Source organism: Priestia sp. SB1, from assembly GCF_038898415.1.
The window spans coordinates 805,148-862,818 of the sequence record NZ_JBBJSS010000001.1 but is presented as its reverse complement, the minus strand read 5'-3'; the positions used below and the strand labels follow the sequence as shown (position 1 = coordinate 862,818).

Annotated in this window: 57 protein-coding genes, 1 tRNA gene, 1 riboswitch and 2 other annotated features (1 of these 61 cut by a window edge); of the genes, 52 read left to right on the top strand and 6 right to left on the bottom strand. The window is 39.1% G+C overall.

Going from position 1 to position 57,671, the window contains the following annotated elements; translation table 11 throughout:
* On the top strand, positions 1-285 hold the 3' portion of the coding sequence (rplT, locus tag WKH56_RS04460) for a 50S ribosomal protein L20 (RefSeq protein WP_013059425.1). The gene continues 75 nt to the left of window position 1, outside the view; 285 of the gene's 360 nt are visible here — the last part of the coding sequence; its start codon lies beyond the left edge, outside the window; its stop codon occupies positions 283-285.
* A gap of 60 nt (positions 286-345) precedes the next feature.
* A complete protein-coding gene (locus tag WKH56_RS04455; protein ID WP_028411770.1) occupies positions 346-606 on the top strand; it encodes a DUF1294 domain-containing protein in 261 nt (86 codons plus the stop codon).
* An 18-nt stretch (positions 607-624) separates the two neighbouring features.
* Here WKH56_RS04455 and WKH56_RS04450 read toward each other — a convergent pair whose 3' ends face one another.
* On the bottom strand, positions 625-1,002 hold the full coding sequence (locus tag WKH56_RS04450) for a hypothetical protein (RefSeq protein ID WP_028411769.1): 378 nt from the start codon (positions 1,000-1,002) through the stop codon (positions 625-627).
* 132 nt (positions 1,003-1,134) lie between these two features.
* Here WKH56_RS04450 and WKH56_RS04445 point away from each other — a divergent pair, with 132 nt between their 5' ends.
* Both WKH56_RS04445 and WKH56_RS04440 read left to right on the top strand, forming a co-directional pair.
* On the top strand, positions 1,135-1,623 hold the full coding sequence (locus WKH56_RS04445; RefSeq protein ID WP_048019699.1) for a dUTP diphosphatase: 489 nt from the start codon (positions 1,135-1,137) through the stop codon (positions 1,621-1,623).
* 77 nt (positions 1,624-1,700) lie between these two features.
* Positions 1,701-2,786 carry a M42 family metallopeptidase gene (locus WKH56_RS04440; RefSeq protein ID WP_028411767.1) on the top strand — a complete coding sequence of 362 codons (1,086 nt, stop codon included), beginning with the start codon at positions 1,701-1,703 and terminating at the stop codon, positions 2,784-2,786.
* 56 nt (positions 2,787-2,842) lie between these two features.
* On the opposite strand, the gene sspI is transcribed toward WKH56_RS04440, so the two are convergent.
* Positions 2,843-3,049, bottom strand: coding sequence for a small acid-soluble spore protein SspI (gene sspI, locus WKH56_RS04435; protein WP_013059420.1), 207 nt, complete (start codon positions 3,047-3,049; stop codon positions 2,843-2,845).
* A 140-nt stretch (positions 3,050-3,189) separates the two neighbouring features.
* Here sspI and WKH56_RS04430 point away from each other — a divergent pair, with 140 nt between their 5' ends.
* The 3 genes from WKH56_RS04430 (at position 3,190) to pheT (ending at position 7,755) form a co-directional block, all read left to right on the top strand.
* Positions 3,190-3,954: a TrmH family RNA methyltransferase gene (locus tag WKH56_RS04430; RefSeq protein WP_176343388.1), complete on the top strand. Its 765-nt coding sequence runs from the start codon at positions 3,190-3,192 to the stop codon at positions 3,952-3,954.
* A 48-nt stretch (positions 3,955-4,002) separates the two neighbouring features.
* Positions 4,003-4,238: a binding site (T-box leader), on the top strand.
* 54 nt (positions 4,239-4,292) lie between these two features.
* On the top strand, positions 4,293-5,327 hold the full coding sequence (gene pheS / locus WKH56_RS04425) for a phenylalanine--tRNA ligase subunit alpha (protein ID WP_014458064.1): 1,035 nt from the start codon (positions 4,293-4,295) through the stop codon (positions 5,325-5,327).
* 13 nt (positions 5,328-5,340) lie between these two features.
* Positions 5,341-7,755, top strand: a complete 2,415-nt coding sequence (gene pheT / locus WKH56_RS04420) for a phenylalanine--tRNA ligase subunit beta (RefSeq protein WP_243495189.1) — start codon at positions 5,341-5,343, stop codon at positions 7,753-7,755.
* Positions 7,756-7,788: 33 nt separating this feature from the next.
* On the opposite strand, the gene rnhC is transcribed toward pheT, so the two are convergent.
* Positions 7,789-8,703, bottom strand: coding sequence for a ribonuclease HIII (gene rnhC, locus WKH56_RS04415; RefSeq protein WP_033579627.1), 915 nt, complete (start codon positions 8,701-8,703; stop codon positions 7,789-7,791).
* Positions 8,704-8,846: 143 nt separating this feature from the next.
* Between rnhC and zapA the strand changes: the two genes are divergently transcribed.
* From zapA to WKH56_RS04390, 5 genes are all read left to right on the top strand, one after another.
* Positions 8,847-9,107: a cell division protein ZapA gene (zapA, locus tag WKH56_RS04410; RefSeq protein WP_013059415.1), complete on the top strand. Its 261-nt coding sequence runs from the start codon at positions 8,847-8,849 to the stop codon at positions 9,105-9,107.
* Positions 9,104-9,661, top strand: coding sequence for a CvpA family protein (locus tag WKH56_RS04405; protein WP_014458067.1), 558 nt, complete (start codon positions 9,104-9,106; stop codon positions 9,659-9,661). Before zapA ends, WKH56_RS04405 begins: the two co-directional genes overlap by 4 nt.
* 197 nt (positions 9,662-9,858) lie before the next feature.
* Entirely contained in the window at positions 9,859-11,571 is a 1,713-nt protein-coding gene (polX, locus tag WKH56_RS04400; protein WP_028411763.1) for a DNA polymerase/3'-5' exonuclease PolX, read from the top strand.
* A gap of 19 nt (positions 11,572-11,590) precedes the next feature.
* Complete coding sequence (locus WKH56_RS04395) at positions 11,591-13,954, top strand: endonuclease MutS2 (RefSeq protein ID WP_033579629.1); 2,364 nt, start codon at positions 11,591-11,593, stop codon at positions 13,952-13,954.
* 181 nt (positions 13,955-14,135) lie between these two features.
* Entirely contained in the window at positions 14,136-14,543 is a 408-nt protein-coding gene (locus WKH56_RS04390) for a DUF350 domain-containing protein (RefSeq protein WP_013059411.1), read from the top strand.
* A gap of 151 nt (positions 14,544-14,694) precedes the next feature.
* Here WKH56_RS04390 and WKH56_RS04385 read toward each other — a convergent pair whose 3' ends face one another.
* Positions 14,695-15,801 (bottom strand): 5-methyltetrahydropteroyltriglutamate--homocysteine S-methyltransferase, encoded by a 1,107-nt coding sequence (locus WKH56_RS04385; protein WP_028411761.1) that lies wholly within the window; start codon positions 15,799-15,801, stop codon positions 14,695-14,697.
* 217 nt (positions 15,802-16,018) lie between these two features.
* On the opposite strand from WKH56_RS04385, the gene WKH56_RS04380 reads away from it, so the two are divergent.
* The 8 genes from WKH56_RS04380 (at position 16,019) to WKH56_RS04345 (ending at position 25,390) form a co-directional block, all read left to right on the top strand.
* On the top strand, positions 16,019-17,710 hold the full coding sequence (locus WKH56_RS04380) for an AMP-binding protein (RefSeq protein ID WP_243495186.1): 1,692 nt from the start codon (positions 16,019-16,021) through the stop codon (positions 17,708-17,710).
* Positions 17,711-17,822: 112 nt separating this feature from the next.
* Complete coding sequence (locus tag WKH56_RS04375; protein WP_013059408.1) at positions 17,823-18,407, top strand: TetR/AcrR family transcriptional regulator; 585 nt, start codon at positions 17,823-17,825, stop codon at positions 18,405-18,407.
* 79 nt (positions 18,408-18,486) lie between these two features.
* Complete coding sequence (locus WKH56_RS04370; protein ID WP_028411759.1) at positions 18,487-19,260, top strand: enoyl-CoA hydratase; 774 nt, start codon at positions 18,487-18,489, stop codon at positions 19,258-19,260.
* 18 nt (positions 19,261-19,278) lie between these two features.
* Entirely contained in the window at positions 19,279-20,052 is a 774-nt protein-coding gene (locus tag WKH56_RS04365; RefSeq protein WP_016765685.1) for an electron transfer flavoprotein subunit beta/FixA family protein, read from the top strand.
* A 33-nt stretch (positions 20,053-20,085) separates the two neighbouring features.
* On the top strand, positions 20,086-21,066 hold the full coding sequence (locus WKH56_RS04360) for an electron transfer flavoprotein subunit alpha/FixB family protein (RefSeq protein WP_033579632.1): 981 nt from the start codon (positions 20,086-20,088) through the stop codon (positions 21,064-21,066).
* 402 nt (positions 21,067-21,468) lie between these two features.
* Positions 21,469-21,783, top strand: a complete 315-nt coding sequence (trxA, locus tag WKH56_RS04355; protein ID WP_013059404.1) for a thioredoxin — start codon at positions 21,469-21,471, stop codon at positions 21,781-21,783.
* A 223-nt stretch (positions 21,784-22,006) separates the two neighbouring features.
* Positions 22,007-23,773, top strand: coding sequence for an excinuclease ABC subunit UvrC (uvrC, locus tag WKH56_RS04350; protein WP_028411757.1), 1,767 nt, complete (start codon positions 22,007-22,009; stop codon positions 23,771-23,773).
* Between the two features lie 65 nt (positions 23,774-23,838).
* A riboswitch (Lysine riboswitch) is annotated at positions 23,839-24,016 on the top strand.
* A 141-nt stretch (positions 24,017-24,157) separates the two neighbouring features.
* Positions 24,158-25,390, top strand: coding sequence for an aspartate kinase (locus WKH56_RS04345; protein ID WP_275210683.1), 1,233 nt, complete (start codon positions 24,158-24,160; stop codon positions 25,388-25,390).
* A gap of 51 nt (positions 25,391-25,441) precedes the next feature.
* Here WKH56_RS04345 and WKH56_RS04340 read toward each other — a convergent pair whose 3' ends face one another.
* Positions 25,442-25,969: a YslB family protein gene (locus WKH56_RS04340; protein ID WP_168761330.1), complete on the bottom strand. Its 528-nt coding sequence runs from the start codon at positions 25,967-25,969 to the stop codon at positions 25,442-25,444.
* A 489-nt stretch (positions 25,970-26,458) separates the two neighbouring features.
* Between WKH56_RS04340 and WKH56_RS04335 the strand changes: the two genes are divergently transcribed.
* From WKH56_RS04335 to ssuD, 13 genes are all read left to right on the top strand, one after another.
* Positions 26,459-27,067, top strand: coding sequence for a succinate dehydrogenase cytochrome b558 subunit (locus WKH56_RS04335; RefSeq protein WP_028411754.1), 609 nt, complete (start codon positions 26,459-26,461; stop codon positions 27,065-27,067).
* A 29-nt stretch (positions 27,068-27,096) separates the two neighbouring features.
* Complete coding sequence (sdhA, locus tag WKH56_RS04330; protein WP_342834727.1) at positions 27,097-28,884, top strand: succinate dehydrogenase flavoprotein subunit; 1,788 nt, start codon at positions 27,097-27,099, stop codon at positions 28,882-28,884.
* A gap of 3 nt (positions 28,885-28,887) precedes the next feature.
* A complete protein-coding gene (sdhB, locus tag WKH56_RS04325) occupies positions 28,888-29,661 on the top strand; it encodes a succinate dehydrogenase iron-sulfur subunit (protein WP_013059398.1) in 774 nt (257 codons plus the stop codon).
* A 63-nt stretch (positions 29,662-29,724) separates the two neighbouring features.
* Entirely contained in the window at positions 29,725-30,174 is a 450-nt protein-coding gene (locus WKH56_RS04320) for an acyl-CoA thioesterase (RefSeq protein WP_028411753.1), read from the top strand.
* A 174-nt stretch (positions 30,175-30,348) separates the two neighbouring features.
* Positions 30,349-30,573 carry a spore germination transcription factor GerE gene (gene gerE / locus WKH56_RS04315; RefSeq protein WP_013059396.1) on the top strand — a complete coding sequence of 75 codons (225 nt, stop codon included), beginning with the start codon at positions 30,349-30,351 and terminating at the stop codon, positions 30,571-30,573.
* 203 nt (positions 30,574-30,776) lie between these two features.
* A complete protein-coding gene (locus WKH56_RS04310; RefSeq protein ID WP_028411752.1) occupies positions 30,777-31,103 on the top strand; it encodes a hypothetical protein in 327 nt (108 codons plus the stop codon).
* A 148-nt stretch (positions 31,104-31,251) separates the two neighbouring features.
* Positions 31,252-31,752, top strand: a complete 501-nt coding sequence (locus WKH56_RS04305) for a cation:proton antiporter regulatory subunit (protein WP_013085158.1) — start codon at positions 31,252-31,254, stop codon at positions 31,750-31,752.
* The gene (locus tag WKH56_RS04300) at positions 31,753-32,967 is read left to right on the top strand and encodes a cation:proton antiporter (protein ID WP_028411751.1); all 1,215 of its coding nucleotides are present in this window, start codon (positions 31,753-31,755) and stop codon (positions 32,965-32,967) included.
* A gap of 133 nt (positions 32,968-33,100) precedes the next feature.
* A complete protein-coding gene (locus tag WKH56_RS04295; protein ID WP_080754460.1) occupies positions 33,101-33,898 on the top strand; it encodes an ABC transporter ATP-binding protein in 798 nt (265 codons plus the stop codon).
* Between the two features lie 33 nt (positions 33,899-33,931).
* Positions 33,932-34,918: an aliphatic sulfonate ABC transporter substrate-binding protein gene (locus WKH56_RS04290; protein WP_310884109.1), complete on the top strand. Its 987-nt coding sequence runs from the start codon at positions 33,932-33,934 to the stop codon at positions 34,916-34,918.
* A 10-nt stretch (positions 34,919-34,928) separates the two neighbouring features.
* Positions 34,929-35,783, top strand: coding sequence for an ABC transporter permease (locus tag WKH56_RS04285; RefSeq protein WP_033579636.1), 855 nt, complete (start codon positions 34,929-34,931; stop codon positions 35,781-35,783).
* A gap of 69 nt (positions 35,784-35,852) precedes the next feature.
* Complete coding sequence (gene ssuE / locus WKH56_RS04280) at positions 35,853-36,407, top strand: NADPH-dependent FMN reductase (protein WP_028411747.1); 555 nt, start codon at positions 35,853-35,855, stop codon at positions 36,405-36,407.
* The gene (ssuD, locus tag WKH56_RS04275) at positions 36,404-37,528 is read left to right on the top strand and encodes an FMNH2-dependent alkanesulfonate monooxygenase (RefSeq protein WP_033579638.1); all 1,125 of its coding nucleotides are present in this window, start codon (positions 36,404-36,406) and stop codon (positions 37,526-37,528) included. The genes ssuE and ssuD overlap by 4 nt, the downstream gene beginning before the upstream one ends.
* A gap of 66 nt (positions 37,529-37,594) precedes the next feature.
* Here the strand turns inward: ssuD and WKH56_RS04270 are convergent, their stop codons facing one another.
* Positions 37,595-37,801, bottom strand: coding sequence for a hypothetical protein (locus WKH56_RS04270; RefSeq protein WP_013059387.1), 207 nt, complete (start codon positions 37,799-37,801; stop codon positions 37,595-37,597).
* Positions 37,802-38,039: 238 nt separating this feature from the next.
* Here WKH56_RS04270 and WKH56_RS04265 point away from each other — a divergent pair, with 238 nt between their 5' ends.
* The 19 genes from WKH56_RS04265 to WKH56_RS04175 all read left to right on the top strand — a co-directional run bounded on the left by WKH56_RS04265 (position 38,040) and on the right by WKH56_RS04175 (position 57,530).
* Entirely contained in the window at positions 38,040-40,058 is a 2,019-nt protein-coding gene (locus tag WKH56_RS04265) for a penicillin-binding transpeptidase domain-containing protein (protein ID WP_048019704.1), read from the top strand.
* A 442-nt stretch (positions 40,059-40,500) separates the two neighbouring features.
* On the top strand, positions 40,501-41,133 hold the full coding sequence (locus WKH56_RS04260) for a DUF47 domain-containing protein (RefSeq protein WP_029711160.1): 633 nt from the start codon (positions 40,501-40,503) through the stop codon (positions 41,131-41,133).
* A 15-nt stretch (positions 41,134-41,148) separates the two neighbouring features.
* Entirely contained in the window at positions 41,149-42,147 is a 999-nt protein-coding gene (locus WKH56_RS04255; protein WP_028411744.1) for an inorganic phosphate transporter, read from the top strand.
* Positions 42,148-42,260: 113 nt separating this feature from the next.
* Entirely contained in the window at positions 42,261-42,875 is a 615-nt protein-coding gene (locus tag WKH56_RS04250) for a PH domain-containing protein (protein ID WP_013059383.1), read from the top strand.
* 186 nt (positions 42,876-43,061) lie between these two features.
* A complete protein-coding gene (locus WKH56_RS04245) occupies positions 43,062-43,505 on the top strand; it encodes a MarR family winged helix-turn-helix transcriptional regulator (RefSeq protein WP_013059382.1) in 444 nt (147 codons plus the stop codon).
* Between the two features lie 10 nt (positions 43,506-43,515).
* Entirely contained in the window at positions 43,516-44,310 is a 795-nt protein-coding gene (racE, locus tag WKH56_RS04240) for a glutamate racemase (protein ID WP_028411743.1), read from the top strand.
* Between the two features lie 112 nt (positions 44,311-44,422).
* Complete coding sequence (locus tag WKH56_RS04235) at positions 44,423-45,508, top strand: GerMN domain-containing protein (RefSeq protein ID WP_048019705.1); 1,086 nt, start codon at positions 44,423-44,425, stop codon at positions 45,506-45,508.
* 134 nt (positions 45,509-45,642) lie between these two features.
* The gene (rph, locus tag WKH56_RS04230) at positions 45,643-46,389 is read left to right on the top strand and encodes a ribonuclease PH (RefSeq protein ID WP_033579641.1); all 747 of its coding nucleotides are present in this window, start codon (positions 45,643-45,645) and stop codon (positions 46,387-46,389) included.
* Between the two features lie 9 nt (positions 46,390-46,398).
* Positions 46,399-46,992 (top strand): XTP/dITP diphosphatase, encoded by a 594-nt coding sequence (locus WKH56_RS04225; protein WP_048019706.1) that lies wholly within the window; start codon positions 46,399-46,401, stop codon positions 46,990-46,992.
* A 15-nt stretch (positions 46,993-47,007) separates the two neighbouring features.
* Positions 47,008-47,520, top strand: coding sequence for a metallophosphoesterase (locus WKH56_RS04220; RefSeq protein ID WP_028411739.1), 513 nt, complete (start codon positions 47,008-47,010; stop codon positions 47,518-47,520).
* 125 nt (positions 47,521-47,645) lie between these two features.
* Positions 47,646-47,719: transfer RNA gene (locus WKH56_RS04215), tRNA-Arg, on the top strand.
* Positions 47,720-48,048: 329 nt separating this feature from the next.
* Positions 48,049-48,302 (top strand) — a binding site (T-box leader).
* Between the two features lie 68 nt (positions 48,303-48,370).
* Positions 48,371-50,098, top strand: a complete 1,728-nt coding sequence (gene ilvB / locus WKH56_RS04210; RefSeq protein WP_230683453.1) for an acetolactate synthase large subunit — start codon at positions 48,371-48,373, stop codon at positions 50,096-50,098.
* On the top strand, positions 50,095-50,607 hold the full coding sequence (gene ilvN / locus WKH56_RS04205) for an acetolactate synthase small subunit (protein WP_013059375.1): 513 nt from the start codon (positions 50,095-50,097) through the stop codon (positions 50,605-50,607). Before ilvB ends, ilvN begins: the two co-directional genes overlap by 4 nt.
* A gap of 64 nt (positions 50,608-50,671) precedes the next feature.
* A complete protein-coding gene (gene ilvC, locus WKH56_RS04200) occupies positions 50,672-51,697 on the top strand; it encodes a ketol-acid reductoisomerase (protein ID WP_028411737.1) in 1,026 nt (341 codons plus the stop codon).
* On the top strand, positions 51,684-53,219 hold the full coding sequence (locus tag WKH56_RS04195; RefSeq protein WP_025750618.1) for a 2-isopropylmalate synthase: 1,536 nt from the start codon (positions 51,684-51,686) through the stop codon (positions 53,217-53,219). The genes ilvC and WKH56_RS04195 overlap by 14 nt, the downstream gene beginning before the upstream one ends.
* A gap of 19 nt (positions 53,220-53,238) precedes the next feature.
* Complete coding sequence (leuB, locus tag WKH56_RS04190) at positions 53,239-54,348, top strand: 3-isopropylmalate dehydrogenase (protein ID WP_028411736.1); 1,110 nt, start codon at positions 53,239-53,241, stop codon at positions 54,346-54,348.
* Positions 54,349-54,406: 58 nt separating this feature from the next.
* Complete coding sequence (leuC, locus tag WKH56_RS04185) at positions 54,407-55,822, top strand: 3-isopropylmalate dehydratase large subunit (protein ID WP_028411735.1); 1,416 nt, start codon at positions 54,407-54,409, stop codon at positions 55,820-55,822.
* Between the two features lie 14 nt (positions 55,823-55,836).
* Complete coding sequence (leuD, locus tag WKH56_RS04180) at positions 55,837-56,427, top strand: 3-isopropylmalate dehydratase small subunit (RefSeq protein WP_048019708.1); 591 nt, start codon at positions 55,837-55,839, stop codon at positions 56,425-56,427.
* A gap of 101 nt (positions 56,428-56,528) precedes the next feature.
* Positions 56,529-57,530, top strand: a complete 1,002-nt coding sequence (locus tag WKH56_RS04175; RefSeq protein ID WP_033579642.1) for a tetratricopeptide repeat protein — start codon at positions 56,529-56,531, stop codon at positions 57,528-57,530.
* The last annotated feature ends 141 nt before the right edge of the window (positions 57,531-57,671 follow it).

Below are 57,671 nucleotides of genomic sequence, written 5' to 3'. Positions count from 1 at the left end.
GGTTCGAAGCATAGATTATATAAAGTTGCTAATCAGCAAGTTATGAAATCTCACATGTATGCTTATCGTGACCGTCGTCAGAAAAAACGTGACTTCCGTAAATTATGGATCACACGTATTAATGCAGCTGCTCGTATGAACGGTCTTTCTTACAGCCGTTTAATGCACGGTTTAAAATTAGCAGGTATTGAAGTTAACCGCAAAATGCTTGCTGACTTAGCTGTAGCTGATGAAAAAGCATTTGCTGAATTAGCAACTGCTGCTAAAAAAGGCTTAGATAAGTAATGAATATAAAGTCTCGTCATCTTTAGATGATGAGGCTTTTTTGCTATCGGAGGACATATCATGAATGAACTGCTGCTTACCTATTTTATTGTTATTAATATAATAGGGATAGGAATGATGTATAGAGATAAACAAAAAGCGAAAAGACATGAGTGGAGAATTGCCGAAAGCACACTGTGGACGGTAGCTGCTATCGGAGGAGCCATTGGAGGACTGATTGGTATGTATTGCTATCGTCATAAAACGAAGCACACATCGTTTACAGTAGGTTTTCCTATTCTTGCCGCTCTTGATTTACTTTTCTTTTTTGTTATCAGCTGAGCACAAATGATTTTGTGCTCAGTGTAAAAATTCTCGAACGGGGCTTTTCCAGCGAATAGGAGCATTTGGATACATGTTGTGTACGTGATTTTCCAGCAGCTTGAAATCTTGTTTTTGCAGTTCATGCAATCGAGATGGATCTGTTAACACCATTGTAATCGACAAAGACTCTGGTTCATTGGGATTGCTGTATTTTTCTCCTTCAAATAAAATACCTTTATACGTTAGTAGAAAATTTTTGCGGATATTCGTTTTTTCGTCAACGACAAAAAATTGCTGATGTTCCTGAGCTGCTACAAGCTTCCGCTTTGGACTGCGAAAATGCTGAACCAGCTTTAATAGTGTGTAAGCAACAAGCGCGAAAATGAACACGCGAACGATAACAATAACAAACATAACGCTCCCTCCTTTACAAGGCACAGTTTTCTTACTTTACGTTTCAGTCTCTAAAAAGTTTCACGATTTTTGATATAATTTCTTTATTGGTTTAAAAAGAAGAAGATATACATAATTACAGGAGTGATTACATTGAATTTACAACAGCTATTTACCATGCAGCGTCAGCTGGATCAGCATATAGAGGACAAGCATCAGCTTCATAAGGAAGACTTGGTTCCAAGAAAACTTTTAGCTCTGCTTGTTGAAATGGGAGAGCTGGCAAACGAAACGCGCTGCTTCAAATTTTGGAGCGTTAAACCTCCGGCTGAAGATGCTGTTATTTTAGAAGAATTTGTGGACGGCGTACATTTCATTCTTTCTTTAGGTATTGAAAAAGGATACGATGATTTAACTGAGCTGCCAAAATTAAAAGCAGCTGATTCAAAAACAACACAATTTTTACAGGTATTTGCACAAGTTTCTGCTTTCGAGCAGGACCTGTCAAAAGAAAACTATGTGAACATGTTTGCATCTTACATGAAGCTTGGCGATATGTTTGGTTTTTCTGCTGAACATATTGAAGAGGCGTACATGTCAAAAAATGAAGTGAATTTTAAACGCCAAGAACAAGGATACTAGAAATAAAGGGATGGGAAATTTTACTTCAACCTCTTTTTAGCTATAATAGAGGTATACATATGAAAGGGGTAATCCATATGACAAAGTTAGATGAAACATTGACGATGCTTAAAGCACTAACAGATGCAAAAGGAATTCCTGGAAATGAGCGTGAACCGCGTGAGGTTATGAAGAAATATATTGCACCTTATGCAGATGAAGTAACGACGGATGGGCTAGGCAGTTTGATTGCAAAAAAAGTAGGCAACGAACAAGGGCCTAAAATTATGGTAGCCGGTCACTTGGATGAAGTTGGTTTTATGGTGACTCAAATTGATGAACGCGGCTTTATTCGTTTTCAAACGGTAGGCGGATGGTGGTCTCAAGTTATGCTTGCTCAACGCGTAACCATCGTGACATCTAAAGGAGAGGTAACGGGGATTATTGGCTCAAAGCCACCTCATATCTTGCCTCCAGAAGTTCGCAAAAAGCCAGTTGACATTAAAGATATGTTCATCGATATTGGTGCTTCTAGCAGAGAAGAAGTAGCGGAGTGGGGAGTAAAACCTGGTGATCAGGTTGTACCTTATTTCGAATTTACGGTTATGAACAATGAAAAGATGCTGCTAGCGAAAGCCTGGGATAACCGTATTGGTTGTGCAATCGCTATCGATGTATTAAAAGCTTTAAAAAATGAAAAACATGAAAATGTTGTGTATGGTGTAGGAACGGTGCAAGAAGAAGTTGGACTCCGAGGTGCAAAAACATCTGCTAACTTTATTGAACCGGATATTGCATTTGCTGTTGATGTCGGTATCGCTGGAGATACACCTGGTGTTTCTGATAAAGAAGCCTCTTCTAAAATGGGGCAGGGTCCGCAAATCATTTTATATGATGCTTCCATGGTCTCTCATAAAGGACTTCGAGATACAGTGGTAGATGTGGCAGATGAATTAAATATTCCGTATCAATTTGATGCAATTGCTGGAGGCGGTACGGACTCGGGTTCTATCCATATTTCAGCTAACGGGGTGCCAGCACTTTCGATTACAATTGCAACTCGTTATATCCATTCTCATGCAGCAATGCTTCATCGTGATGATTATGAAAACGCAGTTAAATTAATTGCGGAAGTCATTAAGCGCTTAGACCGAGATACGGTTAACGCCATTACGTATAATTGAAAAAAGCTCATTCTCCTAGGAGAATGAGCTTTTTGTTGTACATAGGAAAAGGTTATTTATTTTAAACCGTTTTCAAGCGTTGTCAGAATTTCTTCTTTTTCTGATTCCGGAGACTTTTCCCAAAGCACTTCAAATAAAACACCAAGTCCAGGGAGCATTTTTTCTTCACCGCTTTGAATAGCGTCAGAAATTGTAGCCTCAAGCTCTTCTTTTGAGTTTCCTGAAACGTTTGCAATAACAGCATTTCGTAAATTAAGATCCATCATTTTCACCTCAGCTATCGTAAAGTTACCAATAGTTTTTGTTTTCTTTGCGATTTCTATGTACAATAAAGTGAAACTTATCTAATGATTATTGAACAAAATGTAATCGAACTATTTATTTTTGTATAGATAAAGGAGTTATGTTTGTGAAACAAATTGATTCAGTTAAAAATCCGCAGGTAAAAGCGTGGAAAAAACTGCATAATAAAAAAGACCGTGATAAGCAGGGCCTTTTTATGGTAGAAGGCTTTCATTTAGTCGAAGAGGCTATCAAAAATAAGGATTGCGTAAAGGAACTAATTATACGCGAATCGACCGAAGTGCCTGCACAGTGGGATATAGACGGTATCGAAATAATCGTTGTAAACGAAGCAATTAGTAAGTTATTATCTGACACAGAAACACCTCAAGGAATTATTGCCGTGTGTTTTCAAACAAAGCATGCGGAAATTATTCATACAGCACAGAAAGTATTGCTTTTAGATGCCGTGCAAGATCCAGGTAACCTAGGTACCATTATCCGAACCGCTGATGCTGCGGGAGTGGAGGCTATTATCATTGGAGAGGGCAGCGTGGATGTGTACAACCCAAAAGTCGTTCGTTCAACGCAAGGAGCTATTTTTCACCTTCCAATTGTAAAAGGCGATTTACTCGAAATAATTTCATTGTTAAAAGAAAGAGGAATAGCAGTTTACGGCACGTCGTTACAAAATGGAAAGGTCTACACACACGTAAAACCTTCAAACGAATTTGCGCTGATTGTGGGAAATGAAGGAAATGGCGTAAGCGAGAAAGTGTTGGAACAAACGGATCAGAATCTGTACATTCCCATCTATGGAAAGAGCGAGTCGTTAAATGTTGCCATCGCTTCTGGAATCTTACTTTATTATTTACGCGGAATGTAGTTGCATCGAGAACGTGTTTTCACTATAATAATACAATAGTTACATATGTAAAAAACGATGAAAGAGAGCAGTAGCTTATGTCCGTTTATGCAGGGAGAAAATGCCATGACTGAAAGCATTTTTATAAATGTAATAAGTGAATTCACCTCTTGAGTTGACACTTAGACCATCTTACATAGATGTAAAGGTGTTCCGGAGATTCCGTTAACTTGAATGAAGTGAACTGTATACGTCTGTGTATATAGTTAACAAGGGTGGTAACGCGACTAATCCTCGTCCCTTTTTTGGGAGGAGGTTTTTTTATTTGTCATTTTTTACGTTAAAAGGAGGAATAAGTGATGAAAGAACGTTTACAAGAACTTCAACAAGAAGCAATTGCAAAAGTCGAAGCAGCAAGTGCTTTAAAAGAATTAAACGACGTACGCGTAGCTTATTTAGGAAAGAAAGGCCCTATCACAGAAGTACTTCGCGGTATGGGAAAACTTTCAGCTGAAGAGCGTCCTGTAATGGGAGCACTTGCAAATGAAGTACGTGAAGCGATTGCATCTAAAATTGAAGAAAAACAAACGGCGTTAGAAGCAGCCGAGGTAGAGCGTAAACTTGCTTCAGAAACAATTGACGTAACGCTGCCGGGACGCCCGGTTAAAGCAGGTACGCATCACCCGCTCACAAGCGTGGTTGAAGAAGTAGAAGATTTATTCTTAGGAATGGGCTATGAAGTAGCAGAAGGACCAGAAGTAGAGCAGGACTACTATAATTTCGAAGCTCTGAACTTGCCAAAAGGTCACCCAGCACGTGATATGCAAGATACGTTCTATATTACGGAAGAAACGCTTCTTCGTACGCATACATCAACTGTTCAAGCTCGTGTTATGAACAAGAATGAAGGCAAAGGACCTGTTAAAATTATTTGCCCAGGTAAAGTGTACCGCCGCGATGACGATGATGCTACGCATTCACATCAATTTATGCAAATTGAAGGTCTTGTAGTAGACGAAAACATTCGTATGAGCGATTTAAAAGGCACGCTTGAAGTATTTGTGAAAAAGATGTTCGGTGCAGACCGTGAAATTCGTCTTCGTCCAAGTTTCTTCCCATTCACTGAGCCATCTGTAGAAGTAGACGTATCGTGTGCAAAATGTGGAGGTAAAGGCTGTAATGTATGTAAACAAACAGGCTGGATTGAAATTTTAGGAGCCGGTATGGTTCATCCAAATGTTCTTGAAATGGCTGGATACGATTCAACTAAATATCGTGGTTTTGCTTTTGGAATCGGTGTAGAGCGTATTGCTATGTTAAAACACGGCGTGGATGATATTCGTCATTTCTATACAAATGATGTTCGTTTCTTAGATCAATTTAAACAAGTATAAAGGAGGGACTACGATGTTTGTATCTTATCGTTGGTTACAAGAGTATGTTGACTTATCAGGCGTAACGGCAGAAGAGTTAGCTGATAAAATCACAAAAAGTGGAATTGAAGTTGAAGGTGTAGAAAACTTAAATAAAGGCATCAGCGGAGTGGTAATTGGTCACGTTGTAGAACGTGAACAGCATCCAAATGCGGATAAATTAAGCCGCTGTCAAGTAGATCTTGGCGGAGGAGAAATCGTTCAAATCGTGTGCGGAGCACCTAACGTGGCACAAGGTCAAAAAGTAGCGGTTGCAAAAGTGGGAGCTGTACTTCCAGGTAACTTTAAAATCAAGCGTGCTAAGCTTCGCGGTGAAGAATCGAACGGTATGATTTGTTCTCTTCAAGAGCTTGGCATTGAAAGCAAGCTTGTGGCAAAAGATTATCAAGAAGGCATCTTCGTCTTCCCAAGTGATGCTGAAGTAGGAGCGGATGCGCTAGATGCATTAAACTTAAACGATGAAGTATTAGAACTAGGGCTAACACCAAATCGTTCAGACTGCTTAAGTATGTTAGGTGTAGCATATGAGGTGGCTGCTATTTTACGTCGTGAAGTGAAGTATCCGTCAGTAAACGTGCAAACGTCTGATGAGCAAGCAGCTGATTATATTTCCGTTAAAGTAGAGGCAAAAGAAGACAATCCCCTTTACGTAGCGCGCGTTGTGAAAAACGTAAAAATTGCTCCGTCACCATTATGGATGCAAACGCGTTTAATGGCAGCTGGTATTCGACCTCATAACAACGTTGTTGATATTACCAACTATATTTTGCTTGAATACGGCCAGCCGCTGCATGCTTTTGACTATGATCGTCTTGGTTCAAAAGAAATTGTTGTACGTCACGCGTCAGAAGGCGAGAAGTTTGTAACGCTTGACGATCAAGAGCGCGTACTAAAAGGCAATCAGCTTGTTATTACAAACGGCAGTGAACCGGTAGCCCTTGCAGGTGTAATGGGGGGAGCAAACTCTGAAGTAAAAGACGATACGGTAAATGTTCTTATTGAATCAGCTTACTTCAAAGGTTTAACAGTTCGTCAAGCTTCCAAAGACCACGGTCTTCGCAGTGAGGCAAGTGCTCGTTTTGAAAAAGGAATTGATCCTAACCGTACGCGTGTAGCTGCTGACCGCGCAGCAGAATTAATGGCTGAATACGCTTCAGGTGAAGTGGTAAGCGGTACTGTAGAAGTAGATACACTAACTGTGGAACCTGCTGTTGTAGCTGTGTCACTTGGACGTATTAACAATGTGCTTGGTACAGAACTGTCGATGGAAGAAGTACAAGATATTATGAACCGTCTTCAATTTGAAAGCAAAGTCGAAGATGAAACCATCGTTGTAACGGTACCGACTCGTCGAGGCGATATTACAATTGAAGAAGATATCGTGGAGGAAGTAGCGCGCATGTATGGCTATGACAACCTTCCTACAACGCTTCCTGTAACAGTGGCAACTCCAGGAAAATTAACAGAGTATCAGCTTGGACGCCGTAAAGTTCGCCGTTTCTTAGAGGGAGCAGGGCTAGCGCAAACAACAACCTATTCGTTAACGAGCGCTGAAAAAGCTACTCAGTTTGCACTCAATGCAACAAGTACGATTGGTTTAGCAATGCCGATGAGTGAAGATCGCAGCATCCTTCGTCAAAGCTTAGTGCCTCATTTACTTGAAGCAGTGAAGCACAATAATGCTCGTCAATCGGATTCTATTGCGCTATACGAAACAGGCTCAGTGTTCTTATCTAAAGGTGAAGGGGAATTACCGGATGAGCAGGAGCGCGTAGCTGGTGCAATCACGGGTCTATGGCATGCTCACGGCTGGCAAGGTGAAAAGAAAGTCGTTGATTTCTATGTGATTAAAGGTGTACTAGAAGGGTTATTTGCACAGCTTGGTTTAGAGAAACGAATCTCATATGCTCCCGTTAAAAAAGACGGTATGCACCCTGGACGTACAGCGGCTGTATGGTTAGATGAAAAAGAAATTGGATACGTGGGTCAAGTTCATCCTGTTGCTCAGAAACAGTATGGCCTTCGTGAAACATACGTGTTTGAATTACACCTTCAAGAGCTATTAGCTGCAGATGTCGAAGAAGTTCGTTATTCAGCTATTCCAAGATTCCCATCTATTACACGTGATATTGCACTTGTTGTAGATAAAAACGTTCTTGCAGGAGAAGTTCAGCGCGTCATCTATACGACGGGCGGAGAACTTTTAAAAGACGTGACAGTATTTGATCTATATGAAGGCGAGCGTATGGAAGAAGGCAAGAAATCTGTAGCTTTCTCTTTACGTTACTTAGATCCTGAACGTACATTAACAGATGAAGAAGTAGCAAAAGCACATGGTGCAGTTTTAGAAGCTGTTGAAAAAGAATTTGGTGCAACGCTTCGTTCATAAGAATAAAAAAAGAGATGTGGATTTCCACATCTCTTATTTTTTAGCTAATTTTAAAGCTTTTTCTGTATTAGCAAAATGGATTTTAGCTAAAGAGTTCAGCGCATTGACGCCATGTTTTTTAATAATTTTAGCAGCGGCGATATCAACTTGTGCTCCAGCTCCGCGAGGAATGACCATCCCCGTCTTTTCCGTTAGTAAATCCATTTGTTTTAAAAATGCGTATCTGGCAATAATGGAAGCAGCGGCTACAGATAAATGAACGCTTTCTCCTTTTGTACTGAAAAAGACATTTTCTTTGATAATCTCTTTTTCCTTTACGATGTGTTTATAATAGGTGTTTTTTTCAACAAACTGGTCAATTAAAATCGCATCAGGTTTTTCAGGATCCAATTTTTTTAACACGTTGGATAAAGCTTTGTTGTGCAACAGAGCTTTCATTTTACCTTGTGACATGCCTTTTTCTTGAAATGCATTATACTTTTCGTTATGTAAGACAAGCAAACTGTAAGGAATAAACGAAACAAGCTGCTTGGCAATTTCAATGATTTTAGCATCCGTTAACTCTTTTGAATCTCGTACTCCTAATTCTTTTAACAAAGGAAGCTGCTCTTTTTGAACATAGGCAGCAACTACGGTCATGGGACCAAAATAATCTCCCGTTCCTACTTCATCAGAACCAATGACCGATAGTGAACTGAAGTTTGATGGGAGGTGTGAGACGGGAGCCTTTTTAGCAGCATCTAAAGGACCTCCCCACTTAGCTGCTTCTGTTTCAGCTTCTTTTCCTTGAAAAAGTACTTTTCCAGAGCGGTATGCAGTGATAGAACAGCCGGGAGTTTTAGCCGAAAAAATACTTCCCTGCGGCAATTTAGGCTGCAAATAGGATGTGTAATGAAGCTTCATTTTAGCTATCTGATCAGCTGATACCTTAATAACAGCATGTGACATAATGCTTCACTCCTTTCGGGGTATTTTAGTTTACTTTATAAGCACTATCCCTTATGATAGCTTAAATATAGATATGTTTCCATTGAAGTCTTCTTCGTGGTATGATAGGGATTAGGATTTTTCGTGGAACGGAGGATTTTCTCGTGTCAAGACAAGATAAAACACGTGCGACAGTTGACATCTTTGGTCAGCAGTACAGCATCGTCGGTAGCGAAAGTACAAGCCATATTCGACTTGTCGCCTCTATAGTGGATGAAAAAATGCGTGAAATCAGTACTAAAAACCCTTCTTTAGATATCAATAAATTAGCAGTATTAACAGCTGTGAATGCTGTACACGAATATATAAAACTGAAAGAAGACTATGAGAGACTTGAACAAAAACTTTATGGAAAAGAGGAATGACTGAGTCAATGCTTAATATCATTTTAATTATATTGCTTCTTTTAGGCTTTGTAACAGGTCTTAAAAGAGGATTTATTTTGCAACTCATTCATATTGTCAGTTTTGCGGTTTCGTTTATCGTCGCTTATATGTTTAGTGGAGATTTGGCAAGCCGACTTCGCTTGTTGATTCCGTTTCCAGACAATATTCAGCAGCAAAGTGTCGCATCGTTTGTATTTGATTCTGGAACGATAGAAGACGCTTTTTATCGAATGATTGCATTTGCGATTTTATTTTTTGCTACTCACATTGTACTTCGCCTTGCAGGCTCTGTTTTAACGGCTTTAACCGAACTGCCAATTCTGCGCCAGTTAAATAAATGGGGCGGAGGTGCACTTGGATTCGTTGAAGTGTATATCATCGTTTTTATTTTGTTATACATTGGAGCCGTGATTCCTGTAAGTGAAATTCAAACGCCAATTCAACAGTCTTCAATTGCAATCAATATCGTACAAAATACTCCATACTTATCGTCTGCCATTCAAGATTTGTGGACTCAGTATGGTGTAATGTAATGAAATTACAATAGCTTGTTGAGAGGGTGTGTCGAAAGTGTCATAATACTTTTGAGATACCCTCTTTTTTTATCGCAGTCTGTTCTGCGGTTTTCACGGAGATAAAAGTATGTCTAGATAAAAATTTGAGAGAGTACATATGTCACTCATCATGTTTTGAAAGTTTCGTTATTATGATAATAGGCTGGTGAAAAGAGATGAATAAAAAGGATATTATTAAATTGTTAGAAACAATTGCTACATATATGGAATTAAAAGGAGATAACCCTTTTAAAATTTCTGCTTTTCGAAAAGCAGCTGCAGCGCTAGAAACGGACGAGAGAACGCTGACAGAGATTGAGGATTTTACCAAGCTCCAAGGGATTGGTAAAGGAACGGCTGCAGTTATTACAGAGTATATGGAAACAAATGAGTCAAGCGTACTAGAAGAACTAAAGCAAGAAGTTCCTGAAGGACTTATTCCTCTGCTTAAGCTGCCGGGGCTTGGAGGTAAAAAAATCGCTAAATTATATAAAGAGCTAGATATTAAAGACATGGAATCACTGCATCAGGCCTGTATGGAAAATCGAGTGCAGGGACTAAGCGGTTTTGGTAAAAAGACGGAAGAGAAAATTATCGCTGCTATTGAAGAGTTTGGGAAACGTCCTGATCGTTTGCCCCTTGCTTTTATGCTTCCAATAGCGGAAGAAATTTTAGAAGCCCTTAAACATATGCATAGCATTGAGCGTTTTTCTCAAGCAGGGAGCATTCGCCGCATGAGAGAAACTGTAAAAGATCTTGATTTTATTATTTCAACAGCTGAGCCTCATGCTGTCCGTGAACAGCTAGTATCGCTGCCAAATGTGAAGGATGTCATTGCAAATGGAGATACAAAAGTATCGGTAACGTTAGCCTATGAGTACGATGTGTCCGTGGATTTTCGTCTTGTAGAAGATAAAGCGTTTGCCACGACGCTTCATCATTTTACAGGATCAAAAGATCATAATGTGCGCATGCGTCAATTAGCAAAAGAACGCGGTGAAAAAATTAGCGAGTATGGCGTTGAAAATGCGGAGACAGGCGAAGTTATGACATTTGAGTCTGAACAAGCATTCTATGAACATTTTGGACTGTCTTTTATTCCGCCGGAACTTCGTGAAGATGGAACGGAAGTAGATGCATTTATAAAACCTCAAACGCTTGTGACCTACGGTGCGGTAAAAGGTGATTTGCATATGCACTCCACGTGGAGCGACGGAGCGTATTCAATTGAAGAAATGGCGGAAGCATGTCGCGCGCGAGGCTATGAATACATGGCGATTACAGACCACTCTCAGTATTTAAAAGTAGCTAACGGTCTAACGCCTGAACGCATTCGCAAACAGCGTGAAGAAATTAATCGTTTAAACGCACAGTTCGATGATTTTACAATATTAGCAGGAATTGAAATGGATATTTTGCCCGATGCAACACTTGATTATGATGATGAAATGCTAGCTGAGCTAGATTTTGTTATTGCGTCCATTCACTCTAGTTTTTCACAATCACGCGAAGAAATTATGAATCGTTTAAAGCAAGCGTTAAATAATGTTCATGTAGATTTAATCGCTCATCCGACCGGTCGTTTGATTGGTCGCCGCAACGGATATGATGTAGATATTGATATGCTAATTGAATTAGCTAAGGAAACAAAAACGGCTCTTGAACTAAACGCGAATCCAAACCGTTTAGATTTAGCCGCTGAGCACATAAAAAAAGCACAAGAGGCAGGAGTTAAAATTGCAATTAATACAGATGCTCACAATCTAGACATGCTAGAGCATATGGAAATTGGAATATCTACGGGAATTAAAGGCTGGCTTAAACCAGAAACGGTATTAAATACGTATAGCCTCAAAGAATTAACCGCCTTTTTAAATCGACATAAATAAGCAACAGGAGGAATCAGTTTTGCAATCACGTATTTTCCATGTACTAGAGTTTAATAAAGTTAAGGAACAGCTTCAGAAAAAAGTAGCTTCTTCTTTAGGCCGAGAAAAAGTAGCGAATTTGATTCCCTCGACTCAGTATGAAGAAGTAGTCAAATGGCAGGAAGCAACAGATGAAGCTACAACCGTGCTGCGATTGCGTGGCAACGTACCGCTAGGAGGCATCTTTGACGTTCGACCTAGCGTAAAGCGCGCTGAAATTGGAGGAACGCTAAGCTCTAATGAACTTCTTGATGTAGCAAGTACTATTTATGCTGCAAGACAAGTCAAGCAATTTATCGAGCAAGTAGTAGAAGACGAAGATTTACAGCTTCCAATTATAATTGAACATATCGAAAAACTAATGCCTCTTCCTGAGGTAGAACAAACAATTAAAATGAGCATTGATGAGAATGGCACAGTACTAGACGGTGCAAGCGACCAGCTAAGAGGCATTCGTCAAAAACTTCGCTCGACGGAGTCTCGTATTCGCGAAAAGCTAGAAAGTCTTATTCGCTCCTCGTCTGCTCAGAAAATGTTGTCAGATGCGATTGTTACCATTCGAAACGAACGTTTCGTTATTCCTGTTAAGCAAGAATATCGCAGTGCGTATGGAGGCATTGTGCACGATCAGTCTTCATCTGGAGCAACGTTATTTATTGAGCCACAGGCGATTGTGACGTTAAATAATGAGCTTCAAGAAGCAAAAGTAAAAGAAAAACAAGAAATTGAGCGTATTCTTATTGCTCTAACCGTTCAGGTAGCGGAAGTGGCAAATGAACTCCGTCAAAACGTTTATTTGTTAGGTGAGCTGGACTTCATGTTTGCTAAAGGGCGCTATAGCCATGAGCTAAAAGCTTCAAAACCTAAAATGAACGATCGAGGCTATATTAAGTTAGTGAAGGCAAAACATCCTCTTATTGCCCAGGAAGATGTCGTTGCAAATGATATTGAGCTAGGTGATCAATATACGTCTATCGTTATTACAGGACCAAATACCGGCGGTAAAACCGTAACGTTAAAAACACTTGGGTTATTCACATTGATGGCTCAAGCAGGTTTGCAGATTCCTGCGCTGGATGGATCGGAAATGGCTGTGTTTAAACACGTATTTGCTGATATTGGAGATGAGCAGTCCATTGAACAAAGTCTGAGTACCTTTTCATCTCATATGGTCAACATTGTAGATATTTTACAAAAAGTAGATCATGAAAGTCTGGTCTTGTTCGATGAATTGGGAGCGGGAACAGATCCCCAAGAAGGTGCAGCGCTTGCGATTTCGATTTTAGATCAAGTATATGAAAGAGGCGCTCGCGTAGTTGCGACTACTCACTATCCTGAATTAAAAGCGTACGGCTATAACCGTGAAGGAGTGGTCAATGCTAGCGTAGAGTTCGATATTGAAACATTGAGCCCTACTTACAAGCTGCTGATTGGTGTACCGGGTCGAAGCAATGCTTTTGAAATTTCAAAACGTTTAGGTTTAAGTGCAGAAGTAATTGAACGTGCCAAAGGCTATATTGGCTCAGAAACAAATAAAGTAGAAAACATGATCGCTTCTCTTGAAGATAGCCGCCGTCAATCTGAACATGAGCTAGAAGAAGCTGAACAGCTAAGAAAAGAGGCTCAGAAGCTTCATAAAGAATTACAGAGTCAGATTATTGAGTTTAATGAAAAACGAGATAAGCTGTACGAAAAAGCTGAAGAAAAAGCTCAAGCCACAGTTCAAGCAGCATCTGAAGAAGCAGAGAAAATCATTAGCGATTTGCGTAAAATGAGTCAAAAAAATCATGCGCTTGTAAAAGAGCATGAATTGATTGAAGCACGTAAGCGTCTAGAAGATGCAGTTCCAACTCTTGAAAAAAGTAAAAAGAAACCGGCTGTGCCGAAAAAACAAGAGCGCACTCTTCAAGCTGGAGATGAAGTGAAAGTCTTAAGCTGGGGACAAAAAGGAACGCTTGTGGAACGAGTAAGTAATAATGAATGGCAAGTGCAAATGGGAATCATGAAAATGAAGGTGAAAGAAAAAGATCTCGAATATATTAGTTCCCCAAAACCTGTAGAAACAAAGCCGCTTGCTACGGTAAAAGGAAAAGATTATCATGTAAATCTAGAACTGGATTTAAGAGGAGAGCGCTATGAAAATGCGCTGATTCGAGTTGAAAAATATATTGATGATGCTTTGTTAGCCAACTATCCGCGCGTTTCGATTATCCACGGTAAAGGAACTGGAGCTCTTCGTAAAGGTGTACAGGAATATTTGAAAAATCATCGTTCTGTTAAAAATATTCGTTTCGGAGAAGCTTCTGAAGGAGGTTCTGGCGTTACGGTTGTGGAATTTAAGTAAAAGAATGCTGAGATAAAGGTGTCAGTGGATGCGCTGAACAAGCATATATGAAGATGGAAAATCCGACATGGCTCATGAACTATGTTGGGTTTTCTATCTCTTTTAAGAACGATGCAAGTAAAGGAAAGAGACCTGTCAGTTCATTACGTGGAGTGTAATATAAATTAGGAGTGATGCAAAAATGAGGGATTTTTGGAAAGACCCGTATATTGAATCCGCCGCTTATTACAGCGTGGTTGTCTTGAGCATTGTCGTCTTTCTTGTTGTGTTTGAGCTCGTTACTAAATATAAGAATTGGGAAGAGATTCAAAAAGGAAATATGGCTGTTGCGATGGCAACAGGTGGGAAAATATTTGGATTAGCTAATATTTTTCGCTATTCGATTGAGCACAACGACAATTTGTTAAGAATGCTTGGATGGGGAATATATGGGTTTGTTCTTTTACTAGTCAGCTATTTTATTTTCGAATTTTTGACGCCGAAATTTCGAATCGATGATGAAATTGAACAAGATAACAGAGCCGTTGGGTTTATTTCACTTGTTATTTCAATCGGTATGTCCTATGTAATAGGAGCAGGGATAGGATAGGAGAGAGTCATGGAGAAGTTAGCGAAAATTTTACTCATTTTATGCGGAGTGTTTATGCTTATTGGTCTTATCTATTTATCTATATAGCTTTTCCTAACATTGTGATGACAGCAAAAAAGCTGGCCTTAAAGCAGGTCAGCTTTTTTAATGATTACTTCCATACGTCTTCAGCAATTGAAATCACGTGCTTTACTTTATCCCACTGCTGTTCTTCAGTTAGTAAATTTCCTTCTTCTGTAGAAGCAAATCCGCACTGGGGACTCAAACAAATTTGATCAAGAGAAACAAATTCTGCCGCTTCAGCAATTCGTTTTTTCACTGCTTCAGGATCTTCTAAATCTCCAAATTTTGATGTGATAAGACCAAGGACAATCTGAAGGTCATTTCGCTTTACATGTCGAAGAGGTTCGAATCCTCCTGAGCGTTCATCATCAAATTCTAAAAATAGTCCATCTACGTTTAACTGACTGAAAATAGCTTTTGACGCATTTTCATATCCGCCGCTTGCTGTATAAGTAGACTGGAAATTCCCTCTGCAAATATGCATTGTAATAACCATGTCATCTGGCTTATGCGCAATGGATTCATTGATCGCATCCGTAAAACGTTTCAGTAATTCTTGGGGCGTAAATCCTTTTGACGCGATTTGTTCTTGTCCTTTTTCTGAGAAAAAGACCGCCCACGCAGTATCATCTAACTGTAAATAGCGGCATCCAGCATCATAAAATGCTTGAATGGCTTTTTGATATGTTTTAACTAAATCAGCAAAAAATACATCCGTATCCGAGTAAGCAGACTCTTCAATATGACCTCTGAAAAACAGCATATTGGGACTTGGAATGGTGAACTTAGCCACGTGTTCTTTTCCGGCCGCTTGATGAAGAAATTTATAATCTTCAATCATAGGGTGGTGATTAAAATCTAGTTTTCCAGTAACTTTTATACCGTGAGCTTTTGTTTGGACCCCGTGAAACTGAATTCCCGACTCTGCTTCGTAAAGTTCTACGCCCACAAGTTCTGATAGAAAATCAAAGTGCCACCACGCACGGCGAAACTCACCGTCTGTTATGGCTTTTAATCCAATTTGTTTTTGCTTTTCTACGAGCTTACTAATTTCTTCATCTTCAATTGCTCGAAGCTGTTTCTTTGTCATTTCCCCGTTTTCTACCTGTAATCGTGCTTGCTTGATACGCTCAGGACGCAAAAAGCTTCCAACGTGATCTGCTTTGAACGGTCCTTTAGTCAATGTTGTTATCAATTTATACAGCTCCTTAAAAAAATCTAATTTTTATTATATACAAAAAATTCGGATAATGTACAGGGGTAAATCCAATTTTTATTTATTACGCTGCAGGATGAAAGAGTGATTAGACAGGAAAGAGAACATTCAATAACGATTGCATCTAAAAAAAGAATGAACTATAATTTTAATTAGAAAATTCTAATTTTTTATTTTTTTGAGGGAGAGGATACGTGTGGAATCCACCGAAAAGATATGGCTTTCTCAATACCCAGAGGAAATATCTGCTACGCTTCATTATGAGCAAAAAAATTTAGCACAGCTTTTTGAAGAAGCAGTTCAAAAAGCCCCTAAAAAAAACGCAATCTATTTTCTAGGGAAAAAAATGACGTTTTCCCAACTGCATCAAGATTCTTTGAAACTGTCATCTTACCTTATTGAACTGGGATTAAAAAAAGGGGATAGAGTAGCCATTATGCTTCCAAATTGCCCTCAAGCTGTCATTTCCTTTTATGCTGTTCTTCTTGCCGGAGGAGTAGTCGTTCAAACAAACCCTTTGTATACGGAAAGGGAGTTAGAGTATCAGCTGAATGATTCAGAAGCGACCATGATTATTGCACTCGATTTGCTATATCCGCGTGTAGTAAAAATGAAAGCGTTAACAAGTGTAAAACACGTAGTCATCACCTCTATTCAAGACTATCTCCCATTTCCCAAAAACATAATCTATCCATTTATTCAGCGCAAACAGCAGAAGATAAGCGTGGATGTGAGTCATACGGAGACTACTCATTTATTTAAACGCATTATAAGTGAATCCTCTCCAGCAGTATGTAATGCTGAGGGAATTTCAGACGAAGATATCGCGATTTTACAATACACCGGGGGAACAACAGGTTTTCCAAAAGGAGTCATGCTTACTCATAAAAACTTGGTAGCCAATGCAACGATGTGTTCACATTGGTTATACCGCTGCAAGCATGGAGAAGAAAAAGTGCTTGGAATTATCCCGTTTTTTCATGTGTATGGTTTAACAACGGTTCTTGTTCTATCGGTTTTGCAAAACTACGAGATGGTGCTTCTGCCTAAATTTGATGCAAAAACGACGCTCAAAACCATTCATAAGCAGCAGCCTACTTTATTTCCAGGTGCTCCGACAATTTACATCGCATTATTAAACCATCCTGATTTAGCAAAATACAACCTATCTTCTATTGATTCATGTATGAGCGGTTCAGCTCCTCTTCCTGTGGAAGTGCAGGAGCAGTTTGAAAAGCTCACTGGAGGTAAACTAGTGGAAGGATATGGATTGACGGAAACCTCTCCTGTTACTCATGCTAATTTTCTTTGGAAAGAGAGAATACCAGGAAGCATTGGAGTGCCTTGGCCAGACACAGATGCCAAAATTCTCTCGTTTGAAACAGGTAAAGAAGCTGCTGTAAGCGAAGTAGGAGAAATTGTGGTTAAAGGTCCTCAGGTCATGAAAGGATATTGGAAGCAGCCTGAAGAAACGGAGGCTGTTATGCGAGACGGGTGGTTGCTAACAGGTGATGTTGGCTATATGGATGATAAAGGTTATTTTTATGTAGTAGATCGAAAGAAAGATATTATTATTGCCGGGGGATATAATATCTATCCTCGAGAAGTTGAAGAAGTATTATATGAGCATGAAAAAATTCAAGAAGCTGTAGTGGTAGGTGTTCCTGACCCATATAGAGGAGAAACAGTGAAGGCTTACATTGTATTAAAAAATGGTGTAAGATGTACTGAAGAAGAGTTAAATGAGTTTTCTAGAAAGTATTTAGCTGCTTATAAAGTTCCGCGCCTTTATGAATTTCGAAATGGGCTTCCAAAAACAGCGGTCGGGAAGATTCTGCGACGAGCGCTGATTGAAGAAGAAAATGAAAAGCATAAAAAGGCGACGTAATCGATCGTCGCCTTTGATTTTTTTGCTGAAACATAATTGACAGATACTTGCGGTTTCTTTATTATAAAGATATGAATGAATAATCATTCATATTTTAAAGGAGCGTATAAGATTGAGAAGAAATAAGCCAAAGTATAAGCAGATTATCGATGCAGCTGTAGTAGTAATAGCAGAAAACGGATACCACAATGCTCAGGTTTCTAAAATTGCTAAGCAGGCTGGGGTTGCAGACGGTACGATATATTTATATTTTAAAAACAAAGAAGATGTCTTGATTTCCTTATTTCAAGAGAAGATGGGACAGTTTGTAGAAAAAATTTATGAAGAACTGGCGGGAATTGAAACTGCGGCAGAAAAACTTCACGTATTAATTGACAAGCATTTTTCGTTTCTAGCGGAGGATCATCATTTAGCTACAGTGACACAGCTTGAACTGCGTCAATCGAACAAAGATTTAAGATTGAAAATTAACGATGTATTAAAAGATTATCTGACTCTCATTGATTCTATTTTACAGACAGGAATCGAAACGGGTGAGTTTTCTGAAAATATAGATATTCGTCTTGCGCGACAGATGATTTTTGGAACGATTGATGAAACTGTCACAACATGGGTAATGAACGATCATCGATATGGTCTAATAGAATCGGTAGATAAAGTCCATTCCCTGCTGTTAAACGGCTGCAGCGGCTCATAATCGTAAGTGAGCCTGCTGCTCCCTTGCGAGGGGAGAAGCGCAAGGTAATGAAAATAGAAAGAAAGGGTGGGGGAAACAAATGGAGATTATCCAGGTTGAAACTGTTGATGCAATAAGCTTCATTACGTTGAATAGACAACCTGCTAACGCTTTGTCTCAAGATTTATTAAAAGATCTTTCAAGTGTTTTAAAACATTTAGAAGATAGCAAAGAGACAAGGGTTATCGTCATTAAAGGCGAAGGGAAATTCTTTTGTGCTGGAGCTGATATAAAAGAGTTTACATCACTGCAGCAGGAAAAAGATTACGAGAAACTTGCTGTTAACGGCCAAGAGCTCTTTGAGTATATTGAAAATTACCCAAAACCAGTTATTGCAGCTATTCATGGAGCTGCTTTAGGCGGAGGATTAGAGCTTGCTATGAGCTGCCATATCCGTTTGGTAACAGAAAATGCTAAGCTGGGCTTGCCTGAACTTCAGTTAGGAATTATACCAGGGTTTGGAGGAACTCAGCGATTGCCTCGTTATGTAGGGGTTCATAAGGCTTGTGAGATGATGCTGACAAGTGATCCAATATCGGGCAGCGAGGCAGTGGAGTTAGGATTGGCAAACGCAGCTTTTGAAGAAAGTCAGCTTATCAATGAAACATTTTTACTTGCTAGAAAAATTGCCAAAAAAAGCCCAATCTCTGTTAAAGCTACCTTGCAGCTGCTTCAACATGTAAAAACAGATGCTTATTACAGCGGCATCAAAAAAGAAGCACAGTTTTTTGGAAGCGTATTCAAAAGCCGTGATGCTCAAGAAGGCGTAGCCGCTTTTATTGAAAAGCGCCAGCCTAAATTTTTAGGAAAATAAGCTTAGGAGGGGAATTGAATGAATATTTATGTGTTAGTAAAAAGAACGTTCGATACAGAGGAGAAACTTTCACTAAAAAATGGTCAAATTGTTGAAGATGGAGCTGAATTTATTATTAACCCTTACGATGAGTATGCAGTTGAAGAGGCTATTCAGCTAAAGGAAAAGCATGGCGGAGAGATTACGGTCGTGAGTGTAGGAGGGGAAGAATCAGAAAAAGAACTCCGAACAGCTTTGGCTATGGGAGCAGATAAAGCGGTTTTAATCAATACGGAAGATGACATAGAAGATGGCGATCAGTACACGACTTCTAGGCTGCTGGCACAGTACTTAAAAGAGCAATCTCCTGATTTAATCTTAGCAGGAAACGTAGCGATTGACGGAGGTTCAGGCCAGGTGGGACCGCGCGTAGCAGAACAGTTAGAAATCCCATATATTACAACGATTACAAAGCTGGATATTGAAGGTGAAAAAGTGACGGTTGTACGCGATGTGGAAGGAGATTCGGAAGTTATTGAAACGTCGCTTCCTCTTTTAGTAACAGCTCAGCAGGGACTTAATGAGCCTCGCTATCCATCTCTTCCAGGGATTATGAAAGCGAAGAAGAAACCGTTGGTTGAAGTGGAATTAGACGATTTAGATTTAGATGAAGATGATGTAGAAGCAAAAACAAAGACAATTGAAATTTATTTACCTCCGAAAAAAGACGCGGGGCGCGTATTACAAGGAGATATAAAAGATCAAGTAACAGAGCTGGTCAATTTACTGCATAAGGAAGCAAAAGTCATTTAATAAGTCAAAAGTCAAAACAATGGGGGTATTGTAATGGGACGCAAAGTGTTAGTTCTTGGAGAAGCACGTGATGGGGGATTACGAAACGTATCGTTTGAAGCGATTTCCGCAGCGTCTACTGTAGCTGACGGGGGAGAAATTATTGCAGCGTTAGTAGGAAAGGACGTAAAATCTTTAAGTGAAGAACTTATTGCATACGGAGCAGATAAAGTTGTTGTGACGGAGCATGAAGATTTAGCTGCTTACACATCGGATGGTTACGCTCAGGCATTATTAGCCATCATTGAAAGTGAACAGCCTGAAGCTATCGTATTTGGGCATACGGCTCTTGGCAAAGATCTAGCGCCAAAACTGGCAGCTCGCTTAGATAAAGGACTTATCTCGGATGTGACGGATGTAGAAGTGGGAGGGGATCAAGTAGTCTTCACTCGCCCAATTTATTCTGGTAAAGCATTTGAGAAGAAAATCATGACCGATGCTTTTACGTTTGTCACGATTCGTCCAAATAATATTTCACCGCTTGCAAAAGATGAGGGGCGTACAGGTGATGTAGAGGATTTAAATGTTGAAATCAAAAACCTGCGTACTGTTGTAAAAGAAGTCGTACGCAAAGCAACGCAAGGGGTTGATTTGTCCGAAGCAAAAGTCGTGATTGCAGGTGGTCGAGGTGTAAAAAGCACGGAAGGTTTTGGACCTCTCCAAGAACTAGCGGACGTGTTAAATGGAGCTGTTGGAGCGTCTCGCGGAGCGTGCGATGCAGATTACTGCGACTATTCTCTTCAAATCGGTCAGACGGGCAAAGTAGTCACACCAGATTTATACATTGCCTGCGGAATTTCAGGTGCTATTCAGCATTTGGCAGGTATGTCAAATTCAAAAATTATTGTTGCAATCAATAAAGATCCTGAAGCGAATATTTTTAAAGTAGCTGACTACGGAATCGTTGGAGATTTATTTGAAGTAGTGCCTCTGCTAACGGAAGAATTTAAAAAGCTGAAAGTACAGTCTGCGTAAGATTCTCGGACAAAAGTATTTGAGACGAAGTGAAGAACGAACCGTTGATCAAGATTTTTGATTAGTGGTTCGTTTTTTTGTTAGGGTAAACGCAGGGTAGGTCTTTCTAGCAGTTGATTTCCATGCAAGACTCCTGCTAGAAAAGCGAAGTCTTGCATGGAAATCAACTGCGGTGTCGCAAGCGGTTCAACCTATGTATACTATTTGTTCGTCTTTGGATTCATTTAGTCAGGTCTCAGCCTCATGGGAAACGAAATTTTCTACGCATATTTTTAGGCAAATTGTACAAACTAGAGCGGAGAATAAACAGTATAAATGTAAGCAAAAAGTTAGCAAACCTTATTTGAAGGTGATATACTGTGAGTAGAATTTGGATATTGCATATATTTAGGAGGAATTAAAATGGCTATTGCACATGCTACAGATAAAAACTTTACAGATGAAATTAAATCAGGCCTAGTGCTTGTTGACTTTTGGGCACCATGGTGTGGCCCTTGTAAAATGATTGCTCCAGTTCTTGAAGAAATTGATGGCGAACTTAACGATAAAGTTAAAATCGTAAAAGTAGACGTTGATGAAAATCAAGAAACAGCTGGAAAATTTGGTGTTATGAGTATCCCAACTTTAGTATTATTCAAAGATGGAGAGAAAGTTGATCAAGTAGTTGGTTTCCAACCAAAAGAAGCATTAACAGAATTGATTAATAAACACGCGTAAGTCAAAACCTAGCTCAGGCTAGGTTTTTTTCTTTTTCTCCACTTTTTCTCTTTTGGGAATACTTTTATTTAGCGAATATGCGTTCGTTTGTTTTATACTAGATGTAAGGAACATCGCCATAAATCCAGCTTATGTACATGTATTAAGACAGGAAAGAATGTAGGTTACGCTTCATAAGCGATTGTATAGATGGACAGAGTAAGAGAAGAGGAAGGAGAAAAGTATGAACGATTATTTAAAAGAAAAGCTGGCTATTTTACCGGATCAGCCCGGCTGTTACTTGATGAAAGATAAATATGGAACGGTCATTTACGTAGGAAAAGCAAAAGTATTAAAAAATCGAGTACGTTCCTACTTTACCGGATCTCATGACGGAAAGACGCTTCGACTTGTAAACGACATTGTTGACTTTGAATATATCGTCACATCTTCTAATTTAGAAGCGCTTATTTTAGAAATGAATTTAATTAAAAAGCATGACCCAAAATACAATATTATGCTTAAAGATGATAAGGGCTATCCGTTTATTAAGATTACAGCTGAAAAACAGCCCCGACTTGTTATTACAAGAAAAATAAAAAAAGATAAAGGGAAATACTTCGGTCCTTATCCTAATGTTCAAGCAGCAAATGAAACAAAGCGGCTTCTTGATCGCATTTATCCGTTAAGAAAGTGCTCCACTATGCCAGATAGGCCTTGTTTGTATTACCATATCGGGCAATGTCTAGCTCCTTGCGTAAAAGAGGTAAAAGAAGAGCAAAACAAACAAATTATTGAAAATATCACGCGGTTTTTAAATGGTGGATATGAGCATGTCAAAACAGAGTTAACTGAAAAAATGTTAAAAGCTTCAGAAGAACTTGACTTTGAACGGGCTAAAGAATACCGAGATCAAATTGCTCATATCGAAGCGACAATGGAAAAGCAAAAAGTAACGTTTAATGATTTTGTTAATCGAGATGTGTTTGGCTATTCTTACGATAAAGGCTGGATGTGTGTTCAAGTTTTCTTTATTCGCCAAGGGAAATTAATTGAGCGAGAAGTTTCTATGTTTCCTTTTTATAAAGAGCCAGAAGAAGATTTCTTAACTTTTATCGGTCAGTTTTATGCCAAAAATATTAAGCCAAAAGAAGTGATGGTTCCAGCAACGATTGATGCAGAGTTAGCTGAGAAGTTAGTAGAAGTAGAGGTTCAGCATCCAAAGCGAGGCAAAAAGAAAGAATTAGTAGAACTTGCGTGTAAAAATGCAAAGATTGCGCTCGGTGAAAAATTCTATTTAATTGAACGAGATGAAGAGCGTACAGTTGGCGCAGTTGAACGGTTAGGAGAGGAGCTTGGAATTGCCGCTCCTTATCGGATTGAAGCATTTGATAACTCAAATATTCAAGGAACAGACCCAGTTTCTGCGATGATTGTTTTTGTTGATGGGAAACCGGAAAAGAAAGAATATCGCAAATATAAAATTAAGACGGTAAAGGGACCAGATGATTACAGTTCCATGAGGGAAGTCGTTCGCAGACGGTATTCCAGAGCGTTAAAAGAAGGTCTTCCGCTTCCGGATTTAATTGTTGTAGATGGAGGCAAAGGGCATTTAGCTGCAGTACAGGACGTTCTCGAAAATGAATTGGGACTTTTAGTGCCTACAGCAGGTCTTGTCAAAGATGATAAGCACAGAACCTCCAATCTGATGATTGGTGAGCCTCCTCAAATCATACCGCTTGAACGCAATAGTCAAGAATTTTATTTGCTTCAGCGAATTCAAGATGAAGTTCACCGCTTTGCGATTACCTTCCACCGTCAAGTGCGCTCTAAGTCCGCTTTTCAGTCAGTTCTGGACGACATTCCGGGAGTGGGAGAAAAGCGTAAAAAAGCTTTGTTAAAGCATTTTGGTTCGGTGAAAAAATTGAAAGAAGCAACGATTGAAGATATTCGAAATTCAGGTGTTCCTCAGAACATTGCTGAAAAAATTTATGAAACATTACAAAAATAGTCTTGAAATAATAGAAAATATTTGATAAGCTATTAACTAATTTCATACGACACTTCATCAAATGAAGTGAAGATAGAGGTGCAAATTTAATCAGTACGCATCAGGAAGGGTATGAGCCCTTATGAACGATGCGGAAAGGGAAATTTGCCGAAGTGAACATTACCTCATAGTAATGATTGCTGGTTCTGCGTTGAATAAACGTAGGATTGTCAAGATGTAGATTCTTGGAGAGCTATCTCACGGCAGTGGACGGTTATGTTTTATAATTTTCGTTCGTTAAGCAATGAGAGCTCATCTCATTGCTTTTTTTATTGTCTGAGTAAAAAAATTTAGCTTCTCATCATCCTGCATATGCAAATTTATTGAAAAGGAATGAACAAAATTATGGCATTAATCGTTCAAAAATTTGGTGGAACATCTGTTGGTTCTGTTGAACGTATTCAACATGTAGCAAACCGTGTTATTCAAGAAGCAGAGCGCGGTAACCAAGTAGTAGTTGTTGTATCGGCAATGGGCAAAACCACAGATGCACTGGTGAAATTAGCAAGTGATATTACGGACAGTCCAAGTAAACGCGAAATGGATATGCTTCTTACAACTGGAGAACAAGTAACGATTTCCCTGTTAACAATGGCTCTTCAATTCAAAGGTCATGAAGCCACTTCGCTAACAGGTTGGCAAGCTGGTATCCAGACGGAAGCAGTTCACAGCAATGCACGAATCCAGCACATTGACACGACTCGTATTCAAAGCCAATTAGATAGAGGTCGAATCGTAGTAGTAGCTGGATTCCAAGGCTGTTCAGAAGATGGAAGCATTACAACATTAGGTCGAGGCGGCTCTGACACGACGGCAGTAGCTCTTGCCGCGGCACTAAAAGCTGCAAAATGTGATATTTATACAGACGTAACAGGAGTGTTTACGACGGATCCGCGCTACGTAGAAGATGCTCGTAAACTTCATTCTATTTCATATGACGAAATGTTAGAATTAGCCAATTTAGGAGCAGGGGTGCTGCATCCGCGCGCTGTTGAGTTTGCAAAAAATTATCAGGTACCGCTAGAAGTGCGTTCAAGCTTAGAAAACGAGAATGGAACGATTGTTGAGGAGGAAGTTTCAATGGAACAAAACTTAGTCGTAAGAGGAATTGCGTTTGAAGATAATATTTCACGGGTGACAATTGAAGGGTTAAACAACGAGTTACAAACTCTTTCTACTATTTTTACAGCATTAGCAAAAGAACAGTTAAATGTGGATATTATTATTCAAAACGTAACGGCTAATAATCGCCTCTCTATCTCATTTTCTATTAAAACTGTAGATGTAGAAGCTGCTCTTGCCGTCTTAAAAGAGTATAAATCTACCTTGGGGTATACGCGTATTGAACATGAAAGCAGTCTGGCTAAAGTATCGATTGTGGGATCTGGCATGATATCTAATCCAGGTGTTGCAGCCGAAATGTTTGAAGTGCTGGCAGGAGAGACAATTGAAGTGAAGATGGTCAGCACGTCTGAAATTAAAGTATCTACAGTTGTACCGCATGCTGATATGGTAAAAGCTGTTGAGACGCTTCACGTAGCATTTGAATTAGAAGAGCAGCAGGCAGTGCAAGTATAAAGAAAAGAAAAAAGACGTGGTATCTCCACGTCTTTTATATATACGTATTTCTTACTTTTTATAACGCTCCGCACGGGTTTCGGTAGGTAAGATATCTTTTCGGTCCCACTGCACGGAAATCAGCACTTTTCCGTTCTTTTCTTTAGGTGTTAAGTAGGCTTCTGTTAGGCAGTTGTTTTGACGCTGAATCTGTTCAGCCACAAACCCTGACTCAAGATGAAATGAACAAGTTTCCTGCTGAAATCTTTTGCTGACCACATCACCTGATAACTCAAGCTCTAGTGAATATTTATCTTTTTTGGCAAGCGTCAGTGTTCCCCAGGAAGCTGCTTTAAAAAATGCGACGATTTCATCCATTGTATTTAATGGATATTTACGCGCAAGGTGTTTTCCTGCCCAGTATGAGATGGTATTCGTTTCGTCTCCAAGAAGCTCTGGAATTAACACGTCACGCAAAAGGCTGTATCCGAAATATGGAACGTGATCAAGAGCTCTCTCTGTTTCAGCTGCGGCATTAGGTTCTAATGTTTCCATCGTCCCTTCAAGTTCTTGCTGTGATTCTGTTTGTAAATTGCTCATGCTTTCCCCTCTTTCTTTACTACTATTATATACAAATCTAAAAAACCTCTCACGCATTTTTTTAATAAAATGTAAGAGGATCTTTATTATGGTAAAAAGAGTTAGATGTAAAGATGAAAAATCCATAAAATTACTTTTAAAAGGGTACTTTTACCTGTGTAAATGTTTTGTGAACTTGTTTACAATAAAAGTATAAAGTAAACGCTTACTTAACTGTGGCAAGCGATATTATAATAGAAAGAAAAAATCTTTAACACCAATGCAGTAAGCGTTAACAAATATAAAATTTTATAAATTTATATTTTATAGAAGATTTAAACATCTTGCCTTGACGCTCTTAATCGATGGGAGTAAAATTAACCTGTCACATACTTTATTAGGAAATGCAAAGGTTTTCATTTCCTGTATTCACGATTAATCTATTTGTCTAGTGGGAGTAAGAAAGTTCTTCACAAACTATGTTCATTTAACTAAGGGGGGTCTACGCAGATGGCGGCAAACAGAGAGTTTCAATATCGGAGAATCCATTCACTACTTGGAGTAATACCAATCGGGATTTTCTTAACACAGCATTTAGTTGTGAATCATTTCGCGACAAAGGGAGAAGAATCATTTAATCAAGCAGCTCACTTCATGGAGAGCTTACCTTTCCGCTATGCTCTAGAAATTTTCATTATTTTCTTACCAATCGTTTTTCACGCAATATACGGTCTTTACATCGCATTTACTGCTAAAACAAACGTTAACAACTATGGATTTTTTCGTAACTGGATGTTTATCCTTCAGCGTGTTTCAGGTGTAATCACACTTATCTTCATCACATGGCACGTATGGGAAACCAGAATACAAGCTGCGCTTGGAAAAGAAGTAGATTTTCAAATGATGGAACGAATTTTAAGCAACCCAGCAATGTTTGCATTCTACATAGTTGGTGTTGTATCTACGATCTTCCACTTTGCAAACGGTCTATGGTCATTTGGAGTTAGCTGGGGGTTAACTGTAACACCACGTTCTCAAAGAATTTCAACTTATGTGACATTAGCAATCTTCTTAGCACTTACATTTGTAGGTGTTCGTACATTATTCGCATTTGCATAAAATTAAGGTTTTGAAGGAGTGGGGTTCCGATGAGTAACGGAAAAATCATCGTAGTCGGTGGCGGTTTAGCTGGCTTGATGGCAACAATAAAAATTGCTGAGTCTGGCAAGCAAGTAGATTTATTTTCACTAGTTCCGGTAAAAAGATCTCACTCAGTTTGCGCGCAAGGTGGAATCAACGGAGCCGTAAATACGAAAGGTGAAGGAGATTCATCATGGGAACACTTTGATGACACAGTGTATGGCGGAGACTTTTTAGCCAACCAGCCACCTGTAAAAGCAATGTGTGAAGCAGCTCCTGGTATTATTCACTTACTTGACCGTATGGGTGTTATGTTTAACCGTACTCCTGAGGGTTTGTTAGACTTCAGACGATTTGGCGGAACGCAGCATCACCGTACGGCTTTTGCTGGAGCAACAACGGGTCAACAGTTATTGTACGCATTAGATGAGCAGGTTCGTCGCTATGAAGTTGCCGGACTTGTGACAAAGTACGAAGGATGGGAATTCTTAGGTGCTGTTCTTGATGATGAGCGCAGCTGTCGCGGAATTTCTGCACAGAATTTAAAATCAATGGAAATTAAAACGTTCCCAGCTGATGCGGTTATTATGGCTACAGGTGGACCTGGTATTGTCTTTGGAAAATCGACGAACTCAGTTATTAATACAGGTTCAGCGGCATCTATCGTGTATCAGCAAGGTGCATACTATTCAAACGGAGAGTTTATTCAAATTCATCCAACTGCTATCCCGGGAGATGATAAGCTTCGTCTTATGAGTGAATCTGCTCGTGGAGAAGGCGGGCGCGTTTGGACATATAAAGACGGTAAACCTTGGTATTTCTTAGAGGAAAAATATCCGGCATACGGTAACTTAGTACCTCGTGATATTGCAACTCGTGAAATTTTTGACGTCTGCGTAGCGCAGAAGTTAGGAATTAACGGAGAGAACATGGTTTATCTGGACCTTTCACATAAAGATCCAAAAGAGCTAGACATTAAACTTGGAGGTATCATCGAAATCTATGAAAAATTCATGGGCGATGATCCGCGCAAAGTACCAATGAAGATTTTCCCAGCCGTACACTATTCAATGGGCGGTTTATGGGTGGATTACGATCAAATGACAAATATCCCTGGCTTGTTCGCAGCTGGTGAGTGTGATTATTCGCAGCACGGAGCGAACCGTTTAGGAGCAAACTCATTATTGTCAGCTATTTATGGCGGTATGGTTGCTGGTCCTAAAGCCGTTGAATACATCAATGGTTTAGAAAAGAGCGCAGATGCTATTTCTTCAAGCGTATATGATCGTCATGTGAAAGAAGAAGAAGAGAAATGGAACAATATCATGAATCTTCAAGGTACAGAAAATGCATACGTTCTTCATAAAGAGCTAGGGGAATGGATGACTGACAACGTGACAGTCGTACGATACAATGACAAACTGTTAAAAACAGATGAAAAGATTCAAGAATTAATTGAACGCTATGATCGTATTAACATTAATGACACGGCTAAATGGAGTAATCAAGCGGCAACATTTACTCGTCAGCTTCAAAACATGCTCCAGCTTTCACGTGTTGTAACGCTTGGAGCTTACAACCGTAACGAAAGTCGCGGTGCTCATTATAAGCCGGATTTCCCAGATCGTAACGATGAAGAATTCTTAAAAACAACAATGGCATCTTTCGTTGATAAGAAAACGGCTCCTTCTTTCCATTATGAAGAGGTAGACGTATCGTTAATCAAACCGCGTAAGCGCGACTACACAAAGAAAAAAGATGAAAAACCAAAAAAACAACAAGAGGGGGTTCGTTAATCAATGAGTGAACAACAAACAGTCCAAAAGACAGTGCGCTTCATTATTACACGTCAAGATTCAGCTGAATCTGCTCCTTACAATCAGGAGTTTGAAATTCCGTATCGTCCGAATATGAACGTTATTTCAGCACTGATGGAAATCAGACGTAACCCTGTTGATGCTTCAGGTAAAGAGGTTGCTCCGATAAACTGGGAAATGAACTGTTTAGAGGAAGTATGCGGAGCCTGTTCAATGGTTATCAACGGTAAACCTCGTCAGTCATGTACAGCTCTTGTTGATAAACTAGAACAGCCGATTCGCTTGCAGCCAATGAAAACATTCCCTGTTGTTCGTGACTTGCAGGTAGACCGCAGCCGTATGTTTGATTCACTGAAAAAAGTAAAAGCCTGGGTTCCGATCGATGGCACATACGATTTAGGACCAGGACCGCGTATGCCTGAAAAGAAACGTCAGTGGGCGTATGAGTTATCCAAGTGTATGACATGCGGCGTTTGCTTAGAAGCTTGTCCAAACGTAAACGACAAGTCAAACTTCATCGGTCCAGCACCGCTTTCTCAAGTTCGCTTGTTTAATGCCCATCCAACCGGTGCGTTAAATAAAGGAGAACGTTTAGAGACGATTATGGGTGATGGAGGGCTAGCGAACTGCGGGAACTCTCAAAACTGCGTTCAATCATGTCCAAAAGGAATTCCATTGACTACTTCAATCGCAGCTTTGAACCGCGACACAACAATTCAAGCATTCAGAAGTTTCTTTGGTAGCGATCAAGTATAACCACTCAAAACCTCTCCACGTGGAGAGGTTTTATTTTGTCTATGACGAATGGAGGAAATACAGATGAATAATATTTCGTATATTGAAGACATGGATCACTGGAAAGAGTCATTTTCGTTTAAGCAGAAAATCAAGGTAAGATTTTCGGAAACAGATATGTTTGGGCACTTAAATAATACGGTTCCTTTTGTTTATTTTGAACAAATACGTACGGAATTCTTTCACCATATTGGCTTTATGCAAAAGTGGACGAGTGAGTATGAGGGAACGATACCGGTGGTGGCTGATTTGCAGTGCGACTATGTCAAACAAGTGTATTTTGGCAACGTGCTAGCTGTTTTTGTAAAGGCCCATAAAATCGGACGTTCTTCGGTTGATTTACACTATATGATTCAAAATGAGCAAGGAGAGGTTGTACTCACGGGGAGAGGAACAATGGTGCAAATTTCTAAAGAAACAGGAAAAAGCGTGCCTTGGAATGAAGAGATGAAAAGGTGTTTATCGACTATATAAAAATGGCTTGAAGACTCTTTCTTCAGGCTTTTTTTCTTTTTCAAAGGTAAAAAAGAGTTTTTTGCATATTTTTTCTAAAACTAGTAACCGCGTAGGCATACCGCACATAAGATATGTTGACTAAATTTACACCCATCCGATAGTTCAACTCAGGATCAGGCAAGGAGGGTTACATTGAAAGAAAAAGAGTTTCAACCTAAACCGCTACTTACAAAGCGTGAACGAGAAGTATTCGAGCTTTTAGTACAGGACAAAACAACAAAAGAAATCGCGAGTGAACTATTCATTAGCGAAAAAACAGTTCGAAATCATATTTCTAATGCGATGCAAAAGCTTGGAGTCAAGGGGCGTTCTCAAGCAGTCGTAGAACTCCTTCGAATGGGAGAACTTGAACTATAACATGAGCTGGCTTTCTTTTTAGAAAGCCAGCTTTTTGTATATTTTTTTAAGTATCGCATATGTATCTAAAAAGAATATCATTAAGAAAATATTATAAAAAAGGTAAATCTTTATAAAAGAAACTTATTGCTTGAAATTGAATTTCAGAGTACGTATACTTTTAAGTAAGGAGATACTACTTCAAAAGAAAGAGAGGTGAGATGATGAAAAATGTATGGTTAGGGGTATTATTATGCATGATATTCTGCTTGCCTTTTGCGAGTTTGCCAGATAAATTTATTGATAATGACTTTGAAAAAGTAAAGGTCACAAAAAGTTCGGTACAGCATTACACGGATATCGTGCACATGTCTCCAGGAGCTAAGCACAGCGTCAAACAAATAGGATCTCTAATACAAAGTGTGATAGTAACTTTTGCTTTAGTATGGGTGAGTACCAAGCTCATCATTCCGACGCATCAAATTGCGTATTTTTTCCTCAAGAAAACACTTTTTTATCCAAAAATCTTTCAATCAAGTTACCTCAATTAAATAAAAAAGGTTGAAATTTCAGCAGCCTTTTCTTCAAACCTAAAATTACCTACTATTCTTAGGCTTATTTGTCATGGGGATTTTCTATACAAATAATGCAATGAAAATTTAATATTCTTCTTAAAAACTTTATAGGAGTGATCATTCAATGATGATTAAAGAAACGGAATTACCAGGAATCGGCCGTAAATTTGAAATTGAGACAAGCGGAGGAAACCGTGTGGTCGTTATTATTCATGATGATGGACGACGTGAAATCTACCACTTCGATCAAAAAGATTTAGAAGAAAGCATTTTTGACATTACGTTAACAGATACGGAATCAAGACAGCTAGCTGCAATTTTAGGCGGCATGATTTACAAGCCAAAAGCAATGGAAACCATTGAAGTGGCATTCAATGACTTAGTGATTGAATGGTACAAAGTTGAAAAACAGGCGAAAGCTCACAGTAAAACAATTGGCGAAATTGACGTTCGCAGCAACTATGATGTCACAATCATCGCTGTCATTAAAAACACGCAAAAAAAATTATCCACCCCAGGACCAGATACGTTAATTGAAGAAGGAGATACGCTTGTCATCTCTGGTGAAAGAGGAAATTTAAAAACGCTCATTAAAGAATTGCTTTCACAAGGAGGTAGTTCATAATTGGATCATTTAGTATTTGAAGTTGGGACAGCTTTGTTACTAGTCGCTTTAGCGGCTATACTAGCACATAAATTTAAATTTACGATTATTCCATTCCTCATTCTGCTGGGCATGGCGGTTGGTCCCCATGCTCCTGAGTTTGGCTCATTCAGTTTAAAGTTTATTGAAAGCCAAGAGATTATTGAATTTATGGGGAGAATTGGAGTTCTCTTTTTACTCTTTTATTTAGGGTTAGAATTTTCAGTTGGAAAGTTAATTAAATCAGGTAAGTCCATCGCGGTGGGAGGGTCTATTTATATTTTAATTAACTTTACCTTAGGATTATTGTATGGATACCTGACAGGAAATCCTCTTCTTGAAGTGCTGATTATCGCTGGAATTATTACGATTTCGTCCAGCGCAATTGTCGCAAAAGTATTGGTTGATTTAAAACGAACGGCAAATCCAGAAACGGAATTGATATTAGGGATCATCATGTTTGAAGATATTTTCTTAGCGGTTTATCTTTCTGTCGTTTCAGGGTTGGTGCTTGGAGACCACGGATCGCTTGCTGGATCTTTAACATCTATTTTAATTGCGTTTGGCTATATGATGCTGTTCTTTATCATTGCTCGAAAAGCTACGCCTCTACTAAATAAACTTTTAAATATTTCATCGAATGAAATCTTTATAATCGTCGTTTTTGCGGTATTGTTTTTTGTGGCAGGCTTCTCAGAAACAATTCACGTGGCAGAAGCAATTGGAGCATTATTGCTTGGGCTTGTATTTTCTGAAACAGAACATCGCGATCGGATTGAACATCTTGTCGTACCGTTTCGTGATTTCTTTGGAGCCATCTTTTTCTTCAGCTTCGGATTAAGTATTGATCCTCTCACGCTCTGGGATGCAGGCTGGCTTGCCCTTGGAGCAGTTGCGCTTACGATTATTGGTAACTTTACAGCCGGTATGATTTCAGGAAGAAAAAGCGGGCTGTCACACAAGGCTTCGACCAATATTGGATTAACAATCATGTCACGAGGTGAGTTTTCAATCATTATGGCTAACATCGGAATTGAAGGAGGATTATCGGCCATCCTTCAGCCATTCGCTGCGCTTTATGTATTGATTTTAGCTATTATTGGTCCTTTGTTAACGAAGGAGTCTAAGCATATATACGGATTTTTAAACTCAATATTTAAATGGAAAAAACCAAATCCTCAAGAATCTAATGGATAAAATATATAAAACACAGTTGACAAATCGGATTAATATGATAAAATTCAAAATAATCCAATAACAAATCAGTTAACTATAGCAACGGGCTGATCGGTCAACCGAAAGCTCCTACCTTTTTTAGGTAGGAGCTTTTATGTTTTTAGGTGAAATAGCTTTTGATTTAAAAATTCAAGGAGGAGGAATTGCTGTGAGTGTCGTGATTCAATCGGTTAACCGCTCATTTCAAAAAGGAGAACAAGTAACTCAAGCATTGCGAAATGTAAATCTTACGATTAATAAAGGTGAATTTATTACCATTATTGGTCCGAGCGGATGCGGAAAAAGTACGCTGCTTAAAATGATCGCTGGACTTGATATAGATTATGAAGGGCGCATTGAAATCAACGGGAAGCACATAGCCGGACCTAGCATTAAACAAGGAATGATCTTTCAAGAACACCGCTTGTTCCCGTGGCTTAATGTGGAGCAAAATATAGCGGCTGACTTATCGCTGAAAGATTCGAACGTTCGGCGCCGCGTAGATGAGCTAATTGATATTGTCAGGCTGAAAGGATTTGAAAAAGCTTATCCTCGAGAACTATCCGGGGGGATGTCTCAACGAGTTGCGATTGCGCGTGCTCTTTTAAGAAATCCCGAGGTTTTATTGTTAGATGAACCGTTTGGTGCGTTGGATGCTTTTACTCGCACTCATCTGCAAGATGTGCTGTTAGACATATGGAAAAAAGAAAAAACAACCATGATTTTTGTTACCCACGATTTAGATGAATCCATTTACTTAGGAACTAAAATTGTGATTATGAGTGCCAGACCAGGAGAAATTAGTCGGGTTGTTCCAGTAGAAATTAGTCATCCGCGAAAAAAGACAGAACTACCTTTTCAGCAGCTAAGGCAGCAAGTGCTGAAAGAATTTGAAGAAGCAGGAGAACATTAAAGATTCAATCAGACAGAGAAGGAGACAGAACAGATGAAAAAGCTACTTTTAACTGCAGCTATTGTACTTGTTCTCGCATTGGCTGGGTGCGGGACGAAAGAAAAAGCGAGCGGCGAAGATTCGAAAAACGTTACGATCAATATTGGCATTCAACAAAGCCTAGGACCTTTAATGCTGGCACAAAACCAAAAATGGTTTGAAAAAGAATTTAAAAAAATAGGTGTAAACGTTAAATGGACAGAGTTTCAAAGCGGTCCTCCGCAATTTGAAGGGTTAGCATCTGGACACTTGGATTTCGGCCAAGTTGGAAACTCACCGGTTATTTCTGGTCAAGGGGCAGATATTCCATTTTTAGAAATTGCTAATTCGAGCGACGGATTAAAAGGAAATGCTATTTTAGTAGGAAAAAACAGCAAGATTAAAAGCGTAAAAGATTTAAAAGGTAAAAAGATTGCGGTTGCCAAAGGCAGCAGCGGTTTTAACTTATTGTACAGAGCTCTTGATCAAAATGGGTTAAAGCCAAGTGACGTAAAGATTATTCAGCTTCAGCCAGACGAAGCTCAGCCAGCATTTGAAAATGGGTCAGTGGATGCATGGTCAATTTGGGAACCGTTTATTTCCCTGCAAAACTTAAAAAATGAAGCTCGTATTTTAGCAGACGGCGATTCGTTAAAGGTTGTTTCACCAGGCTTTACTATTGTAAGAGAAGGCTTTGCAAAAGATCATCCAGAGTTAGTCGTTAAGTTTTTACAAGTTTATCAAAAAGCACTTGAATGGCAAAACGAACATTTTGAAGAATCTGTGGATATTCTAGCAAAACAAAAAAATCTAGATAAAGATGTAGTAAGACAAGTGTTAAAAAATAATCCTGCCTATAATCGCCCAACCTCTAAAGAAATTATTGCAGAACAACAGCGAACAGCTGATTTTCAACAATCTTTAGGCGTTATAAAAAAGAAAATTGATACGGGAGATGTCGTTGATAATTCATTTATTGAAAAAGCATTAAAAGAAAAATGAGGTGATGAAAATGAGTAAAACATCCGTGGTTTCAGGACATGTCCAGTCTTCAGCAGCTCACTTGCAACAAGTGAAAAAAAGAAAGGAAGAAGCGAAAAATAAGCAGGGAATTTTCCTTCGTTCTCTCGTCGTGCCAATTTTGCTTATCGTCGTGTGGCAAATCATTGGTTCTGCAGGCTATGTATCTAAAACCGTTCTTCCTACACCTGTTGATATTGTACTTTCTTTCAAACAGCTCATCGTATCGGGAGAACTGGGAGCTAATCTTCAAATCAGTATTTTACGTGCTGCCATAGGTTTTGCCGTTGGAGCTGGTCTAGGTTTACTATTTGGTATTATTGTCGGTTTCTCAAAGAAAACGGAGCACTATATGGATCCATCCATTCAAATGCTTAGAACTGTTCCTCACCTTGCCTTGGCTCCTTTATTTATCTTATGGTTTGGCTTTGGGGAAATTTCAAAGATATTGCTAATTGCAAACGGTGCGTTTTTCCCAATCTATGTTAATACGTATTTAGGCATTCGCGGCGTTGATTCGAAATTATTTGATGTTGCGCGTGTTCTGCAATTTAGTAAATGGAAACAAATCACGAAACTCATTTTACCAGCCGCTCTTCCTAATATTTTACTTGGTGTCCGATTGTCTTTAGGTATTGCATGGCTCGGACTGGTAGTAGCTGAATTAATGGGAGCAAGTGAAGGTGTAGGATATATGATTATGGATGCTAGGCAGTTTTCTCAAACAGATGTAGTTTTTGTCGGAATTATCATTTTTGCTGTTGTAGGCAAATTAACTGATTCATTTGTCCGAGTATTAGAAAAGCGTCTTCTTAAATGGAGAGACAGCTACGCAGGTGAAAAATAAAAGAAGGATTTATATATTTATTAATCCTTGTAAATCTATCAGTTTTATAAGTTAAAAGGAGAGATGATAATGAGTCAGTTTACAATTATTACGGGAAGCCCTTCAAAACAATCAAGGTCAGCTGCTTTAAGTGAGTATATTGCAGCATATCTGCAAAATGAAAAACATGAAGTAAAAACCGTGCATGTCCGCGATCTACCAGCTGAAGACTTACTATATGCTAACTTTTCTAGCCCTGCGATTCAAGAAGCTCAAAAGAAAGTGGCAGATGCTGATGCCGTTATTATTGTCAGCCCAATCTATAAAGCTAGCTACACAGGAATCTTAAAAACATTTTTAGATTTAATACCTGAAAAAGGTTTGCACAATAAAACCGTGCTGCCGATAGCTACAGGGGGAACCATTGCTCATCTACTGGCTCTTGATTATGTATTTAAGCCGACATTATCCGTTTTAGGAGCTACTGCTCTTATTCATGGAGTTTATATTGTTGATTCTGAGGTGGCCTATACGAAAGAAAATGAAATTGAGTTTATTGCGGAAGAAGCAGAAGCGAGAATTAAACGTTCATTAAAAGAGCTTGAATATCATCTAGAACAAACGAAAAGGAGTGTTGAATCATGAAAATGTTATGGTTTATTCCTTCCCATGGAGATGGAAGATATCTAGGGACAAATCGAGGAGGTCGTTCAGCAGACTATTCATATTTTCGGCAAGTTGCTCAAGCAGCTGACCGGTTAGGATTTGAAGGAGTTCTGATTCCAACGGGGAAATCATGCGAAGACCCGTGGCTATTGGCTGCTTCACTTATACCTGAAACAGAGCGTTTGAAATTTTTAGTAGCTGTACGTCCGGGCATTATGGCTCCTTCCGTGGCAGCGCGCATGACTTCGACTCTTGATCGAATTTCAAACGGTCGTTTACTAGTTAACGTAGTAGCAGGAGGAGATCCAGCAGAATTAGCCGGAGACGGCCTTTTCTTATCACATGATGAACGTTATGAAGCTGCGGATGAATTTTTAGATGTGTGGAAAGGGTTATTGGCTGGAGATACGGTTAATTATGAAGGAAAACATATTCATGTAGAGAACAGTGAGCTGTTGTATCCACCTGTTCAAAAACCTTCTCCACCTATTTATTTTGGCGGATCTTCACCCGCAGGACAAAAAGTTGCAGCAAAACATTCTGACGTGTATTTAACGTGGGGAGAGCCTCCTGAACAAGTAAGAGAAAAAATAACGGCTGTGAGAAAGCAAGCAGAAGCAGAAGGCAGAACCGTTAAGTTTGGGATTCGTTTGCATATTATTGTACGGGAAACGGAAGAAGAAGCTTGGGAAGCAGCCGATCGATTAATTCAGCATTTGGACGACGACACAATTCAAGCTGCACAGCGTACTTTTGCAAGGTATGACTCAGTTGGGCAGCAGCGAATGGCGAGCCTTCATAGAGGAACCCGAGAGGAACTTACGATTAGCCCTAACTTATGGGCAGGTGTGGGGCTCGTCCGGGGAGGTGCAGGAACTGCCCTGGTAGGCAGTGCTGAAAATATAGCGAAACGAATAAAAGAATATGAAGCTTTAGGAATTGAATCTTTTATTTTATCAGGCTATCCGCATTTAGAAGAAGCTTATCACGTAGGAGAGTTATTGTTCCCGCTTTTAAATATTGATGAGGGTGAAGGAAAGAGTGAAAGCATCGGTGAGATTATTGCAAACGATAGGTTTCCAAAAGCTTCAACCTCGTAAAAGAAGAACCGGTGAAAAATTCACCGGTTCTTCTTTTACATTCATCTCAGCCGAGAGACGAGTCCGTTAAATTGTTGGTTTTGGTTTTTCAGGTGCAGCTTGTTTATCTTTTCGACTTTCTTGAATATATACTTTAAAGAGAAAAATATTTAAACAGCCCAGTGTGAGGAATAACGGTGCAAAATAATATTCTTGAGACATAAGTAGGACGAAAACGCTTCCAAAACAGAACAGAGAACTAAACATAAAGTAAAACTGTAAGAATCTTCTCATTTTAGTCGCCTCCTATTCTTTTTCTTCTTACACTTATTATATCAAATACTTTCCAAAAAAGACACAAAATATTCACAAAATGTTCAATTTTTTTCTTATTTACCTATTGATTTTTTTGTCGATATGTAAATTAAGTGGGTTGTAATACCAATTAATTCCTGGATGTAACTTTCTGATGGAAAGTTTATGTAAAATTTTATATGATAGAAATGGTATTGAAAAAAGGGGGAAAATCATCATGAGACGAATTGGGTGGCTATTTTTTACTATGGCAATTCTCTTACTCATAACTGCCGGTTGCTCAAATGATCAACAGAAAGCACAGGATCGATTTGATAAATATGTAGCCATGTGGAATAAAGAAGATTTTGAAGGTATGTATGGATACTTGTCTAAAGATGCTAAAAAGACGATTTCAGAAAAAGACTTTGTAAATCGATATAAAAATATCTATGATGCAATTGAAGCGGACAAGCTTAAAGTGAAGGCAAGTAAAATAGAAGACTTAGAAATAAAAGACCATAAAGCTGTTTTACCTTTTGAAGTAAACATGAACTCTGTAGCCGGTGAAATCTCATTTAAAGAAAATGCTGCTGTGGTTCAAGAAAAACAAGGGGATACAGAGAATTGGTATATTAATTGGAAGCCTAATATGATTTTTAAAGGACTTGAGCAAGGAGAGCAAGTAAGAGTAGCTACTCAGTCAGCTGTGCGTGGAGAAATTATGGATCGTTCAGGGAAATATTTAGCTCAAAACGGAGAAGCGATTCAAGTTGGAGTTGTTCCCCAGCAGTTTTCTAAAGGCGGCGAGCAAGCGATACGACAATTAAGCAAGACTCTTGCTCTTTCAGAAAAAAGTATTAATCAAGCACTGAGCGCTTCTTGGGTGAAAGAGAATCAATTTGTTCCTATTAAAACAGTTAGTCAAAAAGACGCCTCTAATTTAGAGAATTCTTTGAAAAAAGTAGAAGGCATTCAACAAAAAAAGGTGAATGCGCGCGTATATCCTTGTGAAGAAGCGTGTGCTCATTTAGTTGGATACGTTGCGCCTGTCACAGCTGAATATTTAAAAGAGCATAAAGATGAAGGTTATAATGCTCAGTCTAAAGCTGGAATGATTGGCTTAGAATCTTTGTATGAAGATAAGCTTCGTGCTCGAGACGGCGTCACGATTTATACTGTAGATAAAGATGGTAATAAAAAGAATGAAATTGCAAAAGTGAATCCAAAAGACGGGGAAAGCATTCAGGTTACGGTAGACACGAATGTTCAAAAATCCCTTTATGAACAGTTAAAAGATGAAAAAGGAGTAGCTACTGCTCTTCAACCTAAAACGGGAGAAATATTAGGTCTTGTAAGCACGCCAGCTTTTGATCCAAATTCTTTTTCTTTTGGAATCGATGCTAATACGTATCAATCCCTTTCAACGAATCCTAATAAGCCGTTAATGAATCGTTTTACCAAAACGTATTCTCCGGGATCTACATTTAAGTTAGTCACCGGAGCTTTAGCGGTTGATGAAGACGTGCTAAATCCAAATGAAAGTATATCAATCAGCGGGAAGAAATGGCAGAAAGATAAAAGCTGGGGAAATTTCTACGTAACACGAGTGGGCAGCAAACCGAATGTTAATTTACGTGATGCTTATGTTACATCTGATAATATTTATTTTGCGCAGACTGCTTTGAAGCTAGGTTTAGACAAATTTAACAGTGGTTTAAAACAGTTTGGGTTTAATCAAAAATTGCCTGTTAATTATCCTTTTGAAACGTCTAAAATTGCAGGTGATCAAGATATTAAAGATGAGGGAGTATTAGCAAACTCTGGCTATGGCCAGGGGAAACTGCAAGTGAATCCTCTCCACTTGGCATTGATGTATACATCGATTGTAAACGATGGAAACATAGTAAAGCCTATTCTTATGAACGGTGATGAGAGTGGAATATGGAAAAAACAAGTAATGTCTAAAGAAACGGCGCAATTAATTCAAAATGATTTAGTTGATGTCATTGAAGATAAAAACGGTACGGGTCATGCAGCAAAGATAGATGGGTTAACCCTGGCTGGAAAAACGGGAACAGCAGAGCTAAAGAAAACTCAAGGTGAAAAAGGGCAGGAAAACGGATGGTTTGTAGCTGTGGACACAAAACAGAAAAACTTACTCGTTTCAATGATGGTTGAAGGGGTAGAGGATAAAGGCGGAAGTCATTACGTCGTGCCGAAAGTAAAAAATGTATTTCAGCAATATAATAAGTAAATAATAAAAGCCAGTTCTAAAAGAGCTGGCTTTTATTATTTACACAAGGGGAGTAATGTTAAGTTTTTGTAAATCCCAATTTTATACAAACTCTGAAAACCCTTATTTTAAAAGGAATCAACGTATTATTGTTAATGTATTGTAAAGAAGCCTAAAAAAATGTGTTTGAAAAGTTATTGACAATTAACAATAATAGGAGTAATTTTTGACTTGGCGTAAAAAAATGAATCGCATAACCTATAGGTGAAAGAACCACATTTTGGGACTTTTGCTCTGGTAAACGTTTGTTTTTTTAGAATTTTTTGATACACAAGAGAGGTGGTTTCTCTCGTTATAGTAATGAACAGCTAGGTTTTATCCATTACTTTAAATGAAAAAAGAAACTAGAACACATATAAAAAGATAGAGAGAAAAAACGAGTGGTAAAGTTTCGATAAATTGGATGGAGGATTGCAACGTGATCAAAAGAAAAAAAGACAAGTTTTCTGAAATGTTAATGGACATTGCCCAAAATATTAAGGACTCAGCGGAGTTTTTAGGCAGCTTTGAACTTCAAAATGTATCTGACCTAAAGGAATTTGCCAACGTTTTAAAAGCGTATGAATCAAAAGGTGATAAATACGTGCATACAGTGATTACTGAGTTGAACAAAGCATTTATTACTCCAATTGAGCGTGAAGATATTTTACAGCTAGCGATGAGCATGGATGATGTACTTGATGGCATCGACAGCTTTGCTGCTTTAATGGAAATTCATTCAATTACGACATTTGATGAATATGTAGCTGAATTTGTTAAAAATATTCAAGGCTGTGCTGAAGAAATTTTAATTACTATTAATTTGTTGTCTGAGAAAAAGCTTCTTCAAATTAGTGAGCATGCAATTAAAATTAAAGAGTATGAGTCACATTGTGATACATTATATCGTCGTGCACTAAAACAATTATTTGCAACATGTAAAGATCCAATTAAAGTTATTCAATATAAAGAAATTTATGAAACGCTAGAAGAAATCGCGGATTATTGTCAAACGGTTGCGAACAACTTAGAATCAGTTATTATGAAGAATGCGTAACGGGGCTATAGTATAATGGATTCAATGCTAATATTAACCATTCTAATTGTAGTTGGTGCACTTGGTTTTGACTTTATCAACGGATTTCACGATACAGCTAATGCCATTGCGACTTCTGTTTCAACCAAAGCTTTAAAACCGCGACATGCAATTCTTTTAGCCGCAACCATGAACTTTGTCGGGGCTATGACGTTTACGGGCGTAGCCAAAACGATTACAAAGGATATCGTTGATCCTTATACGCTTCAAAATGGTTCTGTCGTTATTTTAGCAGCATTAATTTCTGCTATCGCGTGGAACCTAATCACATGGTATTTCGGTATCCCGAGTAGTTCTTCTCATGCAATTATTGGATCGATTGCAGGAGCAGCTATTGCAGCTGCTGGATTTGGTGCTTTAAATTACAAAGGTTTCATCAAAATCATTGAAGCCCTTCTAATTTCACCAGTTCTAGCCTTTGTAGTAGGTTATATTGTCTATACGATTATCAAGCTAACGTTTAAAAACCATAACTTGACGAAAACGAATAAGCGTTTTCGCCGCGTTCAAATCCTGACTGCAGCTCTACAATCTTACACACACGGTACGAATGATGCGCAAAAAGCAATGGGTATCATTACGCTAGCGCTTATTGCTAACAATATGCAAAGCGGTACTGAGATTCAGTGGTGGGTACAGCTGGCTTGTGCAGTCGCAATGGGGCTTGGAACGTCAATTGGTGGATGGAAAATCATTAAAACCGTTGGCGGTAAAATTATGAAAATTCGTCCTGTTAATGGAGTAGCTGCGGACTTAACGGGTGCTGCCATTATCTTTGGAGCAACATTTATTCATCTACCTGTCAGTACTACTCATGTTATTTCATCTTCTATCTTAGGTGTAGGTTCTGCTCACCGAGTGAAAGGTGTAAAATGGGGAACTGCACAGCGCATGGTGATTACATGGGTTATCACATTGCCAATTTCAGCTTCATTAGCTGCACTTATCTATATGATTTTAAATTTGTTCTTTTAATAAATGGGGAGCTTCTTTTAAAGAAGCTCCTTTTTTTATTTACATCCCCTCATTTGCACAGTACACTTAAAACATGAAAATAACACAATCGTTTTTAAAAGGGAGATGGGGAAATGTTTGGAAAAGTAGCTGCTGATGTATTGGGGCTAAGTGATATTGGTTCTGTTATTAAGCCAGTTGATTATGACAAGGTAGATGCAGACGATTACGTTATGCATGAAGAACAAGAAAAAATTTATTTTCTAATCAAATCAAAGTCAGATGAATATTGCTTTACCAATAAAGCGCTCATTCACCTTGATGGAACAAGTGCTACAAGTAAAAAGCGAATGCTTCGCCGCTATAACTACAGCACAAATCACATTTCAAACGTAATGCTAGAAACGGCTGGAACTGTCGATTTAGATGTGGAAATTAAATTTAAAATTGGCTCGGAAACTTTTTCTATCGATGTACACAAAAAGCATATAGAAGAGGTAAAAGATTTATATAAAGCGCTGTTTAAAATGTCTGAAATAACGCGTGAAAATGAAATTGCGCTCGATTTTGCTAAACAAAGCATTCAGCTAGCTTCTTCTACGCTAAGCAGTACAAGAAATACAAGTGGAAGTGTTGCTGGTGAATTTAAAGAAATTAACGAAGCCGCGTTTTCTTGGTTATTAGATAAAAAAACAGCCTACACAACAAAAGATTTCAGCTCAGTTTTCGAGCTGTATATCAATAATTAATAGAAACAGCTGCTCCTTTTATGGAGCAGCTGTTTTTTAATGCTGAACGTTGTAGAATCCTCATGTTAACCTTGAAAAATCACCGAAAAAAGAGCACAATATAAAATAGAAAAGAGAAACAATAGAGACGGGTTTAACTGAAAGAAATAATAGAAAATAAGACTTATAGGTGGAAAGGATTACGGTATGACAGCAAAAAATAATGAGGATACAGTGGCAGAATTAGAAAAGTCACTTCGACATATTGCAGCTATTGTGAAGCAAAAAGGAAGAGAAATTTTAGAAGACTATACGATTACGCCACCTCAGTTTATTGCTTTGCAGTGGCTGTTTGAACGTGGAGATATGACGATTGGCGATTTATCAAATCGGATTTTTCTCGCTTGTAGTACAACGACAGATTTAGTAGATCGTATGGAAAAAAATAAGTTGGTGGTTCGGGTCAAAGATCCGAAAGACCGCCGCGTAGTGCGTATTCATTTGCTTCCTGAAGGAGCACGTGTTATCGAAGAAGTAATTGAAAAGCGACAAACGTATTTAAATGGCGTACTGGCAAACTTCTCTCCTAGTGAAACAGAAGTTTTACGAGTAACGTTACGAAAATTACATGATGAAATGAAAGAAAAATGAGGCGATTGTTTTGAGTAGACCAATTGGTGTTATAGATTCAGGTGTGGGCGGATTAACGGTAGCAAAGGAAATTATGAGACAGCTTCCGAAAGAACAAATTATGTACATTGGAGATACAGCACGCTGCCCATACGGTCCTCGTCCCAGTGAAGAAGTACGAGCTTTCACATGGGAGATGACTAATTATTTAGTAGATAAAGATATTAAAATGCTTGTTATTGCGTGCAACACGGCTACGGCAGTTGTACTAGATGAAATTCAAGAACAGCTCGATATTCCGGTTATAGGCGTCATTGAACCAGGATCACGAGCTGCGCTTAAAGTAACTAAAAATCATAAAATAGGCGTAATCGGCACAAACGGAACCGTTAAAAGCCAAGCCTATACACATGCACTCCGCGCTCTTCATACGAGAGTGGAAGTGGAAAATTTAGCATGCCCTTTGTTTGTACCTCTTGTAGAGAGCGGTAATTATGAAGGACCGGAAGCGCAGCGAATTGTAAAAGAAACATTAAAACCTTTTTATCATACAGATATGGATACCCTTATTTTAGGATGTACGCATTATCCGTTATTAAAGCCAGTTATTCAAGAAGCAATTGGGCCTCGAGTTCAGTTAATCAGTTCTGGTGAAGAAACGGCAATAGAGGTAAGTGCCATTCTTTCTTATAGCAATTTACTAGCTCCTAGAAGCATGGAGCCCGAACACTACTTCTATACAACAGGCTCAACAGAACTGTTTCAATCTATTGCATCTAAATGGTTTGAGCACCCTGTATATAATGTTGAGCATATCAAGCTTTAAAACCGAGCATATTAAGCTCGGTTTTTTTGTGGCCAAAAACTTGTTTGAGCTGGTCTAAAATGCAAATAAGCTCGTATACATAGTAGTACAAACAGTCTGAGGAGGGAAAGGAATGTCCAAAAAGACCAAATTTGTTCTCATATCCGCCGTGGTGACCACATCTGTGTTGTTATCCGGCTGTGGACTTTTCGGAGGGGATAACGCAGCAAAGGAAATTGATCCGCCAAAGGATGTCACCTATGTGAAAGATGAAAAATCATTAGCGACTGAAGCGAAAGTAACGGAAGCTAATAAAAAACAAAGTAAAGCAGCAGAAACATCTGCGCCTACCAAAAGAGAAATTTACTTAATTGATAAAAACGGGTACGTTGTTCCCCAGACGCTTGAAATTCCTAAATCAAAAGGTGTCGCTAAACAGTCTCTTGAATATTTAGTAGAGGGTGGACCAGTCACAAACTTATTGCCAAATAATTTCCGAGCGGTTCTTCCTGCTGATACAAGAGTTTTAGGGACAAAGCTGGAAAGTGACGGCACGATGGTAGCAGATTTTTCACCTGAATTTGCTGAATATAAAAAAGAAGATGAACTCCGTATCCTACAGGCCGTAACGTGGACGCTGACGCAGTTTGAAGGCGTAAATAAAGTTAAAATTCGCATTAACGGCTATGATAAAGATGAGATGCCTGTAAATCATACACCAATCAGTAAAGGGTTGAGCAGAGCAGATGGCATTAACTTTGATAATACTGGAGTAGTTGACGTAACCCAAACGAAGCCAGTTACGATCTATTACTTAGCTCAAGAGGGCAAACAAACTTACTATGTTCCTGTTACAAAACGAATTGCTTCTGATGACAAAGATATGTACACTGCAATTGTGAACGAGCTTGTAGAAGGACCTGCGCCTGCATCAGGTTTAGTGACAGATTTTAATCCTGATGCAAAGCTCGTAGCAGCTCCAAAGTATGCGGACGGTCAGTTAACGCTGAACTTTAATAAAAACATCTTTGGAAATTTAAAAGGAACGGAAATTTCTCAGTATGTTCTCGACTCCTTGGTGTTATCGCTGACGGAACAAAAAGCCGTAGACAGCGTTGCCATTAAGGTGAATGGCAAAAAAACGCTAAAAGATGAAAAAGGGAACAAGCTAACGGAGCCAGTTTCAAGACCTAAAAATGTGAACACAGGTAGTTTTTAAAAACAAATTTTTGTTATACTAGTAAAGGACTAAGTAGAAAGAGGTCTGCTGAAATAGCGACCTCTTTCCGCTGTTTTATAGTTAAAATGGAAGAAGCTATTACATATAAATGAATTAATAGGAGGACATGCTTAATGCGTTTGGACGGTAGGGAATTTAATGAATTGAGACCTGTATCTCTTCATACTTCATACTTAAAGCATCCAGAAGGATCTGTATTAATCTCGGTGGGAGACACAAAGGTTATTTGTACAGCAAGCATAGACGACAGAGTGCCTCCTTTTATGCGTGGACAAGGAAAAGGATGGATTACAGCTGAATATTCTATGCTGCCTCGAGCTACGGCACAAAGAAATATACGCGAATCAACAAAAGGTAAAGTCACAGGACGAACAATGGAAATTCAGCGTCTGATCGGACGAGCTCTTCGTTCTGTAGTCGACCTGGAAAAGGTCGGAGAAAAGACCATTTGGATTGATTGTGATGTTATTCAAGCAGATGGAGGAACAAGAACAGCATCCATTACAGGTGCCTTTGTGGCTATGGTTTTAGCGTTTGGAAAGCTGGTTGAAGAGAACAAGCTGACAGAAATTCCTATTCGTGACTATTTAGCTGCGACTTCAGTAGGTATCCATGGAGAAAATTCGATTTTAGATTTAAATTATGAAGAAGATTCGACAGCGGAAGTTGACATGAATATTGTGATGACAGGAAGCGGACAGTTTGTAGAATTACAGGGAACGGGAGAGGAATCGACGTTCTCGAGAGAACAGTTAAACCATCTTCTGGATTTAGGGGAAAAGGGTGTTTATCAATTGATTGAACAGCAAAAGGAAGTTCTTGATCATCTGGCTGCTTACATTCCGGTTAAAGAAAGGTAAGGGATTAACGTGCATGAAATCATTATTGCAACTAAAAATGCAGGCAAAGTAAAGGATTTTGAAACACTATTCTCACCGAAGGGATTTAAAGTAACATCGCTTCTTGATTTTCCTGAAATTGAGGACGTGGAAGAAACGGGCGTTACATTTGCAGAGAACGCCACGCTAAAGGCAGAAACCATTTCATCAGCATTAAATAAGCCGGTTATTGCCGATGATTCTGGGCTTGCTATTGATGCCTTAAACGGAGAGCCAGGCGTTTATTCCGCGCGTTATGCTGGTGAAAATAAAGATGATAATGCTAATATAGAGAAGGTACTTCAAAAATTACATGACGTGCCGTTTGAAAAACGCACGGCACGTTTTCATTGTACGCTTGCTATTGCAGTGCCTGGAAAGAGAACAGAGCTTGTAGAAGGCACGTGTGAAGGGCGCATCTTGGAAGAAAAAAGAGGCGAGAACGGCTTTGGATACGATCCTATTTTCTTTGTAGAAAAATGGAACTGCTCCATGGCAGAATTGTCTAAAGAACAAAAAAATCAAATTAGTCACCGAGCAAATGCGTTAGAAAAACTAGCACCGCTAATTGATGCGCAATTTTAGAAGGAGTGATGACGTGTGAAACTATTAATTGTAAGCGATAGCCACGGGTTACAAGAAGAACTGCTCACTATCAGAGAAAGACATGCTGATGTAGATAAGATGATTCATTGTGGTGACTCTGAGCTGCCACAAGACAGCAAAGAAATGTCTTCGTTTTTAGGCGTTCGAGGAAATTGTGATTATGATGCATCTTACGTCAATGATCGAGTAGAGTCACTTGGAGAAGCCACGTGTCTGGTTACACACGGTCACTTATATAATGTTAAAATGTCTATGATGAATCTGCATTACAAAGCGAGAGAAGTGGGGGCAAACGTTGTTTGTTTTGGGCATTCTCACATAGCGGGAGCTGAGCTCATGGACGGAGTTTTATTTATCAATCCAGGAAGTATGTTACTTCCTCGTATGAGAAAAGAACGTACGTATGCTATACTAGTAATGGATGGTACAGAAGCTACCGTGCAGTTTTACGATATAAGCGGTAAACATATTCCTAGCATGCAGTTAACCTGTACACTTTCAGCATAATATAGCCAAATATAGGGAGAAGAGAAGGTTTTTTACCTCTCTTCTCATAAAATTTCAAAAAAACGTTGACTTTTAAATTATATTTGAATATAATAAGTATTGTCTTTGATACAGTTTAACATTATGTCCCAGTAGCTCAGCAGGATAGAGCAACGGCCTTCTAAGCCGTCGGTCGGGAGTTCGAATCTCTCCTGGGACGTCTAGAAAAAAATCCCGGCTTTTACTTTTTAGTAAAAGCCGGGATTTTTTTATTTATCTTAAAAGTGAATGTTTGTTCATTCAGTGTGTACAAATGAACGTTTCAGAAAAACTTTTTGAGTGGCTATAAACCCTTATTGCATCAATAATGAAAACGCATTCAAATATTCTGTTTAGTCTAAATTGTCTAAAAAAATCTTGAAAAGTGGTTGACTATGCATAGAAATGGGCGTAAGATAGTCCTCAAATATAAGTTTTCTAAAAATTTTAATTAATTGTAATTAAATTAAAATATGATGTGTAAAGCATTGTTCAAAAAGCATATAGCGTTTTAAAACGTTGAAGAGGATAAGTAGTTTTGATGTTTAGGTATCAACAGAGAGTCGGGTTGCTGGAAGCCGGCGTTACCAACTCAAAATGAACTCACCTCAGAGTGTCACCCTGAAATTCAGTAAGGGCGACCGAGTGTACTTCCAAAGCACTCGTTATCAAAAAGAATGTACAGTATACATTCATAAGGTAATCATTTCGATTACAAACGAGGGTGGTACCGCGTAAAGTACAAAAGACTTTTCGCCCCTTGACCTATATCATTTGATAGGGTCTATTTAGGGGTGAGAAGTCTTTTTTCTTTTATCTAGAAAACGAAAGGATGAGAAAAGTGGGAGCCAATATGCAAACGAAAGAACCTGTAAGCACTGGGGCACAAATGAATGGAGCTGACATGTTGATTGAATCTCTAAGAAGAGAAAACGTTGACGTCATCTTCGGTTACCCAGGGGGAGCCGTTTTACCGATTTACGATAAGCTATACGGTTCAGGAATGTTTCACGTACTTGCTCGTCACGAACAAGGTGGAATTCACGCAGCAGAAGGGTACGCAAGAATTTCAGGTAAACCCGGTGTAGTTATCGCAACAAGTGGTCCTGGTGCAACAAATATCGTAACAGGTTTGGCAGATGCGATGATTGACTCACTTCCTTTAGTTGTTTTTACTGGTCAAGTAGCTTCAAGTGTAATTGGTTCTGACGCGTTCCAAGAAGCAGATGTATTAGGAATCACAATGCCAATTACAAAACATAGCTATCAAGTACGCAATATCAGCGACATGCCGAGAATCATCAAAGAGGCATTTCATATTGCGACAACAGGAAGACCTGGTCCAGTCTTAATCGACATTCCAAAAGATATGGCACAGGGTGATGGAACATTTAATTACGAAGGAGAAATTGATTTACCTGGCTATCAGCCAACTTATTTTCCAAATCAGCTGCAGGTTAAAAAGTTAACAGACACAGTAGCAGCTGCAAAGAAACCTGTTATTCTAGCAGGTGCGGGAGTATTATTGAGTAAAGGTTCAGAAGAATTAAAAAATTATGCTGAGCGTCAAAATATTCCGGTTATTAATACGCTTTTAGGGTTAGGCTGTTTTCCTGCAGATCATCCGCTTCATTTAGGAATGGCTGGCATGCACGGAACGTACACAGCAAACATGGCAATTTATGAGAGTGATCTTCTCATTAGTATCGGGGCGCGCTTTGATGACCGAGTAACAGGTAACTTAAAGCATTTTGCACCAAATGCAAAAATTGCTCACATTGACATCGACCCAGCGGAAATTGGAAAGAATGTTCCAACCAAGATTCCAATTGTTGGAGATGCAAAAGAAGTATTAAAGCAATTGCTTCTGCAAGAAGGAGAAGTTGGAGATTATACGAAATGGCATGAGAAATTAGCGGCGTGGAAACAAGAATATCCATTATGGTATCAGAACTCAGCGGACGTGTTGAAACCACAAAAAGTAGTTGAGTTGCTTCACAAATATACAAATGGAGATGCCGTTGTTACAACGGACGTTGGGCAACATCAGATGTGGGTAGCTCAATACTACACATTTAATAATCCAGATCGATGGGTAACTTCAGGTGGCCTTGGCACCATGGGCTTTGGATTACCTTCTGCAATCGGCGCTCAGCTGGCAAATAAAGATAAAACAGTTGTAGCAGTCGTTGGTGACGGTGGATTTCAAATGACGCTTCAAGAATTAGGGGTTATTAGAGAATTAAACTTACCTGTTAAAGTGGTTGTGCTTAACAATCAGTCGCTTGGAATGGTTCGTCAGTGGCAGGAAATCTTCTATGAAGAACGCTACTCGCACTCTTTAATTCCGAATCAGCCTAATTTAATGAAGCTTGCAGAAGCCTATGATATCAAAGGTTTACAAGCTTCTACTGAAGAAGAAGCGCATGCGGCTCTGAAAGAAGCAATGGAAACAGATGGACCTGTTTTACTAAACTTCTTTGTCGCACCTAAAGAAAACGTATATCCAATGGTTGCACCTGGAAAAGGATTACATGAAATGGTAGGGGTGAAACCATGAAGCGAATCATTACAGCAACTGTATTAAACCGTGCGGGCGTTTTAAATCGCGTAACGGGGTTATTTACAAAAAGAAATTTCAATATTGAGAGTATTTCGGTAGGACACACTGAATCTGAAGATGTATCACGCATGACGTTTGTCGTAAACGTAGAGCATGACAATGCTGCTGAACAAGTGATTAAGCAGTTAAACAAGCAGATTGACGTGTTGAAAGTTCAAGATATTACGGATCAAGCCGTGGTGTCAAGAGAGCTTGCTTTAATGAAAGTAGCATCTACACCTGCGAGCCGTAACGAACTTTATGCAGTAATTGAGCCTTTCCGTGCAACCATCATTGATGTAAGCCGCGACAGCTTAATTATTCAAGTAACAGGTGAATCCAGCAAGATTGAAGCGATGATTGATTTACTTCAGCCTTATGGATTAAAAGAAGTAACGCGCACAGGGACAGTTGCTGTTCCGCGCGGTACGCAAAAAGCAGCAGCCAAACTTTCATCAATCATTTAATTCTAGCTAGTTACTAAAAAAGTAAACTATATAAAACTATATAAACTAAGAGGAGAGATTTATTATGACAAAGGTATATTACAACGGAGATGCAAAGGATCAATTATTACAAGGTAAAACAGTAGCAATCGTAGGTTATGGTTCACAAGGTCACGCTCACGCACAAAACTTACGCGACAGCGGAGTAAACGTGGTAGTAGGATTACGTAAAGGTAAATCATGGGATCAAGCAGAACAAGACGGCTTCACTGTATTATCTGTAAAAGAAGCAGTTCAACAAGCAGAAGTAGTAATGGTATTACTTCCAGATGAGCATCAGCCAAAAGTTTATAACGAAGAAATTCTTCCAGGATTAAAACCAGGGAAATCTTTAGTATTTGCTCACGGTTTTAACATTCACTTTAATCAAATCGTAGCACCTGAATTCGTTGACGTATTCTTAGTAGCTCCAAAAGGTCCTGGTCACCTTGTAAGAAGAACGTATGAAGAAGGAGCTGGCGTACCGGCGTTATTCGCAGTATTCCAAGACGTAACTGGCGAAGCAAAAGACGTAGCATTAGCTTATGCTAAAGCAATTGGCTCAGCTCGTGCGGGTGTATTAGAAACAACGTTTAAAGAAGAAACAGAAACAGATCTTTTCGGTGAGCAAGCAGTACTTTGCGGCGGTTTAACTTCATTAGTTAAAGCTGGTTTTGAAACGCTTGTAGAAGCTGGCTACCAACCGGAAGTTGCATATTTTGAGTGTTTACACGAATTAAAATTAATTGTTGACCTTATGTATGAAGGCGGAATGGAAGGCATGCGTTATTCAATCTCTGATACAGCTCAATGGGGTGACTTCGTTTCAGGACCACGCGTTGTAGATGAGCGTTCAAAAGAACAAATGAAAAAAGTGCTTGAAGATATCCAAACAGGTAAATTTGCAAAAGGCTGGATCCTAGAAAACCAAGCAAATCGTCCAGAATTTACAGCTATCAATAACCGTGAAAACGAACATTTAATTGAAAAAGTTGGCGCTCAATTACGTGAAATGATGCCATTTGTTAAAAAACAAAAGAAAGAAGCGGTGATCGCTAGTGCAAAAAATTAAACTATTTGACACGACGCTACGCGATGGTGAACAGTCACCTGGAGTCAATTTGAACCTACAAGAAAAGCTTGAAATTGCTAAGCAGTTAGAGCGATTAGGTATCGACATTATTGAAGCCGGATTTCCAGCTTCTTCAAAAGGTGATTTTCAATCCGTAAAAGAAATTGCGTCTATTGTCAAAAATTCTTCTGTAACAGGCCTTGCAAGGTCTGTTACAAAAGATATTGACATTGCATGGGAAGCGTTAAAAGAAAGTGCAGAACCAAGACTGCATGTTTTTATCGCTACTTCCGAAATTCATATGCAGCATAAATTGAAAAAAACACCTGATGAAGTACTTGAAACAGCAGTGGAAATGGTGAAATACGCAAGTAAAAAATTCCCGGTTGTTCAATGGTCTGCTGAAGATGCATGTCGCACAGATTTACCGTTTTTAGCTAGAATTGTAGAAGCTGTTATTGATGCTGGTGCAAAAGTCGTTAATATTCCAGATACGGTAGGATTTATCACGCCTGGTGACTATCAATCCGTATTTAATTACTTAAAAGAACATGTATCAAATATTCATAAGGTCGATTTGTCAGCTCACTGCCACGATGACTTAGGGCTAGCTGTTGCTAATTCAATGGCTGCTATTGAAGCAGGAGCTACTCAAATTGAAGGAACGATTAACGGAATCGGAGAACGTGCCGGTAACGCTGCTCTTGAAGAAGTAGCACTTGCGCTTCATGTCCGTCAAGACTTCTATCAAGCGAGCACAGGTTTGATCTTGCCCGAAATCAAGCGTACGAGTGACATTATCAGTAAGCTTACCGGAATGAATATTGCGCCAAATAAAGCAATTGTCGGAAAAAATGCTTTTGCTCATGAATCAGGTATTCACCAAGATGGCGTCTTAAAAAATCCGTTAACATATGAGATTATTTCCCCAGAACTTGTGGGTGTTAAACAAAATCCGATTGTGCTTGGCAAGCATTCTGGTCGTCATGCGTTCCGTACACGCTTAGTAGAGCTTGGGTTCACATTGGAAGATACAGAAGCAAACGTGCTTTTTGAGAAGTTTAAAGACTTAGCAGATAAGAAAAAAGACATTACCGACGATGATTTATTGGCATTAGTCATTCAAAAGCAAGTTAGCAAAGACAGTGAATATAAGCTTGAAAGTCTGCAAGTTCAGTATGGTACGAACAATATTCCTACGGCTACGATTACGCTTCGCAAAGAAAACGGCGAAGAGATTCAAGAAGCAGCTACGGGATCTGGAAGCGTGGAAGCTATCTATAATACGCTGCAGCGCTGTGTTGAGCAAGATGTCAAACTATTAGACTATCGTATTCAGTCTATTAACGGCGGTCCGGATGCACTGGCTGAAGTATTTGTGAAGGTTGAAAGCGAAGGAACTGAAGCAAGCGGACGCGGAGTAGCATTTGACGTATTAGAATCGTCAGCGAAAGCCTATTTAAATGCCATTAATCGATTAATCGCTATTCAGCAGCATCGTACAAAGCAAGAAGTAATGTGAACTGAAGGGAGAGACCACCATGACAAAAAAAGTCGCTGTATTACCAGGTGACGGCGTAGGAACAGAAGTAACCAAAGGCGCTGTTGCCGTTTTAAAAGCAATTGGAGAGCGCTTTGATCATCAATTCGAGTTTACGTATGGATTAATTGGCGGAGCTGCAATTGATGAGGCTGGCACACCTCTTCCAGAAAGTACAATTGAGATTTGTAAGCAGGCGGATGCCGTCTTACTTGGATCCGTTGGAGGGCCAAAATGGGATCGTAACCCTTCACATTTGCGACCAGAAAAAGGTTTGCTAGCTATTCGAAAAGAATTGGATTTATATGCTAACCTTCGTCCAGTGACGTTTTATGATAGCTTAGCAGATGCCTCTCCTTTGAAAAAAGAATACATTGAAGGTGTTGACTTCATTATCGTTCGTGAGCTAACAGGGGGCTTATATTTTGGTCAGCCTAGCGAGCGTCGAACAGAAGGAAATGAAGAGACGGTTGTCGACACGTTATTTTATAAGCGTACAGAAATAGAAAGGATTATTCGCCAAGCGTTTGAAACGGCTGTAAATCGACGTAAAAAGGTAACGTCGGTTGATAAAGCGAATGTGCTTGAGTCTAGTCGAGTGTGGCGTGAAGTAGCTGAAGAAGTAGCAAAAGACTACCCGGATGTAGAGCTTGAGCATATGCTTGTAGATTCAGCTGCTATGCAGTTAATTCGTAATCCGAAATATTTTGATGTAGTGGTAACTGAAAATATGTTTGGTGATATTTTGAGTGATGAGGCTTCTATGCTGACAGGATCGTTAGGGATGCTTCCATCTGCGAGTTTAACGGTTGATGGTCCATCTTTATACGAACCGGTTCACGGTTCTGCACCAGACATTGCTGGACAAAACAAAGCTAATCCGATTGCTGCTATTTTATCTGCAGCAATGTTGCTTAGACATTCATTTGGATTAGAAACAGAAGCAGCGGTGATTGAACAAGCGGTTGAAAGTGTATTACATGCAGGTCATCGAACAGCTGACTTAGCAGACGGTAATCATTATTTAGGTACCGATAAAATGGTGGATGCAATAACTGCGGTTATTGCCAACGATTCTGCCATTTCAAGCATTATGACAGCTTACAGTTAATCATGCGTTTCTCACGTTTTGTGAGAAACGTTTTTCATAATCAGAAAGGAGGAGCAGTATGAAACCAAAAACAATTATTGATAAGCTTTGGGAACAACATGTTGTACGTCGAGAAGAGGGGAAGCCGGACTTATTATATATCGATCTTCATCTTATTCATGAAGTAACGTCTCCTCAAGCATTCGAAGGTCTTCGCGTGGCAAATCGTCAAGTGAAGCGTCCGGACTTAACGTTTGCTACAATGGATCACAATATTCCAACGGTTGACCGTTTTAATATTAAAGATCCGATTGCAAAGAAACAAGTAGACAAACTATCTGAAAACTGTCATGAGTTTGGTGTGAAGCTTTTAGATTTAACAAGCGAAGAGCAAGGAATTGTGCATATCATTGGACCGGAATTAGGATTGACGCAGCCTGGAAAAACCATTGTGTGCGGAGATAGCCATACATCTACTCACGGTGCATTTGGAGCGCTTGCTTTTGGTATAGGAACGAGTGAGGTAGAACATGTTTTAGCAACGCAAACGCTATGGCAAGCGAAACCAAAAACGCTACAAGTGAAAGTAAATGGCAAAAAACAGCCTGGTGTTTATGCTAAGGACATTGTGTTAGCAATTATTCAAAAATTCGGCGTGAATTTTGGAACGGGTTCAATCGTAGAATTTACGGGCGAATGTATTCGCGACCTTTCAATGGAAGAGCGCATGACTATTTGTAATATGTCTATTGAAGCCGGTGCAAAAGCTGGTTTAATCAGTCCAGATGATGTTACTTTCTCTTATATTAAAGGGCGTCAGTATGCTCCTAAAGGAGAACAGTTTGAAAAAGCAGTGGAAGCTTGGGCAGCTTTAGCAACAGATGAAGGTGCAACATACGATGAAACGCTAGAAATTGATGCAGATACAATTGAGCCTGTTGTAACATGGGGAACAAACCCGGCGATGAGTTCTTATGTTAGCAAGCAAGTTCCTACATTAGAAGAGTGTACAACAGAAGCTGAGAAAAAGTCTTTGTCACGAGCACTTGAGTATATGGGCTTACAGCCCGGCATGGCAATAGAAGAGATCCCAGTTCAGCATGTATTTATCGGTTCATGTACAAATGCTCGTTTGTCTGATCTTCGTGACGTGGCAGCCTTTATTAAAGGAAAGAAAGTGTCACCAGATGTGCGAGCGATGATTGTACCAGGTTCTCAAAAAGTAAAGCGAGTGGCTGAAGAAGAAGGGTTATCTGCTATTTTTATTGAAGCAGGCTTTGAATGGAGAGACTCGGGCTGTAGCATGTGTCTAGGCATGAACTCTGACTTAGTTCCACAAGGCGAACACTGTGCGTCCACTTCTAATCGAAACTTTGAAGGACGTCAAGGAAAAGGTGCCAGAACGCATTTAGTAAGCCCGGTAATGGCAGCAGCGGCAGCGGTATATGGACATTTTGTTGATGTACGCAAACTACAAGAACAAGCGGTGCGATAAGGAGGAGAACACAGATGAATGCTTTTACAATCCATACAGGAAAAGTAGCAGGTCTCGACCGAGCAAACGTAGATACTGATCAAATTATCCCAAAGCAATTTTTGAAAAGAATTGAGCGTACTGGCTTTGGCCAATTTCTCTTTTTTGATTGGCGATATAATGAAGATGAAACGTTAAATGAAACGTTTGAACTAAATCAGCCTCAAAATCAAGGAGCAACAATTCTTGTAGCTGACGAGAACTTCGGGTGTGGTTCGTCACGTGAACACGCTCCATGGGCGCTTTTAGACTATGGGTTCCGTGCCATTATCGCACCGTCATTTGCGGATATTTTTAAACAAAACTGTCTAAAAAATGGTATTTTACCTATTATTTTACCAAAAGAAGATGTTTCCTATTTAATGAAAGAGTCTCAAAGTGCTTCTTACGCCTGTACAATCGATCTTCATCAGCAAAAAATTACCGATGAAGCAGGTTTTGAACGTACGTTTGAGATTAATGGCCATTGGAAATATATGCTTGTTAACGGATATGATGAAATTGGCTATACGCTTTCTTTTGAAGACGACATTTCTGCTTATGAAGCAAAAACGGTAAGATATTAACCAAAAATCGAGCAAAATGATGATTTTGCTCGATTTTTTTGCGTTCCGTTAATTCAATTGCTAAACTGTAAAGCAAATGGACCGCGAAGTGGGGAGAAAACATGTCGAATGAACAACAAAACAAAATTGTAGCTTTTCCTCTATTAAAAGAACGGTTGGTTGAAAAAGCTACAGAACATATGCAGCACAAGCAATTTCAAGAAGCACTTCCTTTATTTGAGCAGGCCTACGAACTTGATAATAAGCATCATGAAATTTTGCTTGGCCTTGTTATTTGTCACGTGGAGCTCGGTGATGCAGGCATAGCTAAGGAATTATGTGAGCAAATGCTGAAAGAAGATATTGGCGATTATTATCATAATTTGCAAATGTACCTCATGGTGTTAATTCAGCTTGGTCATTATCATGAAGGATATGTCACTCTACAAGCAGTTATTCAAGAACACAAACTCCCTTCTGAACATGCTGAACAGCTTTATCAGCTATTGGAGTTCTGCAAAAATAGAATGAATCAAGAACAAGTCATAGAAGAACAAACAGAAGAAGAACAGATAGAGCAGTTTAAATCATTCACAGCTCTAGACAATATTCAAGATCAGCTTGAATGGGTTCATTCATTAAAAACAAAGAGAATTGAAAAGCAGCGCTTCTTTCTGGAACAGCTATTTTCATCTGAAGCTATTCACCCTATCGTAAAAACAGTCGCTTTAAAAACAGTCATGGAAGAAGAAGTAGACATTGATTTTATGATTAGTAAGTTTGGAGAGACGAAAAAAGTAAATGCGCTTCAGCTTCAACGAACAACACCGTATTTGTTTGCCGAGCAAGTAGAAGCGCAGCTGACGGAAAAGCTGGAGCATGAAAATCCTACATTGCTGCAGGTTGCCGTTGAAATATGGCAGCGTCATTTATTTATAACATTTCCGTTTTTACCGGGTGATAATGTAAAACTTTGGACAGAAGCGGTGTATGCTGTTAGTCTGATGATGCAAGGAGAAGAGTCAGATGCAGCTGTAGCAGAGGAAGACGGAAGTTTCTCCGCAGCTGAATTACGAAAGGCAATTAAAGAGCTAAAAGAAATTGAAGAAATTTCTTTTATATAAAATGTGGTGTTTAGTTGAAACGTCATTGTTGTATGTTATAATATAATGGTTGTAAAATGCACTTAAATACGTATAGTAGAATTTCATCTTTACATTACATTCCTACTTACTTTAAAGTAGTAGGGAGTTAAATAGATAATG

Bases quoted from the DNA above. Each gene is read 5' to 3' on its own strand.
- WKH56_RS04235 (WP_048019705.1), top strand. From the start codon at position 44,423: ATGTCCAAAAAGACCAAATTTGTTCTCATATCCGCCGTGGTGACCACA.
- pheS (WP_014458064.1), top strand. From the start codon at position 4,293: ATGAAAGAACGTTTACAAGAACTTCAACAAGAAGCAATTGCAAAAGTC.
- WKH56_RS04250 (WP_013059383.1), top strand. From the start codon at position 42,261: ATGTTTGGAAAAGTAGCTGCTGATGTATTGGGGCTAAGTGATATTGGT.
- ilvB (WP_230683453.1), top strand. From the start codon at position 48,371: ATGAGAAAAGTGGGAGCCAATATGCAAACGAAAGAACCTGTAAGCACT.
- WKH56_RS04175 (WP_033579642.1), top strand. From the start codon at position 56,529: ATGTCGAATGAACAACAAAACAAAATTGTAGCTTTTCCTCTATTAAAA.
- pheT (WP_243495189.1), top strand. From the start codon at position 5,341: ATGTTTGTATCTTATCGTTGGTTACAAGAGTATGTTGACTTATCAGGC.
- WKH56_RS04455 (WP_028411770.1), top strand. From the start codon at position 346: ATGAATGAACTGCTGCTTACCTATTTTATTGTTATTAATATAATAGGG.
- WKH56_RS04295 (WP_080754460.1), top strand. From the start codon at position 33,101: ATGTTTTTAGGTGAAATAGCTTTTGATTTAAAAATTCAAGGAGGAGGA.
- WKH56_RS04430 (WP_176343388.1), top strand. From the start codon at position 3,190: ATGTTTGTGAAACAAATTGATTCAGTTAAAAATCCGCAGGTAAAAGCG.
- WKH56_RS04370 (WP_028411759.1), top strand. From the start codon at position 18,487: ATGGAGATTATCCAGGTTGAAACTGTTGATGCAATAAGCTTCATTACG.
- leuD (WP_048019708.1), top strand. From the start codon at position 55,837: ATGAATGCTTTTACAATCCATACAGGAAAAGTAGCAGGTCTCGACCGA.
- WKH56_RS04260 (WP_029711160.1), top strand. From the start codon at position 40,501: ATGGAGGATTGCAACGTGATCAAAAGAAAAAAAGACAAGTTTTCTGAA.
- polX (WP_028411763.1), top strand. From the start codon at position 9,859: ATGAATAAAAAGGATATTATTAAATTGTTAGAAACAATTGCTACATAT.
- sspI (WP_013059420.1), bottom strand. From the start codon at position 3,049: ATGGATCTTAATTTACGAAATGCTGTTATTGCAAACGTTTCAGGAAAC.
- WKH56_RS04290 (WP_310884109.1), top strand. From the start codon at position 33,932: ATGAAAAAGCTACTTTTAACTGCAGCTATTGTACTTGTTCTCGCATTG.
- WKH56_RS04245 (WP_013059382.1), top strand. From the start codon at position 43,062: ATGACAGCAAAAAATAATGAGGATACAGTGGCAGAATTAGAAAAGTCA.
- WKH56_RS04265 (WP_048019704.1), top strand. From the start codon at position 38,040: ATGAGACGAATTGGGTGGCTATTTTTTACTATGGCAATTCTCTTACTC.
- WKH56_RS04255 (WP_028411744.1), top strand. From the start codon at position 41,149: ATGGATTCAATGCTAATATTAACCATTCTAATTGTAGTTGGTGCACTT.
- WKH56_RS04340 (WP_168761330.1), bottom strand. From the start codon at position 25,969: ATGAGCAATTTACAAACAGAATCACAGCAAGAACTTGAAGGGACGATG.
- leuC (WP_028411735.1), top strand. From the start codon at position 54,407: ATGAAACCAAAAACAATTATTGATAAGCTTTGGGAACAACATGTTGTA.
- uvrC (WP_028411757.1), top strand. From the start codon at position 22,007: ATGAACGATTATTTAAAAGAAAAGCTGGCTATTTTACCGGATCAGCCC.
- WKH56_RS04285 (WP_033579636.1), top strand. From the start codon at position 34,929: ATGAGTAAAACATCCGTGGTTTCAGGACATGTCCAGTCTTCAGCAGCT.
- WKH56_RS04335 (WP_028411754.1), top strand. From the start codon at position 26,459: ATGGCGGCAAACAGAGAGTTTCAATATCGGAGAATCCATTCACTACTT.
- WKH56_RS04345 (WP_275210683.1), top strand. From the start codon at position 24,158: ATGGCATTAATCGTTCAAAAATTTGGTGGAACATCTGTTGGTTCTGTT.
- WKH56_RS04390 (WP_013059411.1), top strand. From the start codon at position 14,136: ATGAGGGATTTTTGGAAAGACCCGTATATTGAATCCGCCGCTTATTAC.
- rnhC (WP_033579627.1), bottom strand. From the start codon at position 8,703: ATGTCACATGCTGTTATTAAGGTATCAGCTGATCAGATAGCTAAAATG.
- trxA (WP_013059404.1), top strand. From the start codon at position 21,469: ATGGCTATTGCACATGCTACAGATAAAAACTTTACAGATGAAATTAAA.
- sdhA (WP_342834727.1), top strand. From the start codon at position 27,097: ATGAGTAACGGAAAAATCATCGTAGTCGGTGGCGGTTTAGCTGGCTTG.
- WKH56_RS04270 (WP_013059387.1), bottom strand. From the start codon at position 37,801: ATGAGAAGATTCTTACAGTTTTACTTTATGTTTAGTTCTCTGTTCTGT.
- WKH56_RS04405 (WP_014458067.1), top strand. From the start codon at position 9,104: ATGACTGAGTCAATGCTTAATATCATTTTAATTATATTGCTTCTTTTA.
- WKH56_RS04310 (WP_028411752.1), top strand. From the start codon at position 30,777: ATGAAAAATGTATGGTTAGGGGTATTATTATGCATGATATTCTGCTTG.
- ilvN (WP_013059375.1), top strand. From the start codon at position 50,095: ATGAAGCGAATCATTACAGCAACTGTATTAAACCGTGCGGGCGTTTTA.
- WKH56_RS04440 (WP_028411767.1), top strand. From the start codon at position 1,701: ATGACAAAGTTAGATGAAACATTGACGATGCTTAAAGCACTAACAGAT.
- WKH56_RS04305 (WP_013085158.1), top strand. From the start codon at position 31,252: ATGATGATTAAAGAAACGGAATTACCAGGAATCGGCCGTAAATTTGAA.
- WKH56_RS04360 (WP_033579632.1), top strand. From the start codon at position 20,086: ATGGGACGCAAAGTGTTAGTTCTTGGAGAAGCACGTGATGGGGGATTA.
- leuB (WP_028411736.1), top strand. From the start codon at position 53,239: ATGACAAAAAAAGTCGCTGTATTACCAGGTGACGGCGTAGGAACAGAA.
- ssuE (WP_028411747.1), top strand. From the start codon at position 35,853: ATGAGTCAGTTTACAATTATTACGGGAAGCCCTTCAAAACAATCAAGG.
- ssuD (WP_033579638.1), top strand. From the start codon at position 36,404: ATGAAAATGTTATGGTTTATTCCTTCCCATGGAGATGGAAGATATCTA.
- ilvC (WP_028411737.1), top strand. From the start codon at position 50,672: ATGACAAAGGTATATTACAACGGAGATGCAAAGGATCAATTATTACAA.
- WKH56_RS04450 (WP_028411769.1), bottom strand. From the start codon at position 1,002: ATGTTTGTTATTGTTATCGTTCGCGTGTTCATTTTCGCGCTTGTTGCT.
- rph (WP_033579641.1), top strand. From the start codon at position 45,643: ATGCGTTTGGACGGTAGGGAATTTAATGAATTGAGACCTGTATCTCTT.
- WKH56_RS04320 (WP_028411753.1), top strand. From the start codon at position 29,725: ATGAATAATATTTCGTATATTGAAGACATGGATCACTGGAAAGAGTCA.
- WKH56_RS04365 (WP_016765685.1), top strand. From the start codon at position 19,279: ATGAATATTTATGTGTTAGTAAAAAGAACGTTCGATACAGAGGAGAAA.
- sdhB (WP_013059398.1), top strand. From the start codon at position 28,888: ATGAGTGAACAACAAACAGTCCAAAAGACAGTGCGCTTCATTATTACA.